Here is a 54,462-nt window from a genome sequence, read left to right as displayed (position 1 = left end):
GCCCCGCCGAAGCGCCAGGTCAACGCCGGCCGCGTTTCCCTTCCTTCAAATACCTAATTGTCAAAGAACTGAACACTTACGCGTTCATTACCCAACAGAAACCCGCTACCGAACTCTCATCCGGCCACCAAAGCCACCCTGTCGGGAAGTCTCGGGAACAGCGTCCCCGCCGCCAGCGACGTTGCCGCCGTCGATGAACAGGCTTATACGCAGCTCCCCTGCCCCCGTCAACAACCTTCTGTCCGATTTTTTTGCAGCCGGTGATTATTTTTGCGGCTCCCGTGTGGATAAGCTGGCTTACTACCCCTCAAAAGCCGCAGAAATCAGCCGCGAAACGGGGAAAAATGTTTATCAACAGGCACTTGCCGCGCCGCGAAAAAATCTTCGCAAGCGCACTCAAGCTTGGGTGGAACGGAGAAAGAGCGCCGTTCCAAGCCCTCCTGCTGCGGCAATTGCGGCCAGACCGGTGCTATTGCGCGGCTCCCTGGCAAGGACATGGGCGAGCCGCACCGCCAGTATGGCGCCGGATGCGCCAATGGGATGACCGCGTGCCAGCGCCCCGCCCCCCTGGTTGACGCGCAGATCATCAAGGCCAAGGCCGATCGCCCTGCGGCTCACCATCGCCTGAACGGCGAACGCCTCCATCAGCTCCACAAGAGAGATGTCTTCAAGGTCCATGCCGGTGCGGCGGAAGAGCTCCAGCGCCGCCTCATGCGCCCCCGCTGCCGGATTGCCCGGATCGCCTCCTGTCATCACCCCCTGCCCCACTGCAGCAAGAGGCTTCAGACCCCGGCGTTCTGCTTCCTTGCGGCGCATGATCACAAGGATTGCAGCTGCATCGGCTTCCACGGCAATTGTAGATGCTGTCAGCCCATAGGCGTTCCCGCCTGCAAGCACGGGAAGCCGGGACTGCAGCCTTGCGTCAAGCGGCCGTGTGAAGGCATCGGCGGCAAGCCCTGCCAGCGGAACGGTTTCGGCTGCAAAATCTCCGGCCGCCTGAGCCCGCAAGGCGGCCTGATGGCTGGCACGGGCATAGGCTTCCTGCGCCTCACGGCTGATCTGCATATGCAGCGCCAGCCTGGCTGCGGCCTCTGCCGGATCCGGATCCGGAAACGGCGGCGGCGCAAAGGCCGGGCGGTCATAGGCAACAGGCACACCGCCCTTCGGCAGCGGGCGGTGCATGCGGACCGGCGCGCGGGAAAAGCTTTCAACGCCGCCCGCAATGATCACATCCGCCTCCCCGGCCCGGATGGCGCGGGCCGCGAGGATCACCGCATCAAGGCCGGAGCAGCATTGCCGGTCCACGGTCATGGCGCTGACGGTTTGCGGCAGGCCCGCGGCCAAGGCCACCAGCCGGGCAGGATTGCCGCCCGCGCCCAGCGCATTGCCAAGGATCACCTCGCTGACAGCCTCAACGGGAAGCCCGGCATCCGCAAGGGCTGCCTGCAGCACAGGCGCGCCCAGTTGCGGCAGATCCAGCCGCGCAAAGACGCCCCCGCGCGGGGCCACGGGCGAGCGCCGGGCGGCCACAATCACGGGATCATGCGCCGTTGTGCCGGTCATGGCCTCACCTCGTCTTCAGCCGGGCATGGACGGCCTGTTCCAGCGCCGGAAGATCCGTCTTGCCGCCCGGCGTCAGGGGGAAGGCCTCGAACAGGAGAAAGGCACGCGGACAACGGGCCCGGCCAAGGGCCGTCAGCACGGCGCGCCGCAGCAGGCCTCCGTCCTTCAGATTTCCGGCAGCCTCGGGATCCGGCCAGATGGCGGCCACCAGTCTCTGCCCGCGCAGACGGTCGGGCACACCGAAGACTGCGGCAGCCGTTACCCCGGGCACGGCGCGCAGCACCTTCTCCACTTCTTCGGGAAAGATATTGAGGCCGGAGCTGTTGATCATCCGCTTGTCGCGGCCCGCGAGATAGAGATTGCCCGCCTCATCAAGCCAGCCCCGGTCGCCGATGGTCAGCCAGCCTTCCTGCCAGCGCACTTCCTCGCCGCCGCCGCATATATAGCGATCGAACAGCAGCGGGCTGCGCACCCACAGATGTCCAATCTCGCCCTGCGGCAGAACACGGCCCCCACCATCGCGGATTTCCACCTCCACTCCGGGAAAGGGGCGCCCGACGGAAGCTTCCGGCGCAGTTCCATCCTGCAGGGAGATGAAGCTCATTTCAGAGGCGCCGTAGAACTCGCAGATCCGCACGCCGGGCAGGCGGCGGGTGAACATCTGCCGGTCCTCCGGCTGCAGCTTGGCGCCGCTCGACAGGACAAGCCGCAAGGACGGCGCGGTCTCCACATCACGCAGGATCAGCTGCAGCTGTGTGGGGGTGGCGTAAAGGATGGTCATCCCAGCGTCTGCCAGGCGGCGCGCCACGTTCTTCGGCTGAAACCGGGGCATCAGCTCGACGCAGGCCCCGGCGCAAAGCCCTTCCACCGCCGCATAGAGATGCAGAGAATGCACGAGCCCGCCGCAGACCAGCACCTTGTCCTCAGGTGAGGTACTGAAGGCAGCAGCGCTCAGGCGGAAACTTTCTGTCCAGGAGCGGTGGGCGCGGGCAAAGCCCTTGGGCACACCCGTCGAGCCGGAGGTGAAGCCGGCATAAAAAAGATCTTCCGGTGCGGGAAAGGGCAGCGGCGTCCCAGCTGCTTCCTGCGCTTCCTCAGTTCTAGCCATCAACGCCGGAAAAGCGGCAGCATCAATGACAAGATCAGGCGCAGAGGCGGCGAGGATCTGATCACGCAGGGCATCGGGCCATGTGGTGTCAAGCATCAGGGCAATGCCCCCGGCCCGGCCTGCAGCAAAGAAAGCCAGCAGAGCCTGCAACGGATCTTCCAGCAGAATGCCAATGCGCCGCTGACGGGAGAACGCAGCAGGCAGGCGCCGGTTAAGCTGAAGGGCCAGCGCTTCGACCCGGGCTTGCAGCGCAGCGAAAGTCAGGCTTGCCCCGCCGCAGACAAGCGCGGTCTGGCCGGGGCGGGTGGCCGCGTGATGCGCCAGCGCCGCCCCGGTGAAACTCATGGCCGGCTCAGCAGGGCGCGCGGCAGGCCGCGGGCCACCGTCTGTGCCACCACGGCGGTGATCGCGACCTTGATGAGATCACCCGGCAGATAGATGGCGGTGCCGGCCAAGGCCTTGGCGAAAGGCAGATCGGCGAGGATCATCAGGCCCGGAATGCCGAAGAGATAGACAACGCCAACGCCGCCCACAGCTGCCGAGAGGGCAGCGGCGAAAAGAACCGGCAGATTACGGCTGCGCTCCATGACGAAACCGGCCACGAAGGCGCCGATGGGCCAGCCGATGAGGAAGCCTGCGGAAGGTCCTGCAAAGACGGCGAGCCCGCCGCGCCCGCCGGCCAGAAGCGGCGCGCCCAGGGCGACAACAAAGAGGAAGAGCAGCATGGACAGGCCGCCGCGCACGGAACCGAGCATCACGCCGGCGAGCATCACGCCAAGGGTTTGCGCTGTGATGGGCACGCCCGCGAGGAACGGAATGGCGAAGGGCGGAAACTGCCCCAGTACGGCAATCAGCGCCGCATAAAAGGCGATCTGTACGAGGGCATAATCCTTGCTTGCCATGACCGTGCTCCGTTCATCGTTAAAAATAACAGTCCATATGCGCACCCGTCCCGGGTTTTAATCCCGTCCGGCCGCCAGTGCAAATCCCCGGAAGAGCCAGGGTACCCTGCACTGGCAAAGACCACTATAGAGCTGCGGACACGGACGGTGCCACGGTTTGGCAGCGCAAGAACAGCGCCAGTTCACCGGCCCAGGTCATGCTCCGGATTGGCGCTGATGTGGTGGATGGACAGATCCGCGCCCCGGAACTCCTCTTCCTGGGAAAGACGCAGCCCGATGGTGGATTTGATCACCCCGTAAACGAGGAAACCGGCCATCAGGGCAAGAAGCACACCTGCCCCTGTGCCCGCAATCTGCGCCAGAGGCGACACACCGCCCATGCCGCCAAGGCTTTCCAGGCCGAAAACGCCAGCCGCAACGCCGCCCCAGGCACCACACAGGCCATGCAGCGGCCAGACACCGAGAACATCATCGATCTTCAGGCGGTTCTGGCAGATCTCGAAGCCCTTGACGAAGATGACACCAGCAATTCCGCCCACCAGCAGCGCCCCCACCGGATGCATCACATCCGAACCGGCGCAGACGGCAACAAGACCAGCCAAAGCGCCATTGTGGACGAAGCCGGGATCGTTCCGCCCTGCAATGAGCGCGGTGAGAATGCCGCCAGCCATGGCCATCAGGGAATTGAGCGCCACGAGACCGGAGACATTGGCCAGCGAAGCAGCCGTCATCACGTTGAAGCCGAACCAGCCGGTGCACAGCAGCCAGGAGCCGAGCGCCAGCCAGGGAATGGAGGACGGCGGAATGCCGATGGCACGCCCCTGCTTGTCATAGCGCCCGCGCCGCGCACCCAGCAGCAGGACGGCGGCCAGAGCGGCCCAGCCGCCGAAGGCGTGCACCACAACGGACCCAGCAAAATCATGGAATTTTGCGCCAAATGCCGCTTCAACCATGGCCTGAAGACCGAAATTGCCGTTCCAGACGATGCCTTCAAACAGCGGATAGGCAACACCAACGAGCGCCACCGTCGCCAGACATTGCGGCAGAAAGCGCATTCGCTCGGCAATGCCACCAGAGATGATGGCCGGAATGGCGGCAGCAAAGGTGGTGAGGAAGAAGAACTTCACCAGACTGAGGCCCTGCGGCTCGAATGTGCCGTCCGCACCTGACAGGACCTGCGCACTGACGAAGAACGTGGTGCCATAGGCGATGGCATAGCCCACGAAGAAATAAGCCAGTGTGGAGATGGCGAAATCGGTGAGAATCTTTACCAGCGCATTGACCTGGTTCTTGTGGCGGACGGTGCCTGCTTCGAGAAACGCAAACCCGCCATGCATGGCAAAGACGAGAATGGCCCCGATCAGCACAAAGAACACATCGGCGCCAGCCGGTGCAGTGGACATGAATTGCCTCCCAAACGTGCAATCCGCCTCTTCAAGGGGCGGCGTCAGGGGAACGCCAGAACAAGATGCGTGCCAATCGGGCAAATGGCGAAAATCAGGGCTTTTCACCTGCCCCAGATTGATCCAGACGCCAGATAAATAGGCACAACGCGCTCAAAACTAATGCAAGAAAGGGAAGTCCGCTCACTTTAAAGGCAGAAGCTATAAAAAGCCCGGGGCGTGCGCCCCGGGCCTGAGGTTGGCCATATGGCCTGCTCCTGGGAGAGCTGGTCCGGATCAGAGGCGCTGGGAGCCCTGACCGAATTCCGGATAGGCTTCGACGCCGATTTCCACCTTGTCGAGGCCAAGAGCCTCTTCTTCGGGGCTGACGCGGATGCCGACGGTTGCCTTCAGGATCATCCACAGAACCAGCGAGGTCACGAAGATGAAGGCACCATAGGCGGCAATGCCGATGAGCTGGACGCCATAGGAGGTACCATCATTGGACAGCGGGACAATGAGAGTGCCCCAGATGCCGCAGACGAGGTGGACCGGGATGGCACCAACGACGTCGTCGATCTTCAGCTTGTCGAGCAGCGGCACCACGAAGACGACCAGAGCGCCGCCAACGGCACCGATGAAGACCGCCTGCGCAACAGTCGGGTTGAGCGGCTCGGCAGTGATGGACACGAGACCGGCCAGCGCACCGTTGAGGGCCATGGTGACGTCGACCTTCTTGTAAAGGATCTGCGTCAGGATCATGGCAGCAACCACACCACCGGCAGCAGCCATGTTGGTGTTGGCGAAGATACGGGAGATGTCGGTCACGTCACCGATCGTGCCCATGGCGAGCTGGGAAGCCCCGTTGAAACCGAACCAGCCGAGCCACAGGATGAAAGTGCCGAGCGTTGCGAGCGGAATGGACGAACCCGGCATCGGGATGACCTGACCGCTGGAGGTGTACTTGCCCTTGCGTGCGCCCAGAACAAGAGCGCCTGCGAGAGCAGCCCAGCCGCCGACAGAGTGCACCAGCGTAGAACCGGCGAAGTCGGAGAAGCCCATCACCGAGAGCCAGCCCTTGCCCCACTGCCAGGAGCCCGCGATCGGGTACAGCAGACCGGTCAGGACGACCGTGAAGAGCAGGAAAGGCCACAGCTTGATGCGCTCGGCGAGCGTGCCGGACACGATCGAGGCAGCGGTGGCCACGAAGACCATCTGGAAGAACCAGTCCGAAGCGGTGGAGTAACCGACGCTGAGCGCATCACCACCGACCGGATCGAAGGAATAGGGGCCGAAGGAACCCATGAAACCGCCGTCAACGCCGGTGTACATGAGGTTGTAGCCCGTGAGCCAGAACAGGATGCCTGCGATGGAATAGAGCGCAATGTTCTTCAGGCACTGCATCGACACGTTCTTGGACCGCACGAGGCCCGCTTCCAGCATGGCGAAGCCCGCAGCCATCCACATGACGAGGAAGCCGCCCAGAAGGAACAGCAGCGTGTTGAAAATATAGGCTGTGTCGGCAGCCAGAGCATAGACCGGCGCCTCGGGAGCAGCGGCTGCCTCTGCGGCCGGAGCAGCGGTCTGGGCCAGGCCCGGATCGGCCATCAGGCCGAGGACCGCCATGCCGATTGCGGCATAAGCGAAAGACTTCTTCATGTTACTCACCCCTCAAAGCGCTTCTGTGTCGGTTTCGCCGGTGCGGATGCGAACCACCTGATCGATCGAATAGACGAAGATCTTGCCGTCACCGATCTGGCCGGTCTTGGCGGCGCCGGAAATCACTTCCACGACCTTGTCGACGGACTCGCTGGAAACAGCGACTTCGATCTTGAGCTTCGGCAGGAAGCTCACCGCATATTCGGTGCCGCGGTAGATCTCGGTGTGGCCCTTCTGGCGGCCGTACCCCTTGACCTCGGTGACGGTGAGTCCCTGGATGCCGATGCTCGTGAGGGCGTCACGCACCTCGTCGAGCTTGAACGGCTTGATGATGGCCATCACAATTTTCATGCTCGTTACCCGTTTCCCCTGCTTGTCACCGGTCCGGGACTGGACCGGTCTGGCCACCTGGTCCGCGTTCCCTGCGCTTCAGGAGGAACCTGCGCTGAGGGCGGGCCGGGCCGGCTTTCCCCTTCTCTTAAACAAGGACCGTGCCAACTTTGGCCGGGGATCGGAAAATGCCCGATTTCCGCCAGATTCATGGAAGGGAGCACCGCTCAGGCGGGCAGTTGACCGTTCATGAGGCAACCGCAGCGCAGCATGTCTGCCTATTTTTCGCTCAAAATTAAGAAACCGCACATAAAGTATGCAAATCTGAAAAACAAAAATGCCACCGCTGCTTTTTAAGGCAACGGCGGCATCCCGCTCGAAGAAAACCATTCAAGGGAAATAGAGTGGCAAACTCTGGTTTCAGGCAGAAAAACCGCCATCAGCCAGATAGGCCGCCTCTTCCGGTGTCGTCTCACGCTCAAGCACATGGTTGCGATGCGGAAAGCGGCCAAAGCGGCGGATCACGTCGAGATGGACGAGGGCGTAGAGATAGAATTCCTTGTCTCCCAGGCGGCGGAACAGATCGACGGACTTTTCCTGCTGAGCCATGTCTTCCGCATGCTCGAACGGCAGGTAGAAAAAGGCCCGGGCATCCTTGGGGAAAGCCTTGTCGAACCCTCTGGCCAGCGCAGCCGTGGCAATGATCTGGGCTTTCGCGTCCCTTGCAAAGGCCCGCTTGTCCTGCCGGTAGACGTTGCGCGGGAACTGGTCGAGCAAAAGCAGAAGCGCCAGCGCGCCATGCGGCGTTTCCTGCCAGTGGTCCAGCGCCCCCGAAGCCGCGTCATCCATCAGCGGCACGAAATGGCTGCGGATATCCGCGTCAAAGGCATCACTACGGGTGAACCAGGCCTCGCGGCCCGCCTCCCACCAGAAGTCAAGAACGGTAACGGGATCAGCGGCGGAGGATTGGGCAGAAGTGCCGGTCACGGGTGGTTTCCTTCTCGTCTGGTGTCTTTCAGGTCTCTCTCAATGTCGGCCATTTCAGCGGTGTTTCAAGCCTTTATGGCTTGACGCAGTGTTCACGGCAGGACAAGAGCTGAAGCCGGATGAAAACAGCGCGCAGGGCATCATGACGGCACCAGACACAGCGGGATCCGAACGGCATCTGGACCTAAGAGGTCTCAAATGCCCGCTCCCCGTGCTGCGCAGCCGCAAGGCCCTGACGGAGCTGAAGCCGGGCACCGTGCTTGTGGTGGAAGCGAGCGACCCGATGTCGGTGATCGACATTCCCCACATGTGCAATGAGGATGGGCACGAGCTGCTGGCGCAGGACAAGACCGGAGACGGTCTGCGCTTCACCATCCGCCGGGGCGCACAGAAAAACGCAGGGTGATCAGGTCATCCGCGCGGCGATACGGTCCATTTCCGCGGCCAGCGCCACATCCAGCGCCGTCAGCCCGCCCGCATCATGGGTGGAGAGCGTCACCTCCACCGTGCGGTAGACGTTTGACCATTCGGGATGATGGTTCATCCGTTCGGCCACCAGCGCCGCCTGCGCCATGAAGCCGAAAGCCTCGACAAACCCGGAAAAAACAAAGCGCCGGGCGATGGCATCACGCCCTTCCACCAGCCGCCATCCGGCGAGCTGATCCAGCGCTGTCCCGCGCTCCTCGTCTGTCAGACGTTCCGCCATTTGCATCTCCCGTCTTGAAATCCACGGCTGCACGGGCTCTTCTCCCGCGTCCAATCGAATATAGGCCGGGAGACAGAACTGGCCAGCGCCGCATCATACCAAGGCTCAGACACCGCACAGGCTTAAGCAAATCCCGATGAGTGAGGCTCATCAGAATCAGGATCACACAGGAACCCCGCCATGACCTCCGTTCTCTTCGTCTGCCTTGGCAACATCTGCCGCTCACCGCTGGCCGAAGGCGCCTTCCGCAAGGTGGTGGAGGATCTGGGTGCAAAGGACAGGGTGCTGATCGATTCGGCCGGCACCGGCGGCTGGCATCAGGGCGAGGCGCCGGATCCGCGCTCCGTGGCAGTGGCGGCCCGCCATGGCATCGACATTTCCGCCCAGCGCGCAAGGCAGGTGGTGAAGGCAGATTTCAGCCGCTTCGAGCACATCCTCGCCATGGACAGCAGCAATCTGGCCAACCTGCGCAAGCTGAGCCCGGCAGAGGCTCCTGCCCGCCTCCGGCTGTTTCTGGAAGCAGAGGGAACGGACGTGCCGGACCCCTATTACGGCGGCCCGGCCGGATTCGAGACCGTGTTCCGGATGGTGATGAGAGGCGCGGAGGATCTTGCGGCAGAGCTTGGGCTTGGCCGAAGAGGCTAAGACCTCTCAGCGGAACTTCGCCACAAACGCACGCAGCGCCCGGCCAATCCCGGCCAGAAATGGCAACACGGACCGGCGCAGCCAGAGGCCAGCCGCAGACAGCCCGGCGTCAAGCTGCGCATCACCTGCCCAGCGCGGCGTCTTCACATAGAGCAGCCAGTAGGCGGACAGGAGCACCAGGAAGGTCAGCCCCCAGGCCAGCAGCGTATCGGAGAGGAAGTGGCCACCAAAGGCAACCCGGTTCGCCGACAGCGCCAGCATCAGCGGCAGAACCGTCAGCACCACCGCCGGGCGCCAGCTTTTCGGCACAACAAAGGCCAGTGCCATAAGCCACATGCTGGCCGAGCCCTCGCCTGAGACAAAGGAACAGTTGGTGCTGCACCAGTCCGTCTTGAGCCACACCGGCATGAACGGCATGTCTCCGCCGAACTGTTCCACCATCACCGGGCGCGGACGGCCCCAGTTGTTCTTCAGGATGCTGTTGACCAGGATGCCCGGGCCCAGCACCAGCGTGGAGAGCAGAAAGACCGGCTTGCGCAACGGCATCAGCGGCGGCAGCTCCGGCAGCAGCAGCTTGAGAAGCAGCGTCAGCACGCAGACGATGGCCACCGTCTGCACCAGATAGGGGCCGAGATAACGAACCTTCTGCAGGAAAGGCGAGGACGCCGCCGTAAAGCCTTCGCCGGGCGTGTAGAACAGGCCGCTGGCCAGAAGATCGAGATCCGGCGCCGCCAGGAACACCAGCGACACAACGCCAATGAAAGCAAAGGCCGCCCCGAATGGATGAGTGCGGCACCAGAGCACACTGGCGCAGATCAGAGTGCGGGCACGGGCAAGGCCGGAAGGAGCGGCATGATCAGTCATTCGGGCTCTCTAGCCTATTTTTGCAAGCTCGGCCAATATCTGCGCTGCGGCAGCGCCGCGAGCGAACCAGATGTAAGAGGAATTTTCCATGCAGCAACGGCCGAGGCTCGATTTCTGGTTCGAATTTGCCTCCACCTACAGCTACCTCACCGCCATGCGCATCGAGACCGTGGCCAAGGACCGGGGCATAGATCTGGTCTGGCGGCCATTTCTGCTCGGCCCCATCTTTGCCCGGCAGGGCTGGGAGACGTCACCCTTCAACCTGTTTCCGGCCAAGGGCCGCTATATGTGGCGCGAGATGGAGCGGATGTGCGAGGACATGGGCCTGCCGCTGACCGTGCCCGATCCCTTTCCGCAGAACGGCCTGATGGCAGCGCGCATTGCCCATGCCGGCAGACTTGAACCCTGGATCGGCAGCTTCGTGCGCGCTGTCTACATGGCGGAATTCGGCGAAGGCCGGGATATCAGCGACGAAGGTCTTCTCGCTGGCATCCTCTTGGATCTGGGACTGGATGCAGAGGCCCTGCTTGCCAGGGCCCAGAGCATCGAGGTGAAGATCGGCCTGCGGGCCGCCGTGGCCGAGGCAGAAGCGGCAGGCGTTTTCGGAGCGCCCAGTTTCGTGACGGAAGACGGGGAACTCTACTGGGGCAACGACCGGCTGGAAGATGCCGTGGAATGCGCCCTGCGCCTCACCCGCTAACCTTCACAGGACAACAATACCCGAGTGCTTGGCCTTGTGCTCGGGCTCCACATGGATCGTTACCCTGGCGCCGGGCAGCGACTTGCCGATGGCCTGCTCGATCCGGTCACAGATGTCATGAGCGGCATCAACGCTCATTTCCCCCGGCACCACCAGGTGGAAATCCACGAAGGTCAGGCGCCCGGCCAGACGGGTGCGCAGATCATGGGCTTCGATGGCCCCTTCCCCATGTTCGGAAATCAGCCCGCGCAGCATGTCCTGCACATCGGTAGACGCAGCTTCATCCATCAGGCCGCTGACGGAAGCTTTCATCAAAGTCCAGCCGGACCAAAGCACATTGAGGCCGACAAGACCTGCCAGCAGCGAATCCAGCTGACGCCAGCCGGTCAGGAAAACAAGGATCACACCCACGAGAACGCCCACGGATGTCACCACATCCGTCATCAGATGCTGGCCATCGGCTTCTAGCGCCGGAGAACCATTCTTGCGGCCAAAGCGGATCAGCAGCACGGCCCAGCCGCAGTTGAGCACGCTGGCAAGACCGTTCACGGCAAGGCCCTTCACGGTGTAATCGGCCGTTTCCGTAGCGTGATAACCTTCCCAGGCCGCATTGAAGATCGACAATGCCGCCAGCACGATCATCACGCCAACGAGAACCGCAGCGAAATACTCCGCCTTGTCATGGCCATAGGGGTGATTGGAATCGGCCGGCTTTGCCGCATACCAGACCGCCAGCAGTGTGGCGAAGGAGGAGGCCACATTGACGATGGATTCCAGCGCATCCGAATAGAGCGCCACGGATCCTGTCAGCACATAGGCCAGATATTTCAGGGCCAGAACGGCGGCACCGGCAATCACGCTGCCGAGGGCAATGCGCAGACGCAGGCTCATGGCTACCTCACGGATTGAGGGCGCGGCATTCCGCACGCCCGGTCAGGAGGCAGCCGCCTTGATCGCGCGCTGTCCCGTTCGGGCAAGGCCTTAGGCATGTTTCAGGCTGAACGCAAGGGTGGTGCGCGGCGAGAAGCGCTAGATTCCCGTATCCCACAGGGTGGAGGCAGCGCCGATGATGCGCCCGGGCCCGCTTTCATCTTCCAGCTGGACAATGATTGCGCAGCGCTTTCCGTTCTTTTTCATCGGGAGCTTGGGCAGCTTCAGTTCCATCGGCCCGCCAGACCACATGCCAACGGCTTCCAGGCGCTTGACCACATTGACATAGGTGACCTGCCGCCCCTCATTCTCGCCCCGGCCTACATCCACCGTCTTCGACGGCATGACATGCAGCATGTAGACGGTCGCCATCTTCGCCCCTTCGGGCAGCGCGCCGTCGATGGTCACTTCCAGCATGTCGGACATGGACTGAAGTGTGACCGACGCCGTCATCTTCGTCGCGCGGCCCAGTGCAGCCTTCACAGCCCGCTCGTCTCCTCCCACCACATGCTCACCGCCGTTGATGACGATCTGAGGGGTGTAGACGGACCTGTCGCCGCGGCGGGCGGAATAAAGACGCTGACGCTCGGAGTTTTCCGGAGAGGCAAGCGTGTCCTTCCAGCCCAGATAGTCCCAGTAATCGACCGGCAGAGAGAGAGCGAGTATCTTGGTATCCTTCGCCAGATCCTGCAGCAGCTTGTCGGCAGGCGGGCAGGAGGAGCATCCCTGGCTGGTAAACAGCTCCACCACGACCGGCGGCGCCTTGCCATCCGCAGCAGACGCAGCGGCCGGCAGAGCCGTAACCGCTAGGCCAACCGCAACCGCCAGCCGTGAAATCAGTATTCGCACAGGGCCCATGGCCGGGGAACTCGCTCTTGTCTTCCAGATCTTTGTTTCGTCCAAAATACATATTATGCGCCGCCGCGCGAGTCACGTCGCAGTGAGACCACAGTGTGATCCAGGCCGCAGCAAACCAGACAGGGGATCTGAGAAGCCTGTTCCGGGGCCTCAACCAGCGGGAAACAGTGCCATTTTGACAGACGACGGCAGGCGTCTATAAAATATCACGACATTTCAAGATCAGCAGAACATGCGCGGACAGTGTGCGCCGCTGCCGGAGAAGGAAGCATCAGACGATGGCGCGTGCACCCGGGAACACCAGGCAAACGGAAGATGCGGAGCCTGATCAGGCGAAGCGGCGCAATTCGGTCAATCTGTTCGAACTCGCCTATGAGCGGCTGGAAGACCTTATCGTCAGATGCGAGCTGAGCCCCGGCCGGTTCCTGTCGATCCAGGATCTGCAGACCCTGACCGGCATCAGCCGTACACCTGTCCATCAGGCCGTTGGCCGCCTCGCCGAAGATACGCTGATCCACATCCGCCCGCGCCATGGCCTTCAGATTGCGCCCATTGATCTGGCCCGCGAGCGGGTGCTTCTGCGGCTGCGGCGGGATCTGGAGCGGTTCGTCATCAAGCTTGCTGCAGAGAACGCCTCTCCGGCGCAGCGGAACCAGATGCTGCATCTGGCAAAGGTCATCCGTGAGCGCCGCGCGACCCTCTCGATCGACGACTTCAACACATTCGACCGGCGCATCGACACGCTCATTCTGGCAGCCGGCAACGAGCCCTTTCTCGTCCACACCCTCAGGCCGCTGCATACGATCTTCCGGCGGATCGGCTGGATTCATCACAATCATACCTCAGGCAGCTTCAGCCTCGACGGCACCGTCGACCATCATCTGGCCGTGCTCAATGCGGTGGCAAACCGCCATGTCGAACAGGCAGTGGAAGCCTCTGATGCGCTCATCGAATTCGTCAATTCGATGTTCGATGTGATGGAGAAGGAAATTGACCCCTCCCTGCTCGACTGCAGCATCGAACCGCTGATCCCCGAATAAGGGAACTGGCCCTGTTCCGGCGCGTCCCTGGGGGCGCCCCGGCAGCCACAAACATCTTGCGCCTGCAAAGGGGCCCCGCAACTCACTCGGACGTTGCGCCTGCGGAAAATGCGAAAATAAGCATATTTTTCAGAGACTTGAAGCGGACCATGCTGCCCTGTCCGGGCATGTGCCATCTCCGCGTTGCAGCGTTTGAAATTTTGTGATATTTCACGACATATCAATTAGGTCCTCAGGAGAGGGGGCCTTGTTGAAATGGGAGGAAATCAGCATGAACATTTTCCGCACCGGTCTTGCCGGAGCAGTTGCGCTCGGCCTCACCGTAATAGCGCCCGCAGCGGCCCAGGCAGCAGATGCCACGACGCTGCAGTTCCAGACACACCACAGCGCGTCATCGCTTCAGGGCAAGGCACTGCTTCGCTTTGCCGATCTGGCAAACAAGATGTCGGGAGGCTCGCTTCAGGTGCAGATGCTCACGGACTCCTCCGTGGTGAAGGCATCCGAAGCCTTTGAGGCTGCAGCAACCGGCATCATCGACGGCGACGCGACGGGCGCAGGCTATGTCACCGGCAAGAACCCCGCGTTCCAGTTCTATGGCGACGTCATGGGCGGCTACTCGACGCCTTACCAGATCCTTGGCTGGTACAAGAACGCAGGCGGGCTGGATCTCGCCAACGAGCTCTACGAACAGTTCAACATGCATCTGATCGGCACCTTCGTCGCTACGCCGGAATCACTTGGCTCCACGACTTCCCTCGCCGGCATCGATGATCTGAAGGGCTGGAAGTTCCGCTCCCCTCCCGGCATGGAATCTGAAATCTTCCAGAAGCTTGGCGCCGCCCCGGTGGTCATGCCCTTCGGCGAGGTTTTCACCGCCATGACCACAGGCACTGTCGCAGGTGCGGATGCCTCGACACTGGCCGTCAACAAGGGCCTCGGCCTCTATGATGTCGGCAAGTTCGCAACTTATCCCGGCTTCCACTCCATGCCGATCGAGCATGTCACCATCAACCTCGACAAGTGGAACGCCCTGACGGACGAGCAGAAGCAGGTCCTTCAGTCGGCCATCGACACGATCGCCATCGAGGTGGCCACGCAGTCGGAGATCAACGACCGCAAGGCAGCAGCAGACCTGAAGGCCGCCGGTGTCACCATTCAGGACTGGAGCGAGCAGGACCGTCTGGCGTTCCGCAAGGTGGCTCAGGAAGTCTGGGCCGACTGGGCAACCCGCAGCCCGGAAGCTCAGGCCGCCTATGACTCCCACGTCGCCTACATGAAGTCGCTCGGCATCCTCGACTGAGCCGTACCTGACTGTTCCGGAAGACAGGGACTGGCGGACGTCAGACCGCCCGCCAGTCTGTTGCCCCGGTTCTGAGTAGCCCTGCATGGGCTTCCCGGACCCTTGCGGCTGCTCATTGCCTTCAGCCAGACGAGGATATCATGCCAGCACCATCCGAAAGTCCTGATCCCAAGTTCACCCCGAAGGCGGCCCTGCTCGCCTCTCCCCTGCTCGTGATCGTGGCCATCACGCTTTACGAGGTGGCGGCACGCTATCTCTTCGGCAGCCCGACAAGCTGGGTCAATGAACTGGCGCTGTTCCTGTCAGCCCTCGTCTATCTGGTCGCAGGCGTCTACGTCATGGCGCTGGATGATCACCTGCGGATTTCGGTGATCTACGATGCAGTGCCAAGGGCCATCCGCCGCGTCTTCGACTTCATCACTCTGGCAGCAACGCTGGTTTTCTGCGGCGGGCTTGCCTATTTCGGCGCTCCGACCGCATGGCGGGCCCTCGTCACCTTTGAGCGGTTCGGCACGGCCTGGAATCCCCCCATTCCGGCAATCGTCAAACCTTTTGTCGTCGTTGCAGCAGCTCTGATGGCTGTCCTTGCAATCATCAACTTCCTGCGCGCCAGCCGTCATCCCCGGCCGGGCAGTGACCGGATCGACTGAGGCTGCCATGACCATCCTGACAATCTCGATCATCCTGCTCCTTGGCATATTTGCGCTCATGGCCGTAGGCGTGCCGCTGGCCTTTGCCGCCGGCTCGCTGGCCATGGTGGTTGCCTATCTGAAATTCGGCCTGCCGGTCCTCGCCATTGCGCACAAGACCGTCTACGGCCTTGCCACCGAATACAGCTTCCTGTCCGTGCCGATGTTCATCCTGATGGCATCATTGCTGGAGCGATCCAGACTGGCGCGTGATCTCTATGATGCGCTCAACAGCGTCTTCGGCCGGGTTCGCGGCGGCATCGGCTATGTCACGCTGGTGATTTCCGTCCTGCTCGCCGCAATCAGCGGCATCATTGGCGGCGAAATCGTGCTGCTCGGCCTGGTTGCCCTGCCGCAGATGCTGCGCCTCAAATACGACCGCAATCTTGCCATCGGCATTGTCTGCGCGGGCGGCTCGCTCGGCACGATGATCCCGCCATCCATCGTGCTGATCGTCTATGGCCTGACGGCGGATGTCTCGGTGCACAAGCTGTTCCTGGGCTCGTTCATTCCGGGCTTCATGCTGGCAGTCTTCTATCTGATCTACATCGCCATCCGTTGCTGGCTGGATCCGGCAGCCGCGCCAAAGCCATCGGAGGCCCGGCCAGCTCCCTTCTCCCTGTCCGTGTTCCTGCGCGGCGTCCTGCCCACCGGCGTGCTGATCTTCACGGTCTTCGGCTGCATCTATGGGGGCATCACCTCCATCACCGAGGCCGCAAACATCGCCGTTGGCATGACGCTCGTGATCATTGCCCTGCGCGGTGAGTTGAGCGTGGCGATGCTGGCTCAGGCACTCACCCAGACCTTGCGCGCCTGCGGCATCATTCTCTGGGTCACCTTCGGTGCAGCCGTCATGGTGGCGATCTACAATCTGTCCGGCGGACAGAAATTCGTGACCGACCTCATTCTCGGGCTCAACATCTCGCCTTTCCTCACCATCCTGCTGATGATGGCGATCTTTGTCGTCCTCGGCATGTTCATGGACTGGATCGGTATCCTGCTGCTTTGCATGCCCATCTTCGTGCCGATCGTTGCTGCTCTCGGCTACGATCTGGTGTGGTTCGGCGTGCTCTTCTCCGTCACCATGCAGGTTGCCTTCCTGTCGCCCCCTTTCGGACCGGCCGCATTCTATCTGCGAAGCGTGGCTCCCCCCGAAATCACCCTCCCCGTAATCTACAGGGCGCTCTGGCCATTCATCCTGATCCAGCTGTTCATGCTGGCGCTGCTGCTGGCCTTCCCTGAGATTTCGCTTCTCCTTCCCAATCTCGCACGCTGATGTGCTCCGGAGCTTTCCGATGAAAATTACTGCCATCAAGACCTACCGCCTCGAAGAATTCGCCAACGTCCTGTGGGTCCATGTCGAAACGGATGCCGGCATCACCGGCCTTGGTGAAACCTTCTATGGCGCCGGAGCCGTCGAAGCCCACATTCACGACACTCTGGCAGGCCGCCTGCTTGGCAAGAATCCGCTGCACATCGAAGCCCTGCACAAGGAAATGGTGTCGCTGCCGATGGCACAGTCCTCGACCGGCGCCGAGTACCGGGCAGCTTCCGCCATCGACATTGCCCTGTGGGACATCTTCGGCAAGGTCTGCGGCCTGCCGGTACACCAGATGCTGGGCGGGCAGTGCTGGGACAAGATCCGCGTCTACAACACCTGCGCGGGCTACCGCTATGTGCGGACCAACAACATCAAGCCGGTCTCGAACTGGAACCTTGGCGATGACGAAGGCCCATACGAGGATCTCGTCGGCTTCATGACGCGGGCGGATGCACTGGCCGAAAACCTGCTGGAACAGGGCATCACGGCCATGAAGATCTGGCCGTTCGACCCGCACGCCCAGGAAACCCGCGGCCAGTACATCACCGCCGAACAGATGAAGGCCGCCATCGAGCCCTTCGAAAAGATCCGCAAGGCCGTCGGCGACAAGATGGAGATCATGGTCGAGTTCCATTCGCTGTGGAACCTGCCCACCGCCAAGAAGATCGCCAAGGCACTCGAGCCCTATTCCCCGACCTGGTACGAAGACCCGATCCGGATGAACTCGGCCCAGGCGCTCGGCGAGTTTGCAGCATCCACGGACGTGTGGACCTGCGCCAGCGAAACCCTCGGCTCACGCTGGCCCTACAAGGACATGCTCGACCAGAACGCCACGCACGTGGTCATGGTTGACCTGTGCTGGACGGGCGGCCTGACGGAAGGCCGCAAGATCGCGGCGCTGGCCGAAACCTGGCACCGCCCCTTCGCCCCGCATGACTGCATCGGCCCTGTCGGCTTTGCTGCTGCCATTCACATGTCCTTCAGCCAGCCCAACACGCTCATTCAGGAGTCCGTGCGCGCCTTTTACCGCGGCTGGTACAACGAACTCGTCACCGCCGTGCCGAAAATCGAGAACGGCTATGTCTATCCGATGGAAGGGCCGGGCCTTGGCGTCGAGCTGCTTCCCTCCTTCTTCAACCGCCCGGATCTGAGCGGCCGCACCTCGGTCCTCTGAGCCTGACTGTCAGCGTTGCAACACGGAGCTTGCCATGACCCTTTTTGATCTGACCGGGCGCACTGCACTTGTCACCGGGTCCTCCCGCGGACTCGGGCTCGCCATCGCAACCGGCCTCGCAGAGGCCGGGGCTTCCCTTGTCCTGAACGGGGTAGATGCGGGCCGCCTCGAGGCCACGGCCGAAACGCTGCGGGCCGCCGGGCACACGGTGCGCACGGCCGCATTCGATGTCACCGATGAGGCAGCGGTCACCGCTGCCTTCGAGGCGTTCGACCGCGACGGGATTGCGATAGACATTCTCGTCAACAATGCCGGCATCCAGCTGCGCAAGCCGATCGTGGAGCTCTCCACGGCGGAATGGCAGAAGGTGATGGACACCAATCTGACCAGCGCCTTCGTGGTGGGACGGGAAGCAGCCAAGCGCATGATCACGCGCAAGAGCGGCAAGATCATCAACATCGGCTCGCTGACCAGCGAACTGGCCCGTGCAACGGTTGCCCCCTACACGGTGGCCAAGGGCGGCATCAAGATGCTGACCCGCGCCATGACGGCGGAATGGGCCGAGCACGGCATTCAGGTCAATGCCATCGGCCCGGGCTACATGCTCACCGACATGAACGAGGCCCTGATCAACAACCCGCAATTCGATGGCTGGGTCAAGGGCCGCACGCCTGCACGCCGCTGGGGCAAGCCCGAAGAACTGGCTGGCACCGCCGTCTATCTGGCCTCTGCCGCGTCCAACTACGTCAGCGGTCAGATCATCTATGTCGATGGCGGCATGATTTCGGTCCTCTGAACCAGGAAAGCACCCACCATGCGCGCTATCGTCGCTCATCAGCCCCATGACCTTCGCATCGAGGAGCGGCCTGCGGCAGCAAGGCCCGGCCCCGGCGAGGTTCGTGTCCAGATCACCCGGGGCGGCATCTGCGGCTCCGATCTGCACTATTATCACCATGCCGGGTTCGGAACGGTCCGGCTGAAGGAACCGATGATCCTCGGCCACGAGGTTGCCGGGCGCATCGTGGAGACAGGCAGCGGGATTACCTGCGTGGCGGCAGGTGATCAGGTGGCGGTCAATCCGAGCATGCCTTGCGGGCATTGCCACTTCTGCCTCAGGGACCAGCGCAACCAGTGCCTCGACATGCGCTTCTTCGGCAGTGCCATGCGCTTTCCGCATATGCAGGGGCTTTTCCGGGACGAAGTAACCCTGCCGGTGGAGCAGGTCTTCAAGGTTCCCGCCACCCTTGACCCCGGCCTTGCCGCCTGTGCCGAGCCCTTTGCGGTCTGTCTTCATGCGGTCGCGGGCGCCGGATCGCTCCTTGGCAAGTCCGTGCTCGTCTCCGGCTGCGGCCCGATCGGCAATCTGGTGATTGCTGCCGCACGCCACGCCGGAGCGGCGGAAATCACCGCCTCGGACCTGGCCGATGCTCCGCTTGCAATCGCGGCAAGCCTTGGCGCAAGCCGGACCCTGAACCTTGCCGCAGCACCCGATGCCCTCGCCCCCTTTGCGGAACGCAAGGGCATGTTCGATGTGGTGTTCGAATGCTCCGGCAGCGCCAAGGCACTTGCCGCGGCGCTGGATGTTGTCCGTCCGGGCGGCACACTGATCGCCGTTGGCCTTGGCGGTGACATCCCGCTGCCGCTCAACCTCGTTGTGGCCAAGGAAGTCATCCTCAAGGGCAGCTTCCGGTTCGATGCAGAATTCGGCTGGGCTGTACAGCTCATCTCCAGCGGTGCAGTCGATCTGTCGCCGCTGATCTCCGCAACCCTTCCCGCCGAAGAGGCAGATGCCGCCTTCCGGCTGGCCTCCGACCGCAGCCAGTCCATGAAGGTGCAACTGGCTTTCAGCAGCTGACCAGCCCCTTCCGCATCCCCCTTCAAGAATGGACCGTTCCATGAAGATCGTATTCCACGGCCAGAATGCCTGCAGTTTCGTCCCGGGCTTTGCCGGTCTCCTGTCTGAGACGCATGACATCATACAGCTGCCCGATTCGCTGGTGGCAGAAGCAGACCGGCAGGCCTATGCGGCTGCCGACGTGATCATCGGGGTGCAGCTGACGGCGGACATGCCGGTGCCGTCCACGCTGAAGCTCTATCAGCTGCCAGGCGCAGGCTATGACGGCATCGACCTCGCTCAGGTTCCGGAAGGCGCGGCCCTGTGCAATTGCTTCGGTCATGATGCGGCCATCGCGGAATATGTGATGGCGGCCCTGCTTCTGCGTCATGTTCCGCTTGCCGATGCCGACCAGCGCCTGCGCAAGGGCGACTGGGCCTACCGCTCCGGCGGCGTGGACGCGCTGCGCACAGAGCTTGGGGACCAGACCATTGGCCTGATCGGCTTCGGCCATATCGGCAAGACGGTTGCCGCGCGCGCCCGGGCCTTCGGCATGAAGGTCATCGTGACCAACCGCTCCACACCGCAGGAAACCGACCTGTTCGACCGCCACTATCCCCTGTCAGCATTGGCTGACCTTGCAGGCGCGGCGGATGTGATCGTCAACACCCTGCCCTTCACCCCTCAGACGGCAGGCCTCGTTGACGCAGCCGTCATCGGCGCAATGAAGCCGGAAGGGGTCATCGTCAATGTCGGGCGCGGCCCGGTCATCGACGAAAAGGCCCTCTATGACGCCCTTTCGGAAAAGCGGATCGGCGGTGCCATCATCGACACATGGTATGTCTATCCGGACGGCAGCAACCCCAATCCGCACCCCTCGGTCTATCCGTTCCATGAGCTGGATAACGTGGTGATGACGCCGCACATGTCCGGCTGGACCCATGGCACGGTCAACCGCCGCCGCGTGGCGATGGCAGAGAACATCAACCGGCTGGCCGCCGGCAAGCCGCTGGCCAACACAATCCGCAGGGGTTAAGGCAACTGGCAGTTATCCCGCCTGGCCATGATGCCAAGCGGGATAGCAAAGCTCTGATTTTCTTGTTTTATCCATCTTTTCAGGAGAAGCGGTTTCCACTTTTCCTGGGAGGCGTTAAACCGCCAGAGACGGGAGCCCAATGCGCTCCGGCAAATACCCATCCAAGAACACGTCAAAGGGAGGAAGCATCATGAAGCGTTTTCTGAAGACGGCCTCGGTGGCCGCAGTGGCCGCCTTCGCGCTGGCAACGACGGCACTGGCGCAGGAATATTCGTTCCGGTTCCAATCCTCGGACCCGGCCGGCAACCCGAACTTCGAATATCAGAAGGGCTGGACCGATCTCGTCGCCGAAAAGTCAGGCGGCCAGGTCAAGATCGAGCTGATGCCCGTGGGCTCCGTGGTCGAGTACAACGAGACTCTGGATGCGGTCGCAGCCGGCATTCTCGACGGCCAGATCTGCGATTCGTCCTACTGGGCCGGCAAGGACCCGGCTTTCGGCCTCATCGCCAACCCGGTCGGAGCCTGGTCTGATCCGGCACAGATGATCGACTTTGTCGAGAACGGCGGCGGCAAGGAAATCATGCAGGAGCTGCTGGGCTCCTACGGCCTGCATTTCATCGGCGTCTCCACCCCCGGCCTCGAAGCCTTCGTCTCGCGCGTGCCGCTCGACAGCGTGGATGACCTGAAGGGCGTCAAGGTGCGCTCGCCCGAAGGCCCGATCGCCAACGTCTTCGCCGCAGCAGGCGCCGCCCCGGTGAACCTGCCATCGTCGGAAGTTTTCACCGCCATCGACAAGGGCGTGGTGGACGCTGCCGACTATTCCGTGTTCTCGGTCAACCAGGCCCAGGGCCTCAACAAGGTCGCCCTGCATCCTGTCTATCCGGGCTTCCATTCCCTGCCGCTGGTGGAAGTGTCCATGAACAAGGCCAAGTGGGATGCTCTGCCGGACGACATCAAGGCCCTGCTGGAGACGACCGTGAAGGAGTTCCAGCAGACCCAGATCAACGGCTTGAAGGCAGCCGATCTGAAGGCGCTTGAAGAAGCCAGGGCAGATGGTTCCATCACCATCCACAACTGGCCGGACGAGGAACGCGCCAAGTTCCGCAAGATCGCCATGGCCGAGTGGGAGCGCATCGCCAAGGGCTCGCCGATGGCCCAGAAGGTCTATGACACGCTGACCAGCTACCTGACCCAGAAGGGCCTGCTCTGAACACGGCAGCCTGAAACGGACTGAGGCAGGGCATCACATATCCTGCCTCAGCCCGCGCAAAGGCAGCTGCCATACAAGAGACCACGAAGCGGCACAGGATTGTGCCGCTTTTGTCCGTCAGGCCCGTCCCGCTGGATAAAGACATGACACACGGCACCCCCCATACAGATGCGCAGGCCCCCGGCCTTCCGCCCGAGCCGGAACAGGGCGCTGCCCCTGAAGCCGGGCTCCTGGGCCGCCTGATCAACGCGTCAGGCTTCCTCTTTGCGGCAGGCATCGTTCTGGCTGCAGCCATTCTGCTGCTCGAAGTGTTCCTGCGCTATCTCTTCAACAGCCCCACCATCTGGGCGCATGAGGCAACGGTCTTCCTGTGCGGCCTCGCCTTCGTGTTCGGCGGGCTCTATTGCACCAGCCGCAACACCCATATCCGGGTGGTGCTGCTCTACGACATCCTGCCGCCGCGCCTGCGCAAGGCAGCCGATGTGCTCATCTCCCTCGCCTGCGCCATCGCCAGCGGCTTCTTTGCCTACGCCTCCTGGCACATGGTCCAGCGCGCGGTTCTGGCGCCTTCCGGCGGGATCCGGCTGGAGACCACCGGCAGCGCCTGGAGCCCGCCAACCCCGGCCTTGATCAAGGTCTTCATCCTGGTGGTGATGATTGCGCTGGTTCTCCAGTTTCTGGTGCTCGCCTTCAACCACGCCCGCCGCAGCCTGAAGGACTGAGCCATGACCGATCTTCTGGATTTCAGCTTCAACCTGCAGGCGCTCGGCATCGGCTGGGGCACGGCGGTCATGTTCATCATGATGGTCGTGCTGCTGCTCACGGGCATGCCGCTCGCCTTTGTCACACTGCTCGTGGCGCTTGTTTTCGCGCTTGGCTGGTTCGGCCCGATGTCGATCCCGCTCATTACCAGCCGCGTCTATTCCTTCGTGATGAACTTCGTGTTCGTCTCGGTGCCCATGTTCGTGCTCATGGCCGCTATCCTCGACCGCTCCGGCATTGCCCGGGATCTGTTCGATGCGATGAAGCTGTTCGCCGGGCGGATGCGCGGCGGCGTTGCAGTGCAGACCGTCTTCGTTTCCGTCATTCTAGCGGCCATGAGCGGCATCATCGGCGGTGAAATCGTGCTGCTGGGCATGATCGCCCTGCCCCAGATGCTGCGGCAGGGCTATGACCGCAATCTGGCCATCGGCGTGGTCTGTGCGGGCGGCTCGCTGGGCACCATGATCCCGCCGTCCATCGTGCTGATCATCTACGGCCTGACTGCTAATGTCTCCATCGGCGAATTGTTCACCGCAGCCTTCCTGCCGGGCTTCATGCTGGCCATGTTCTATGTGGCCTACATCCTGGCACGGGCCTGGCTGACGCCGCATGTGGTGCCACAGGTGGATCCGGAGCCGATCCCGCGTGAGGAAAAGCTGCGCCTGCTGAAAGGGCTGGCACTGCCGGTTCTGGTGGTCGCCATTGTTCTTGGCTCGATCTATGGCGGCGTCGCCTCGGTGACGGAAGCCTCGGCCATTGGCGTCGGCGGCGTGATCCTGTCCACGATCCTGCGCGGCGAATTTTCGCTGAAGCTGCTGCGCGATGCGGCGATGCAGACGCTCTCCACGGTCGGCATGATCGTCTGGATCGGAATTGGCGCCACGGCCATTGTCGGCGTCTACAACCTGATGGGCGGGGTAAACTTCGTCTCGGGCATGATCACCGGCATCTCGGACAATCCAACCGTCATCGTGCTGGTGATGATGGCCATCCTGTTCGTGCTCGGCGCCTTCCTCGACTGGGTCGGCATTGCCCTGCTGACGATGCCGATCTTCGTGCCGATCATCAAGTCGCTCGGTCTTGATCCGGTGTGGTTCGGCGTCCTGTTCTGCATGAACATGCAGATCTCGTTCCTGTCACCGCCCTTTGGTCCCGCAGCCTTCTATCTGAAGTCCGTGGCCCCCCCTGGCATCACGCTGGGCGTCATCTTCCGCGCGCTGCTGCCTTTCATCGCCCTGCAGATGCTGGCTGTCGGTCTGCTGATCGCCTTCCCGGGCATTACAGGACGCTGAGAAACACCCGATGCTGCGGCAGGCACACCCCTGCCGCAGACATGAGAACGCCGCCTGCTGCCGGAAGGCAAAGGCGGCGTTTTTTATATCAAAACCCTGAAATCAGCTGCCGCCGGCCAGAACCCGTTCCAGCTGGGGCCGAAGCACCTGCTCGTAGCTTTCAGGCGAGAGCGGACCGATGAACTTGTAGCGGATCACGCCCTTGCCATCGACCACATAGGTCTCAGGCACCCCATAGACGCCCCACTCGATCGCCGCGCGCCCGCCAGCGTCCGCACCCACCTTGTCATACGGATTGCCGAGCGTGCCGAGGAAGCGACGGGCGTTCTCGGGCTGGTCCTTGTAGTTGATCCCGTACATGCGGAACCGGCCATCCTTCGCCATTTCCTCCAGCACCGGATGCTCCTGACGGCAGGGCACGCACCAGGAGGCAAAGACGTTGACCACCGACACGCCGCCCTCAAGATCGGCTGCCGTGATGCCGGGCACAGGCGCACCATTGTCCGTCAGCCCTTCCACCGCAGGAAGCTCCATGCGGGGCGCGGGCTTGTTCAGCAGCGCAGAAGGCAGTTCGGACGGATCACGCCCGAAGAACATCTGGAACATGAACAGCACCGCCAGCGCGGCGAAGATCACCAGCGGCAGCAGTGCGAAAACAGGAATGCGGCGGCGTGAGCCCGCATCCGGCTTGGCGGCGGAAGACTGATCCGGCGCGCTCATTGGCCTTGCGTCCCGGCTGCCGTGCGGCGGCGCACACCTTGCGCCTCAAGCGCCCTGAGTTCCGCATTGAGCCGCCGCCGGTCCAGCCACACCCAGCCGGTCAGGCCGGCAACGACGCCAAGGCAGATCACAAAGGAGGCGATGATGAAGCCCGCGTGGGGGCCAAGGTCAAAAGCTGCCATTGTCATGTCACTCCGCTGCGACCGGCGTTGCCGCGCTGGCACCTGCCGGGCGCACAGCGGCAGCCCGCATGCGCAGCGCCCTCACCCGCCGCCGCAGGATTTCGTTGATCATCGCATGGGCATGCAGCACCAGGAACAGCAGCGTGAAGGCTGCCGCCATCACCATCAGGGGCCACAGCAGATCCGGGTGGATCGTCGGCCCGTCCATGCGGATGACGCTGGCCGGCTGGTGCAGCGTATTCCACCAGTCGACGGAGAATTTGATGATGGGCAGGTTGATCACCCCGGCGAGCGTCAGCACGGCCGCTGCCTTGCCCGCCCGGATCGGGTCATCCATCGTCCGCCACAGGGCCATGAGGCCCAGATACATGATGAAGAGCACCAGAACCGAGGTCAGGCGCGCATCCCACACCCAATAGGTGCCCCACATGGGCTTGCCCCAGAGCGAGCCGGTGATCAGCGCCATGAAGGTGAAGGCAGCCCCCAGCGGCGCTGCCGCCTTGGCCGAGACATCGGCCAGCGGATGCTTCCACACCAGCGTGCCGAGGGCGGACAGGGCCATGACCGAATAGCACATCATCGACAGCCAGGCGGCGGGTACGTGAATATACATGATCCGTACCGTGTCGCCCTGCTGGTAATCCTCCGGCGCCACGAAGAAGGTCATGTAGAGCCCGATGGCAAACAGCAGTACACACAGGCCCGTTGCCCAGGGCAGGATGGCCCGGGCAAGGCTCATGAAACGGGTCGGGTTCGCCAGATCAACAAGTGCCATGGAATGGTTCTAATCCCTCTCACCCGCCGCTGCAATGCAAGGCCGCAGGTCCGCTCTCTATGCCTCAAGGGTTTTCGCATTGCCTTGCGCTGGGTCAAGCCCCCATGTGACCGCAATCACGAAAGCGTCATGCCCTGACGGGTTCAATCCGCCGCAAACCGGAGGGCAGCCGCCGCCGCCACGGGCCCGAGGACAGCCGAAAACAGCGTCAGCGCGCAGAGAATGAGGAAGGGTGTCATGAAGGGCACCGGGTCATTCACCGCAGCATCTGCCGCGCTCACACCAAAGATCAGCACCGGGATCGTCAGCGGCACCACCAGTACCGCGAGCAGCAGACCGCCCCGGCGCAACGACACGGTCAGCGCCGCGCCGATTGCACCGATCAGCGTCAGAGCGGGAGTGCCCACCAGCAAGGTCAGCGTCACCGCCCCCATGGCCACCGGCCCGAGATTGAGGAAAACGGCCAGCACGGGCGCTGCCAGCACCAGCGGCAGGCCGGTCGCCACCCAATGGGCAAGGCACTTGCCCAGCACCACCAGTTCCAGCGGCTGGCCGGCCATCAGCATCAGATCCAGCGAACCGTCATCCCGGTCAGCCTGAAACAGCCGGTCGAGCCCCAGCAGCGCCGACAGCAGCGCGCCGATCCAGAGGATCGCCGGGCCGATACGGGACAGAAGATTGAGATCCGGCCCGACGCCAAAGGGAATGACCGTGACCACGGCCAGAAAGAACAGCACGCCGATCAGCGCCCCCCCGCCAACCCGGACGGCAAGACGGAATTCACGGGCAACGAGGGCAAGGAACCAGCCGTTCATGCCTCATCTCCCTCATCTTCAACCTCGTCTCCCTGCTCGGGAGCAGCCAGATGCAGCGCATCGGCGGGATGAAGCGCAAGTTCTGAGTGGGTGGCAGTGACGATCTGCCCGCCTGCAGCCAGATGCGCGTTCATGAAACCGAGAAGCTGCGCTTCGGAGGCCTTGTCGAGGGCCGATGTCGGCTCATCCATCAGCCAGATGGGGCGCGGCGTCACGAACAGGCGCGCCAGCGCCAGCCGCCGGGTTTGCCCAGCCGACAGATAGGCCGCAGGCAGGTTCGCCGTATGCGCGATGCCCAGCCGGTCGAGAATATCCAGCGGCTGCAACACCTCGCCTGCAAAACCCTCCGGCCGGGCCGGGACCATGAAGCTGCGCCAGAACTCAAGGTTTTCCAGCACACTCAGGGCACGCTTCACCGCGCTTTCATGGCCGAAATAGTGGGCGTGTTCGGCAAGGCTCCGGTCCGGCTGACCGCCCTCCAGTGCCAGCTTGCCCTCACTCACCGGCACAAGCCCCGCCAATGTGCGCAACAGTGTCGACTTGCCGACCCCATTGGCGCCGGTGATGACCAGCGCCCGGCCCGCCTCGAGCTGAAAGCTCAATCCGGCGAACACCCGGCGCCCGCCCCGGTCCACGGCAAGTTTGTCGGCAATCAGTTTCAGGGGACAGCTCCGCGCTTCATTCCGGTCCTTGTTAGGATGCCCCCCGGACGATGGCAAGCAGCTAGAACTGCGTAGAGAGAGGGCAGAGCTGTGCCTCACAACAGAACGGCCGCCCGTCCGGGTCAGATCCGATAGGATCCTCGCAGGACGGGCGGCCGCTGAAAGTCAGGCCATCAGAGGCTCAGATGGCTCTGGCGGCTCAGAAGTGAACCGAGCGTGCCGTTGCCAGCTTTTCGACCGGCGGGGAGAACTTGGTCAGATCGATCCCTTCCACGGCCTGCTTGTACTCGTCCACGTTGGGCGTGCGGCCCAGAACGGCGGCGAGCACCACCACAGGGGTGGAGGCGAGCAGGGACTCACCCTTCTTCTCGGTGCTGTCTTCCACCACACGGCCCTGGAACAGGCGGGTGGAGGTGGCCAGAACCGTGTCGCCCTTCTCGGCCTTTTCCTGGTTGCCCATGCAGAGGTTGCAGCCCGGGCGCTCCAGATACAGGATGTTTTCGTACTGGGTACGGGCCTTGCTCTTCGGCGCGCTGTCGTCGAACTCGAAACCGGAGTACTTCTGCAGCACTTCCCAATCGCCTTCGGCCTTCAGCTCGTCGATGATGTTGTAGGTCGGGGCTGCCACCACCAGCGGAGCCTTGAACTCGACGGTGCCATGCACCTTTTCGAGGTTCTTCAGCATCTGCGCGACGATCTTGATGTCGCCCTTATGCACCATGCACGAGCCCACGAAGCCGAGATCGACCTTCTTCTCGCCGCCGTAATAGGACACGGGGCGGATGGCATCGTGGGTGTAGCGCTTGGACACATCCGGGTTGTTGACATCCGGGTCGGCGATCATCGGCTCATCGATCTGGTCGAGATCGACGACGACTTCGGCAAAGTACTTGGCGTTCTCGTCCGGAGCCAGCGCCGGCTTTTCGCCGGAGCGGATTTCGGCGATGCGCTTGTCTGCCTTGGCGATCAGGCCCTTCAGAACCTGGGCGTCATTGTCCATGCCCTTGTCGATCATCACCTGGATGCGCGACTTGGCCAGTTCCAGCGAGCCGATCAGCGTCTCATCATCGGAGATGCAGATGGAGGCCTTGGCCTTCATTTCTGCGGTCCAGTCGGTGAAGGTGAAGGCCTGGTCGGCCAGCAGCGTGCCGATATGCACTTCGATGACGCGGCCCTGGAAGACGTTGTCGCCGAACTGGCTCAGCATCTGGGCCTGGGTGGCGTGCACCACATCGCGGAAATCGACGTGATCCTTCATGGAGCCCTTGAAGGTCACCTTCACGGAATCGGGGATCGGCATGGTGGCTTCGCCGGTGGCAAGAGCCAGTGCCACAGTGCCCGAGTCAGCACCGAAGGCGACGCCCTTGGACATGCGGGTGTGGCTGTCGCCGCCGATGATGATGTCCCAGTCATCCACGGTGATGTCGTTCAGCACCTTGTGGATCACGTCCGTCATGGAGTGATAGACGCCCTTCGGGTCACGGCCGGTGATCAGACCGAACTTGTGCATGAAGCTCATCAGTTTCGGGATGTTGGCCTGTGCCTTCAGATCCCAGACCGAAGCTGTGTGGCAGCCGGACTGATAGGCGCCATCCACCAGCGGCGAAATGACGGTGGCCGCCATCGCTTCCAGCTCCTGCGCGGTCATCAGGCCGGTGGTGTCCTGCGAGCCGACGATGTTGACGCGCACGCGCACGTCGGAACCGGCGTGCAGCACCTTGCCCGGCGCAACGCCAACCGCATTGCGGTTGAAGATCTTCTCGACCGCCGTCAGGCCCTGGCCCGGATGAGAGACTTCCTTGGCCGGAGAGAACACCAGCGGTGCTTCGACGCCCAGCGTTTCGGCCGCAAAGGTCTGCAGCTTCTTGCCGAAAACGATGGCATAGGAGCCACCGGCGCGCATGGATTCCATCTTCTGCGGACGGAAGGATGCAGACAGATCGGCCAGCTCTTCCTTGCCGTCTTCGCTGTAGAGCTTCTTGGACTTGCTGTTGATCTTCAGCACGGTACCGGTGTCGACGGAGTACTTCTGCACCAGCACCGGGTTGCCGGCGTTGTCGATGACCGGCTTGCCCTCGTCATCCAGCTTCTTGACCCAGTTCTTCAGGTCGACGCCGATGCCGCCCGTCACGTCGACGGTGGTCAGGAAGATCGGCGAGATGCCGTTGGTACCGGCCACGATCGGGGCAATGTTGACGAAGGGAACATAGGGGCTCGCCTGCTTGCCGGTCCACAGCGCCACGTTGTTGACGCCCGACATGCGCGAGGAGCCGACGCCCATCGTGCCCTTTTCGGCGATCATCATGACGCGCTTGTCCGGGTGCTGCGCCTGCAGGGCGCGGATCTCGGCCTGGGCGGCTTCGGAGATCATGCACTTGCCGTGCAGTTCGCGGTCCGAGCGCGAATGCGCCTGGTTGCCCGGCGACAGCAGGTCGGTGGAGATATCGCCTTCTGCGGCGATGAAGGTGACGACCTTGATCTCTTCCTCAACCTCGGGAAGCTTGGTGAAGAACTCGGCCTTGACGTAGCTCTCCAGAATGTCCTTGGCGACCGGATTGCCGGCCTCGAAGGCGGCCTTCAGACGGTCGGTGTCGGCGGCATAGAGGAAGACCTGGGTCTTCAGCACTTCGGCAGCGTCACGGGCGATGGAGGCATCCTCGCCCAGCGCCAGATCCAGAAGCACGGCGATGGACGGGCCACCCTTCATGTGGGACAGCAGCTCGAAGGCGAAGGCGCGGGAGATTTCCGGCACCACCTCGGTTCCCAGAATGATCTCCTTCAGGAAACGGGACTTTTCGCCAGCAGCGCTCGTCGTGCCGGGAATGGTGTTGTAGATGAAGAACTGCAGCGAATCGGCGCGATGCGCACTGCCCGTATCCTTGATATTGGCAATCACCTCGGCGAGGAGCGCGGCATCCTCGATCGGCTTGGGGTGAAGGCCCTGACCCTTGCGGGCTTCGATCTCGGCGAGATAGTCGGTGTAAAGGCTCATGGTGATCCCGGAATCCCTTGTTGGTCAGTGCCAACCTCCGGATCGCGGTCACTTCTGGCGGGCCGGGGCAAGCGGGCTGAGTGTTATTTTTCAGCGCGGTATACAATAGTATGCAATGTCATTCAAGCGCTTTCCATTACCCTTAAACTGAATGCGGGTCTTTGTCCTTGACCCCTGTTGCCCTTTGAAAAATAAACCCAATATCTGATGCCGAAGCCTTTTACTGCGAGGCGTCCCGAAGGCCGGCCCAAAAGGTTGAAACAACGCCTGCGGACCGGTTCCAGTTGCAGATGCTTCGTGCATGACTCGCCGCAAAAGCCAAAACCGGCTATAGGGGCAGCATGCAGCAGCCTCTTGCCCTGCCCGACTGCGGGCAGCGGCGGGTTCTGCGCGGCACCAAAGGCGAGGCCCGGCAAGAGGCCAGTCAGATCCGGCAATGGCCGGAACCAGAGATCTTTAATCCTCCGGGCAGGCACCATCCCGCCGCCGCGCCCGGTCTTGAGAGGAGAGTGCTCGACGTGACCCAATCCCTCGACAGCTTCAAGTCCAGGAAAACCCTTGAAGTCAACGGCCAGACCTACACCTATTTCTCCATTCCGGACGCCGAGAAGAACGGCCTTGAGGGCGTCTCCCGCCTGCCGAATTCGCTGAAGGTGGTGCTGGAAAATCTGCTGCGCTTTGAAGACAACCGCACGGTGACCGCTGACGATATCCGCGCGGTGGCCAAGTGGCTCGTCACCCGCACCTCCGAACATGAAATCTCCTACCGCCCGGCCCGCGTGCTGATGCAGGACTTCACCGGCGTTCCGGCCGTGGTCGATCTTGCCGCCATGCGCGATGCAGCGGTGAAGCTCGGCGGCGATCCGAAGAAGATCAACCCGCTGGTGCCGGTGGATCTGGTCATCGACCACTCGGTTATGATCGATTATTTCGGCACGAAGGATGCCTTTGCCCGGAACGTGGAGCTGGAATACCAGCGCAACGGTGAGCGCTATGAATTCCTGCGCTGGGGCCAGTCCGCCTTCGACAATTTCCGCGCCGTGCCGCCCGGCACCGGCATCTGCCATCAGGTCAACCTCGAATATCTGGCCCAGACAGTCTGGATCAAGGAAGAGAACGGCGAAACCATCGCCTATCCGGACACGCTGGTGGGCACCGATTCCCACACCACCATGGTCAATGGCCTTGCGGTCCTCGGCTGGGGTGTCGGCGGCATCGAGGCAGAGGCCGCCATGCTGGGCCAGCCGATTTCCATGCTGATCCCGGAAGTCATCGGCTTCAAGCTGACCGGCAAGCTCAACGAAGGCATCACCGCGACAGACCTTGTGCTGCGCGTCACCGAAATGCTGCGCAAGAAGGGCGTGGTCGGCAAGTTCGTGGAATTCTACGGCCCCGGCCTCGACAACCTCAGCCTTGAGGATGCCGCCACCATCGCCAACATGGCGCCGGAATATGGCGCGACCTGCGGCTTCTTCCCCGTCGACCGCGAAACCCTTGCCTATCTGAAGGCCACCGGCCGCGATCCGCAGCGTGTTGCCCTTGTCGAGGCCTATTCGAAGGCACAGGGGATGTTCCGCGATGCGTCTTCGCCCGATCCTGTCTTCACCGATACGCTGGAGCTCGACATCTCCACCGTCGTGCCTGCCCTCTCCGGCCCCAAGCGCCCGCAGGACCGCATCAACCTCGATGCCGTCGCCGCAGGCTTTGCCAAGACCATGGCAGACGAGTTCAAGAAAGCGGATGAGCTGTCGAAGCGTGTGCCGGTCGAAGGCCGCAGCCATGACCTCGGCCATGGCGATGTGGTCATCGCCGCCATCACCTCCTGCACCAACACCTCAAACCCGAGCGTGCTGATCGGCGCCGGCCTTGTCGCCCGCAATGCCCGCAGGAAGGGCCTGAAGGTCAAGCCCTGGGTGAAGACCTCGCTGGCACCCGGCTCGCAGGTGGTGACGGATTACCTCCTCAAGGCCGGGCTCCAGGACGATCTCGACGCCCTCGGCTTCAATCTCGCCGGTTATGGCTGCACCACCTGCATCGGCAACTCCGGGCCGCTGGCGCCGGAACTGTCGAAGGCAATTTCGGACAATGACCTCGTCGTCAGCGCTGTCCTGTCGGGCAACCGCAACTTCGAGGGCCGTGTGAACCCGGATGTGCGCGCCAACTATCTGGCCTCGCCGCCGCTGGTCGTGGCCTATGCCATCGCGGGCAACATGAACGTCAATGTTGCCACGGACCCGCTGGGCGAGGACCAGGACGGCAAGCCGGTCTACCTCAAGGATATCTGGCCCTCGACGGAAGAGATCACCCAGATCATCCGCGCCTCGATCGACGATGACATGTTCCGCAAGCGCTATTCGGACGTGTTCAAGGGCGACGAGCACTGGCAGGCGATCAAGGTGGAAGGCGGCATGACCTACAAGTGGCCGGTCTCCTCCACCTACGTGGCCAATCCGCCCTATTTCGAGGGCATGACCATGGAGCCCAAGCCACTGACGGACATCGAGGGCGCCGCCGTGATGGGCCTGTTCCTCGATTCCATCACCACCGACCACATTTCCCCGGCCGGTAACATCAAGGCCAGCAGCCCGGCAGGCACCTACCTGTCGGAGCATCAGGTTGCCGTTACCGACTTCAACTCCTACGGTGCGCGGCGCGGCAATCACCATGTGATGATGCGCGGCACCTTCGCCAACATCCGCATCAAGAACCAGATGGTTCCTGGCGTGGAAGGCGGCGTCACCATGAAGGACGGCCAGCAGAAGTGGATCTATGACGCCTGCATGGAGTATCAGGAAGCCGGCATCCCGCTGGTGATCTTCGCGGGCAAGGAATATGGCACCGGCTCGTCGCGTGACTGGGCCGCCAAGGGCACCACGCTGCTCGGCGTCCGCGCCGTCATCGCCCAGTCCTTCGAGCGCATCCACCGCTCCAACCTTGTCGGCATGGGCGTCATTCCGCTGACCTTCAAGGAAGGCGAGAGCTGGCAGTCCCATGGCATCACCGGCAAGGAGCGGGTGACGATCAAGGGCATCGCAGACATCACTCCGCGCCAGATGATGAACGTGGAAGTGACCTACGAGGACGGCACGGTGAAGAACATCGAATGCCTGTGCCGGGTCGATACGCTGGACGAGCTGGAATACATCAAGGCCGGCGGCATCCTGCACTACGTCCTGCGCAACCTCGTGCGCAGCTGACCATCCTTTAAGCGCAAAACGGAAAGGGCCGCTCCACATGGGGCGGCCCTTATCTTTGCGCAGCCCCTCCATCGTCATACCGGACGCAGCGAAGCGGAGATCCGGTACCGGTGAGCCGAGGCCTACCGGTTCGAACGCAAACTTGGATGCGAACACCTTATGCGGTGAAAGGCTCAACCCGCCAGCCAAGCCAACTCGCACCCCGGCTCACCGGTCCCGGCTCGCGCTTCGCTTGGCCGGGATGACGATGGAGAAGAAATGGAACCACTACCCCCTACCCCGCCATCTCCTCCAGCCGCAGCTTGTGCCGGGTTCGGGCGAGGTTGAGGGTCTGGTAGAGCTGCGAGGGAGAAATGGGTTTGGGCAGCACGTCGTCAAACCCGGCCTGCCGCAGCTTGCGGTCGCCCACTGATTCCAGCGCGGCCGTCACCGCAATCAGCGGCAGACGAGCGCCATCCGGCCCGAGGCGCAGGGCGGCAGCGGTTTCCATGCCGTCCATGCCCGGCATATGCAGATCAAGCAGCACCCCGTCATAAGCCGTTGCCGCTGCCATGTTCACGGCCTGCTGGCCGGTCCCGGCTGCGTCACTGGTCATGGCAAAGGACTCCAGCAAGGCGGCAAGCAGACGCCGGTTGGTTTCGTTGTCATCGACGATCAGCACATGCGGCCCCGGCTGGGCGGAACCAGACCCGGAGGCGCCCCCGCCGCCCGGCAGCGGCAAATGCACTGAAAAACGGCAGCCGCCGCCCGGTGCGTCATCCAGATCCAGCCGCCCGCCAGCTGCCTTCACCACCTCCGCCGCCCCCCAAAGGCCAAGGCCCGAGCTGCTGCCATCTCCGGCGCGGCCTGCGGTTCCGCGTGTAAAAGGGCGGAACAGGCGGCGGCGCTCCATCACACCAATCCCTGGCCCCGTGTCGGTGATCTCCAGCAAAAGAGTACCCGCCTCCTCGCGCAGCACCGCCCGCACCTGCCCGCGCGGGGTGTAGCGGATGGCATTGTCGAGGAGCACGGTAGCCGCACGGCGCAGAGCCATCTGCAGCTCCGGCGGACAGAAAAGCGGCGCCTCCGGCACGCTGACGGCAAGAGGCAGACCTTTGGCCTTGGCAAGCGGCTCGAACAGACCGGCAATTTCCAGCACCATCCGCCCGGCATCTGCACCTTCCTGCGCGGCCCGCGCAGGCTGCGGCAGAGGCGCCAGACCAGCCGCTGCACGGCCCTCGTTCAGCACCCCGGAGGTCATCTCCGCAAGACCGTCGATGGCGGCAATCAGCGTTGCAAGGCGCACCTGCTGCAGAGGGCTCAGCGGCTCCATGCCGATCAGCTCCGCCGTCAGCCGCATGGCATTGAGCGGCGTGCGCAGATCATGGGCCATGAGGGCAAGCCGCTGGCTTTCGGGACTGCCCTTCTCCTTACCCGTCATGCTGTTCCCCTGCCACCAGCGTCATAAGGGCTTCCGGTTGACCGGCAAGCCGCGCCTCTTCTACAGTTGCACCCGTGATGCGGCTGCGCCGCATGCCTGAATCGCGCGGCTTCATCCCATTGTGTCACGGTGCCCTGGGCTGGTCCATGCGCCGTACACCTGCCGTCCCGCCTTGTCCGCAGCGCTCTGCTGTGCCCGCTCTGATATCCATCCCGGATGCATTCTGGAACCCGCAATGTTTGAGCAGATCCTGACCATCGTTGTTCCCGTTTTCGTGCTTGTCGGGCTCGGCTATCTGGCAGCGCGCACGGGCCTTCTCTCCCAGTCCGTGGGCGAAGGGCTCGGCCAGTTCGTCTTTGTGGTGGCGATCCCCTCGCTCATCTTCAAGACACTGGCAACGGTCTCGATGGATCACGGCTTTCCCTGGGCGCTCTGGGCGGCCTATTTCAGCGGCGTTGCCCTCACCTGGGCCACCGCCACGCTGATCGTGCGCAAGATTTTTGCCCGTGATTCGCGGGCAGGGGTAATTGCGGGCGTATCCGCCGCCTTTGCCAACACCGTGATGGTCGGCATTCCGCTTGTGTCTTCCGTTCTGGGTCCGGACGGCCTGCTGCCGCTGGTATTGCTGATTTCCGTGCATCTGCCGGTGATGACCATCGTCATCGCGGTCTTGATGGAGCGGGCGGCCGCAGCCGATGGCGCCGGCGGATCCCAGTCACTCCCCGTTCTTCTCAAGAAGATCCTCGCCAGCCTGATCACCAATCCGATTGTTGTGGCGATCCTTGCCTCGCTGGTGTGGCGGGTGTTCTCCCTGCCGCTCACGGGCATTCCGGCGGATGTGATCAACCGGCTCTCCTCCACCGCCCTGCCCGTCGCCCTGTTCTCGCTGGGCATGAGCATGGTGCTCTATGGCATCCGCGGCAATCTGGGCGCAGGCATCATCCTCAGCGTGCTGAAGGTTCTGGTGATGCCCGCCATCGTGCTGGTGCTCTGCGCCTATGTCTTTGCCCTGCCGCCAGTCTGGACTGCGGCCATGACGCTGACAGCCGCCTGCCCGACTGGCGTCAATGTCTACATCTTCGCCAACCGCTATGGCACGGGACACGCCATGTCAGCCAATTCCATCACCCTCACCACCGCCGCAGCCGTCGTCACTTGCGGTGCATGGGTGCTGGCGCTGGACATGCTGGGACTGATCTGAATTCAGATCCCGATCCGGCGGCGCACGTCCTCCACCGTCCATCCGGCAGCACGCAATTCCCTCAGGGCCGTGTGGCCTTCCGACTTGGACAATTTCCGCCCGTCCGCCCCCAGGATCAGCCGGTGGTGATGATAGCGCGGCTCCGGCAGGCCAAGCAGGACCTGCAGCAGGCGGTGCACGGAAGTGGCGAGAAACAGATCCTGCCCCCGCACCACATGCGTCACCCCTTGCAGGGCATCATCCAGCGTGACGGAGAGATGATAGCTCGTCGGCGTGTCCTTGCGGGCAAGGATGACGTCACCCCAGGCAAGCGGATCAGCCGTAACCGTGCGGCCCTGGCCTTCCGCCCCTTCTTCCTGCCAGCACAGCGGCCCTTTCAGCAGGCTCACAGCCTTGCGCATGTCGAGCCGGAGGGCAAAGGGCGCGCCGGATGCCCGGCGGCGTTCAATCTCGCCCGCGCCCAGCAAGGCCGCATCGCCGGGATAGAGCGGCGCCCCGTCCGGATCCTGCGGCCAGGGTTTTCCCTGCGCCTCCGTCTCGGCAACGAAGCCCCGGATCTCGGAGCGGGTGAGATAGGCCTCGTAGACCAGCCCCATGGACTGCAAACGGGCAAGAGCTGCAGCATATTCGCCGAAATGCTCTGACTGGCGGCGAGGCAGCTCTTCATGGGCAAAGCCAATCCAGCGGAGATCCTCCAGCATCGCCGCTTTCAGTGCGGGCGTGCAGCGGGCCGTGTCGATGTCCTCGATCCGCAGCAGCATCCGCCCGCCAGCGGCTTGCGCAAGCTTCTGGTTGAGCAGCGCCGACAGGGCGTGCCCCAGATGCAGATAGCCATTGGGGGAAGGCGCGAAGCGGAAAACGGCGGTCATGACGCGTTATGGCAGGGATGCTGAGCCGGTAAAAGCCGGTCCGGGCAACCAAGCCCGGACCGGCGGAGCAGGCATTAGCGGGCGATTTCCGCCAGCAGGCTTGCAGCGACCGAGAACTTGGACACACTGATCGAGCCTTCCAGGATCTCCGCCACCGAGCGGGTCGTCCGGGCAACTTCAGCCTCGTGCGCAGCCAGCCAGTTGACAAAGCCGCCAGCCCTGAGCGCTGCCGCCGTCAGCTGGCGGTGCGCATCGGAAAGCGTTGCCAGAGCCCGGTCGAGTGCAAGCCCGTCGTAATAATCCGCGACCACCAGATTCCGTGCCCGGATTCCCATCTCGGCAATGCCGAAATGCGCCGCCACCACGAAGAAGGTTGAGGCCGCTGCATCCAGTTCTGCGCCGGTTTCGCCGGCAATGAGCACGATATCCGGAATGGTCGCTTCCACGGGCAGCCAGGTGATACGGCGGGCCAGCGGCTCCGGCACGCCCTTGGCCACGTTCTCTTCCACCGCTGCAGCCAGAAGCGCCGCCTGCGCGGGCGTGACGGCTTTCTCCAGATGCGGCCGCATCGCGTCAATCCCGGCGCGGAAGCGTTCCACCACCGCCTCGATACCGTCCTTGAAGGAAACATGGCGGCGGAACCAGACCACCTGATCGAGGAACAGGTTCTGCACCTCGGCATAAAGATCGAGCTGCACCTTGCCGTCGATCTTCGTGTCAAGCCCGTCGATTTCCTCGTTGAGGTCCGTCAGGCCATAGCTGTTGCGCACGGCGACAAAGCCGCGGGCAATCTCGGCGGCGCTGGCACCGGTCTGATCGGCGATACGGGTGATGAAGGTCGGCCCGCAGCGGTTGACCATGGAGTTGGCCAGCATCGTTGCAATGATTTCCCGCCGCAGCCGGTGGCCCCGGATTTCCTCGGCATAGGCATCCGCCATCTGGTCCGGGAAATAACGGAAGAGTTCGCGCGCCAGATAATCATCGTCCGGCACGTCACTTTCCAGCAGCGCGTCATAGAGCGTGATCTTGGCATAGGCGAGAAGCACGCCAAGCTCGGCACGGGTGAGGAACAACCCGGCCTTCTCCAGTTCTGCCAGCGCCGCATCGTCGGGCAGGAATTCCACCTGCCGGTCGAGATGGCCCGCCTGCTCCAGCTGGCGCATCATGCGGCCCTGATAACCGAAGTCCTCCAGCCCGCGCTGCTCCGTCATGGAGATGGCGAGGGACTGCAGGTAGTTGTTGCGCAGCACCAGCTCCGCCACTTCGTCCGTCATCTGCGCCAGAAGCACGTTGCGGGCGGGAATGTCGAGCTTGCCCGACTGGACGGCAGCGCCCAGCGCGATCTTGATGTTCACTTCCATGTCCGACGAGTTCACGCCGGCAGAGTTGTCGATGGCGTCCGAGTTGGAACGCCCGCCCCGGCGGCCAAACTCGATACGGGCGCGCTGCGTCATACCGAGGTTTGCGCCCTCGCCGATGACCTTGGCCCGCACCTCGCGCGCGGTGATGCGGATGGCATCATTAGCACGGTCGCCTGCGTCCGCATCTGTCTCCGTGCTGGCGCGGATATAGGTGCCGATGCCGCCGAACCACATCAGATCAACGTTGAGCTTCAGGATGGCGGTCATCACCTCCTGCGGCGTTGCCTTCGCCCGGGGAATACCAAGCAGCTGCTGGGCTTCCTCGCTGAGCGGGACCGACTTCAGCTGGCGGGAGAAGACCCCGCCACCGGCGGAAATCAGGCTCTTGTCATAGTCCGCCCAGGACGAGCGGCCCATGTCGAACAGCCGCTTGCGTTCGGCAAAGCTGGAAGCCGCATCCGGGGTGGGATCAATGAAGATGTCGCGGTGGTCGAAGGCCGCAACAAGGCGGATTTCCTTTGACAGCAGCATGCCGTTGCCGAAGACGTCGCCCGACATGTCACCCACACCGGCCACGGTGAAGGGCTCGCTCTGGATATCGCGGTTCATCTCGCGGAAATGGCGCTTCACCGCCTCCCAGGCGCCGCGTGCGGTGATGCCCATCTTCTTGTGGTCATAACCTGCCGAACCGCCCGAGGCGAAGGCATCACCCAGCCAGAAATCCCGGCTCGTCGAGATGCCATTGGCCGTGTCGGAGAAGGTTGCCGTGCCCTTGTCGGCGGCCACCACCAGATAGGGATCGTCCCCGTCATGGCGCACCACCTCCAGCGGCGGCAGGATCTGGTCACCCTTGAGGTTGTCGGTCACATCCAGCAGCGAGCTGACGAAGATCTTGTAGGCCTCCGTGCCTTCGGCAAACACGGCCTCGCGGTCACCGCCCGCAGGCAGGCGCTTGGGCACAAAGCCGCCCTTGGAGCCCACCGGCACGATCACCGCATTCTTCACCTGCTGCGCCTTCACAAGGCCCAGCACTTCGGTGCGGAAGTCCTGCGGCCGGTCGGACCAGCGCAGGCCGCCGCGCGCCACCTTGCCGAAGCGCAGATGCACGCCTTCGACACGGGGGCTGTAGACCGAAATCTCCCGGAAGGGCTTGGGCTGCGGCATGTCGTCGATACGGCGCGAGTCGATCTTGAAGGCGAAGGTCGGCTTCGGCTTTCCGTCCGCATCCAGCTGGAAGAAATTGGTGCGCAGGATGGCATCGATGACATTCTGGAAGCGCCGCAGGATGCGGTCATCGTCCAGGCTGACAACCGCGTCGAACTCGGACGACAGCTCGTTCTCGATCCGCGCCGCATTGAGCGTGCGGTCTGCCTCGCTGAGCGCCGGGTTGAAGCGCACGTGGAACAGTTCGACCAGCTTGGCGGCAATGACCGGATAGTTGTTGAGCGTGGTCCACATGTAGTCTTCGGAATAGCGGATGCCCACCTGGCGCAGGTATTTCGACAGGGCTCGGACCATGGCGATGTCCCGCCAGCCGAGGTTCGCCGTCAGCACCAGCGCGTTGTAGCCGTCGCTTTCTGCCTGCCCCAGCCACACGGCCATGAACAGGGCCTCAAGACGGCCCTTGAGATCGGACGAAAGCTCGATGCTGCCGCCCTTGGCCGCTTCCAGCGTCATTTCATGCAGGTAGCAGAAGGGCATGCCTTCCGGCGTGATCCGGTAGGTGCGCTCGTTGATGACCTTGAAACCCATATTCTCCAGCAGCGGCACGCGGGCCGACAGCGGAATCGGGGCTTCCAGATGGAACACCTTCAGCGACAGGCGTGTGTCCGGCGCACCGGAGCTGCGGAAGAAGGTGATCGTGGTCTGGCGGTCCTCCGACAGGCTCTCGATCTTCTGGACGTCTGCCAGCGCATTCTCTGCGTTGTAGACTTCCTTGTAGCCACCATGGAAGGCAAGCGCATAGCGGTCCGACAACCGCTCGGCCACTTCCGGGCTGAAGTTTTCCTTGAAGGCATCCATCAGTCCGTCCGGCCAGGTGCGGATGATGGAGGCAACGGACTTTTCCAACTCGTCCTGCGCCACGGACGGCGTCTTGCCGCTGGAGCGGCCGATGATGAAATGCACACGCGCCAGAGGCCCCTCCGGATAGGTCACATACCAGGCAGACAGGTGGCCATCGAAGACATGGGCAAAATAGGTGCCGATATTGAGACGCACTTCCGTGGTGTAGCGGTCACGCGGCACATAGCAGAGGATCGAGACATAACGGTCGAACTTCTCCGGCCGGGCCAGCACGCGAATGCGCGGGCGCTCATCCAGCTGCAGGATCGCCATGGCGAAATCGTAGAGCGTTTCGTGATCGATCTGGAACAGCTCGTCGCGCGGGAAGGTTTCCATCACGTTGGTGAGGGCGCGGCCCGAGTGGCTGTCGGAATCAAAGCCCGCCTTCGCCAGCACATTGCTCACCTTACGCCGCAGGAACGGAATCGTGCCTGTCGGCTCGTTATAGGCCGTGGAGGCAAACAGGCCGACGATGCGCAGCTCGCCGGTCATCTTGCCGGAGGCGTCAAACATCTTGGTACCAACATAGTCCATATAGACACGCCGGTGCACGCGGCTCTTCACATTGGCCTTGGCGATGATCAGCGGGTCCGGACGCATCAGGAACTCGCGGATCTCCGGAGTGATCTGCACGAACTCGCCGCCCCTTCGCAGGACGCGCATGTCCGGATCAGCCAGAAGCCCGAGGCCGGTGCTGTCCACGGGTGTCAGTTCTCCCTCGCCCGCGCCGCCATCAAACGTGTATTCGCGCATGCCGAGGAAAATGAAATTGTCATCGGCCATCCACTCAAGAAACTGGATCGCTTCCCACAGCTCGTTGCTGGAGCCGTCAGCCTGCGCGGTCTTGTAGGTGTTCACCGCCTTGGTCAGGCGCTTGCGCATGGCCTTCCAGTCGACGACGGCTGCGCGCACGTCATCCATGATGCGCGTCAGGCGCTGTTCCAGTCCCTGCCGGGCCTCATCGCTGGCAATACGGCTGACGTGGATGTGGATCACGCTTTCCTGATGGTCTTCCCGCGCAGCCCCGCCCTGGTGGCCGCTGAAGGATACAAGCTCGCCCTGCGCCCCACGCTCCACATTGTAAATCGGGTGCAGCACCAGATGGACGGTCAGCTTGCTGTCATGCAGCTCGGCCATGACCGAATCCACCAGGAAGGGCATGTTGTCATTGACCAGTTCGATGACCGTCACCTCACCGGCCATCTTGCCCTTGGTCTTGAAGGAAGGGTTCGCCACACTGATCCGGCTGGTGCCCTTAGGATGCAAGCTGAAGTCGTGGAACGCTGCACGCGCGAAAGCAGCCAGCTCGTCCGCAGAATAGGCGACAAGATCTTCTGCAGCACCCTGCTGGTAAAGTTCAGCTGCAAAATCCGCGAGGCCGGACCCTGCCGTCTCCGCCTTTGACGTCAGAATTTTGCTCACCTCTTCAATGAGCTTTGCCTTCTGGATTTCCCGTGCCTGCGCCATCTCTGTCCTCCTGACCCGCGAATCAGCGGCGGCATGCTAGGCTGCCAATGCCGCTTAAAAAATGGCATCTGGGAGGATTCACTAAAATGACGAACAAAGATGTAATGGCGCTAAATTTGCCGGCCGAAGGCGAGTTGAGTGAAGCGACGCAGGGATACTTTGCAAAGTGTGAGGAAAAAATAGGATTTATTCCAAATGTGCTGCGCGCATACGCCTTTAACGACACAAAATTGCGCGCCTTCACCGACATGTATAACGATCTGATGCTGGGCCCCTCAAACCTCTCCAAGCTGGAGCGGGAGATGATCGCCGTGGCCGTGTCGAGCGTAAACCGCTGCTTCTATTGCCTCGCTGCCCATGGCGCCGCCGTCCGCCAGCTGTCCGGAGATCCGGTGCTCGGCGACATGCTGGTGATGAACTACCGGGTGGCGGATCTGACGGCAAAGCAGCGGGCCATGCTGGACTTCGCCGTGCTCTTGACCGAACGCCCCGCAGAAGTGGTGGAGGCAGACCGGCAGGCGCTGCGCGATGCGGGCTTTACCGGCCGGGATATCTGGGACATTGCCGCCCTTGCTGCGTTCTACAACATGTCCAACCGCATGGCTGCGGCCACCGAAATGCGCCCGAATGATGAGTATCACTCAATGGCCCGTTGAGAACGTTGCCGGACTGAAGGCCCCGCTTGCCCGTGACAGGCTGCCGGAATGTGTGTAAAACCCGCTCCATTCTTATGTCCTTGCAAATGAGGGAGCGGGCGCAATGGTGGCGCGGATTTTCATTGATGGCGAAGCCGGCACGACGGGTCTGCAGATCCGCGAGCGCCTCGCCGTGCGCCGCGACATCGAACTGCTGTCCATCGCCCCGGACCAGCGCAAGGACATGTCCGCCCGCGCGGACATGCTGAACAGCGCCGATGTGGCCATCCTCTGCCTGCCCGACGATGCAGCGAAGGAAAGCGTGTCGCTGATCACCAACGGCACCACCCGCGTCATCGACGCCTCCACCGCCTATCGCGTGGCGGACGGCTGGACCTATGGCTTTGCCGAGATGGACAAGGGCCAGAGCGCGGCAATTGCCGCCGCCCGTTTCGTCTCCAATCCGGGCTGCTGGCCGCAGGGCGTCATTGCCGCGCTGCGCCCGCTGGTGGCAGCCGGGCTCGTGCCGGCAGACTTCCCCGTCACGGTCAACGGCATCTCCGGCTATTCCGGCGGCGGCAAGTCGATGATCGCAGACTATGAGGCGCAGGGCGATGCGGCCAACGTGTTCCTGCCCTATGGGCTGGCGCTGGGCCACAAGCATCTGCCGGAGATGAAGACCTATTCGGGCCTGACTGACGCACCGCTGTTCGTTCCGGCGGTGGGCAACTACTACAAGGGCATGATCACCAGCGTGCCGCTCAATCTGGCACGCCTGCCGAAGGTGCCCACGGGCGCTGAGCTGCATGCGGCAATTGCCGATCACTTTGCCGGTCAGGCCAAGGGCTTTGTCGAGGTAGCCCCGCTGTCGCCGCTCGACCGGGCATCGGAGCTGAACCCGCAGGCCCTCAACGGCACCAACATGATGCGCGTCTATGTCTTTGCCAATGACGCCCGCGCACAGGCCGTGGTCATCGCCGTCTATGACAATCTGGGCAAGGGCGCCTCGGGCGCTGCCGTACAGAACCTCAACATCATGCTGGGCGCAGACCCGGCCGAAAGCCTTGCCGCCTGACCGCGGCAGGGCACAAGAACAACAAAGACATTCAGAGAGCCTTTGGAGAGACCGCCTTGCAGAAGTTCACCTCCCTCACCGGTGTTGCGGCGCCCCTGCCGATCATCAACATCGACACCGACATGATCATCCCGAAGCAGTATCTGAAGACGATCAAGCGCACCGGCCTCGGCACCGCGCTGTTCTCGGAGCTGCGTTACAACGAGGATGGCTCGGACAACGCCGAATTCGTGCTGAACAAGCCGTCCTACAAGGACGCGACGATCCTTGTGGCGGGCGACAACTTCGGCTGCGGCTCCTCCCGTGAGCATGCCCCCTGGGCCCTGCTCGATTTCGGCATCCGCTGCGTGATCTCCACGAGCTTTGCCGACATCTTCTACAATAACTGCTTCAAGAACGGCATCCTGCCGGTCGTCGTCAGCAAGGAAGAGCACGGCAAGCTGCTGGATGACGCCTCGCGCGGCGCCAACTCCACCCTGACGGTGGACCTGGAAGCCCAGGAAATCCGCGGCCCGGACGGTGGCGTGATCTCCTTCGAGATCGATCCGTTCCGCAAGCATTGCCTGATGAACGGCCTCGACGACATCGGCCTGACCATGGAAAAGGCTCCCTCGATCGACCGCTTCGAAGGCGCCACCTCCGAAAGCCGCCCCTGGGCATAATCGCGCAAGGCGTGACAAGACGATCTGGAAGGCCGTCCGCAAGGGCGGCCTTTATTCGTTTGGCAAAGCCTCCACTTCCGTCCGCCGCCGCTTCACCCATATACTGCGTGCAGGTTGCCCGCATAAAGCGGGCGTCCCTTGATATTCTGGACCGGCTTCCTTGTATTTTGAAATTGCCATCGTCGTCTGTCTCACCCTGCTCAATGGCGTTCTGGCCATGTCGGAGCTTGCCGTTGTCTCGTCCCGGCCCGTGCGGTTGAAGCTGCTGTCGGATCAGGGAAGCCGGGGGGCTGCGGTGGCCCTGCGCCTGTCGGAAGATCCGGGGCGGTTTCTCTCCACCGTGCAGATCGGCATTACCCTGGTTGGCGTCCTGTCGGGCGCCTTCTCCGGCGCAACGCTGGGGGCGCGGCTGTCCGGCTGGCTGCTGACGCAGGGCCTGCCGCCTGCGGCGGCCGATGCGCTCGGTGTCGGTTCGGTGGTCATGGCCATCACCTACATGTCGCTGATCGTGGGCGAATTGGTGCCCAAACAGATCGCCCTGCGCGCACCGGAGAGCGTTGCCGCCCGTGTGGCTCCCGCCATGCTGATGCTATCGAAGATTTCCGCGCCGCTGGTCTGGCTGCTCGACCGGTCGGGCCGTGGCCTGCTGCGGCTTCTGGGCCAGCAGGACAGCGCAGGCGAAACGGTGACGGATGAGGAAATCCGTACGGTTCTGGCCGAGGCACAGAATGCGGGCGTCATCGAGGACGAGGAGTCCGAGATGATTTCCGGCGTCATGCGTCTTGCCGACCGCACCGCGCGCGGGCTGATGACGCCGCGCCGCGACGTTGAGGTGCTCGACCTTGAGGACAGTCCGGATGAGATCCGCAACCAGCTCCGCCGAACCGTCCGCTCGCGCCTTCCCGTGCGCTGCGGCAGCTCAGATGAAATCCTGGGCGTTGTGGCCGTCAAGGATGTGCTCGGGGCCTATCTGGACAGACCGGATGCGGAAATCGAACCACTGATGCGCCATGCACCCGCCGTCTCCGACCGGACAGCTGCGCTTGCCGCGATCGAAACCCTGCGCAGGGCCCCTGCCCACATGGTGCTGGTCTATGACGAATACGGCCATTTCGAAGGCATCATCACCCCCGGTGACGTGCTGGAGGCCGTGACCGGCGCATTCGAAGACGAGGCGGCAGCCGAACCGGCCATCGTCCAGCGCGCAGATGGCTCCTGGCTGGTCGCTGGCTGGATGCCCGTGGACGAATTCGCCGCCGAAATGGGTTTTCCGCTGGATCCGGACCCGGACTACGAGACCGTCGCGGGCTTTGTCCTCGACACGCTCAAGTATCTGCCTGCGCTTGGCGAAACCTTCACGGCAAAAGGCTGGCACTTCGAAGTCCTTGACCTCGATGGCCGCCGCGTCGACAAGCTGCTGGTTCGCAAGCCGGAGGGCTAAGGCCCCTTTCACGCAGGCTTGAAAAATCCTGAGGCGCAGGTGTTCCGTAAACAGGCTAGAACGTGGCCTGAGAATTTTCCGGAGCGGTTGACAAGATGAGCAATGTATCAGGCCTGCGCCCGGTGGCGGTGTTCCTGCCCTGGACAGACCGGCAGGGGCGGCTGTCGGGCCTGAAGCTTGCCGTCTTCCTCATCGCCATCGCTCCGGCGCTCTGGTATCTCACCCGCGCTGCCATGGGGCTGATCCAGCCGGAACCAGCGCGCCAGCTTGTCTTTGTCAGCGGCGACTGGGCCATGCGCTTTCTCGTGGCAACGCTGGCCGTCTCGCCGCTGCGGCGCATCACCGGCTGGGGCAAGCTGGCAGGCATCCGCCGCATGCTGGGCCTCACGGCTCTGGCTTATGGCCTTGCCCATCTGCTGCTCTACGTGATCCGCGAAAACCTCGACCTGTGGCGCGTCACCTCCGAAATCGTGCTGCGCTTCTATCTCACCATCGGCTTCGCCGCGCTGGCGGCCATGGTGGCGCTTGGAGTGACCTCGACGGACAGCGCCATCCGCCGTATGGGGCCGCGCTGGCACAAGCTGCACAAGCTGGTATATCCGGCCGCCGCACTGGCCGCTTTCCACTATTTCCTGCAATCAAAATCGGATGTGAGCCAGGCCACCCTGCTGGCGGGGCTGTTCCTGCTGGTGATGATCTACCGGGGGGCTGCGCGCCTGAAGCTGCCGCTCTCTTCACCACTGATGCTGGCGGGACTTGGCCTGTTGGCGGGGCTTGGAACGGCAGGCATCGAATATCTCTGGTATCACCTTGCGACAGGCGTTCCGGCAGAGCGGGTGTTCCTCGCCAATTTCAACTGGCAGCTCTTCACCATGCCCGCACATATACGTCCGTCCTGGTGGGTAGTGCTGGCAGGCCTGATCACGGCGCTGCTGCCGCTGATCAGCGCAAGGCTGCTGCCGCAGCCGGTACGGCGGCGGCAGTGAGGCCTATTCGCCTTTCACGCGCGCCTTCAGCTCATCCATGATGGTGTTCAGCTCGGCCATTTTCTCGCCGATGGGGGCGAGACCGGCGACGGTGGTCTGGAAGCGCGCGGCGTAGCTGTCGAAGAGACGGCGGGCAAGCTCCGGGAATTCCTGCACCATGCGCTTGAACAGGGCACGGCGGATGCGGATGACGCGCACCGGGCCAATGCAGACCGCACGGGCGGGACGGCGGGTTTCCACCAGCATCGCAGTTTCGCCCAGCAGCACGCCAGGACCCGCCATTTCCACTTCCATGAAGCCGTGGGTGCTCTTGCGCTGCAAGCTGACATTACCCTTGGCAATGACGATGCCGCTGTCGGCCCGCTCGCCCTCGTCGAAGACAAAGGACCCTGAAATCAGATCCATGGCCTCTGCGCTGAAGGCAAGCAGGCGCAACTGGTCGTCGGAAAAATCCGACAACATGGGAATCTGCCGAAGAATCGCGATGTCCTGAACGAGGCTCATGCCTCAGTGTTATGCCGCAAATGGCTCACGGCACAAGCTTATATCCACCGGCTTCCGTCACCAGAAGCTCGGCATTGGAGGGGTCACGCTCGATTTTCTGCCGCAGACGGTAGATGTGGGTCTCCAGCGTGTGGGTGGTGACGCCGGAATTGTAGCCCCAGACCTCATGCAGCAGCACATCGCGGGTCACCGCGCGTTCGCCTGCCCGGTAGAGGAATTTCAGGATCGAGGTTTCCTTTTCCGTCAGCCGCACCTTGCTGCCGCGGTCATCGACCATCAGCTTGGCAGCGGGGCGGAAGGAATAGCGGCCGATGGTGAAGGTCGCGTCCTCGCTCTGCTCATGCTGGCGCAGATGGGCGCGCACGCGGGCCAGAAGCACGGCGAACTTGAAGGGCTTGGGCACATAGTCGTTCGCCCCGGCCTCAAGGCCAAGGATCGTGTCGCTGTCCGTATCATGCCCGGTGAGCATGATCACCGGAGCCTTGAACCCGGCCTTGCGCAGAAGCTTCACCCCCTCGCGCCCGTCAAGATCCGGCAGCCCCACGTCCATCAGCAGAAGATCGACCTGCCCGGCCTTGGCAGCGGCAATGCCCTCGGAGGCGCTGGAGGCCTGCTGCGTGGTGAATTCGTCATAGAGCGAGAACTGCTCGACCAGCGCCTCGCGCAGGTCATTGTCGTCATCCACGATGAGAATGGTGCGTGCGTTCATCTGCAGTCCTCGTTCCCTTTCGGCACTTCTGACCAGATTGGCTGCGGCAGATTCAGTGCCTTTCATGCAATGGCGTAAAGGCGGGAAAAAATCACGGTGGTTTTTAGCTTCATCCGTCAATTCTGCTTCACATCCACTTTACATCCGATTGATGACGATGGATCAACCGGATGCAATGCGAGCAAAACGGACCATGACCTATCCTGCCCTTTCTGCGGACAAGCGGCTCATCGTGCGCGCCCTGCCGGGCCACCCCTCATATGGCACGCTGACGCTGGGAAGCCTGACCGTGCCCTGTGCCCTTGGCAAGGGCGGCTTGACCCTGCGCAAACGTGAAGGCGACGGGGCGACGCCGGTTGGCCGCTTTGCCGTGCTGGACGTATTCTACCGGCCCGACCGGGGACGGCGGCCGGAAACGGCCCTGCCCGTCACGGCGCTGAGCCCGGACGACGGCTGGTGCGACGATCCGCGCCACCCGCGCTACAACGCCCCCGTCCGCCTGCCCTTTGCCGCCAGCCACGAGAAGATGTGGCGGCAGGACGGGGTCTATGACATCGTCGTGGTGCTGGATTACAACCTGACGCCCGCAGTGAAAGGCAAGGGCAGCGCCATATTCTTCCACCTCGCCCGGCCCGGTTACACGCCGACCGAGGGCTGCGTGGCGGTGGCAGAACCTCACATGCGCCGCCTGCTGAAGGCCCTGCGCCCCGGCGCGGTGATGGAGATCCGCCGTTAGCCCTGTTGGCCGAAGCTACAGGCCGAAGCTCTGGCAATCCGCCGCCATTTCCGCCATATAGGAGGAAACGGGGTCCGCTGATCCCGCACCTCCCGGCACAAACCTTCTGCAGCCCTGCTTGCAGAACCTGACAGGCACAGCGCCGATGCGCAGACCGTTTTTGAAGATGAATGGCCTTGGCAACGATTTCGTTGTCTGGGATGCCCGCGAGGCACCGCTGCGGCTGAGCCCTGAGGTGATTGCCGCGCTGGGAGACCGCGCCTCCGGCATCGGCTTTGACCAGATGATCACCGTCGAGCGCTCGCCTTCCGGGGCGGATGCCTTCATGCGCATCCATAACCGCGACGGATCGGAAGTCTCTGCCTGCGGCAACGCGACCCGCTGCATCGGCCGCCTGCTGATGGAGGAAAAGGGCGTTGATGCAGTAAGCATCGAGACGCGCGCCGGATTGCTGCTGGCCCGCAAGGCAGAAGACGGCCCGCGTTCGGTCACCGTCGACATGGGCGAGCCGCGCTTCAACTGGAACGAGATCCCGCTTGCCGAAGAGTTTGCCGACACCCGTGCAGTGGAGCTGCAGATCGGCCCGATTGATGACCCCATCCTGCACACGCCTGCCGTGGTCAGCATGGGCAATCCGCATGCGGTGTTCTGGGTTTCCAATGTGGACGCCTACGATCTTGGCCGGATCGGCCCGCTGCTTGAGCATCATCCGCTGTTCCCGGAAGGGGCCAATATTTCGCTGGCGCAGGTGATATCCCGTAAGGAAATCCGCGTGCGGGTGTGGGAGCGTGGCGCAGGCCTTACCCGCGCCTGCGGCACCGGCGCCTGTGCCGTCGCCGTGGCCGCTGCCCGAGACAACCGCGCGGACCGCACTTCCACCGTGCATCTGCCGGGCGGGCCACTGACGATCAGCTGGCGCGAGAGTGACAATCACGTGCTGATGACCGGCCTGACAGAAGTTGAATACGAGGGTGAAGTGGACTTCAAGGCCATGACCTTCACCCGCACCGGACCGGGGGATGCAGAGCTGGATGCCGCCGCCCCCGCCATGGAGACCGCCCTGTGAGCATTGATGTCGTCACCTTCGGCTGCCGGCTGAATTCCTATGAATCGGAAGTGATGAAGCGCGAGGCGGAAGCTGCGGGCCTCAAGGATGCCATCCTGATCAACACCTGCGCGGTCACCTCCGAAGCGGTGCGTCAGGCGCGTCAGGCCGTGCGCAAGGCCCGCCGCGACAATCCGCAAGCCAAGATCATCGTCACCGGCTGCGCCGCCCAGACCGAAACGGCCAAGTTCTCCGAAATGGAGGAAGTGGATCTGGTGCTCGGCAACTCGGAAAAGCTGGAGCGCGCCTCCTATGGCCGCATCGCCCAGTTCGGCCTTGATGCCAGCGAGAAGGTGCGCGTCAACGACATCATGAGCGTGCGCGAGACCGCCGGTCACCTGATTGACGGGCTGGAAGGCCGCGCCCGCGCCTTCGTGCAGGTGCAGAACGGCTGCGACCACCGCTGCACCTTCTGCATCATCCCCTATGGCCGGGGCAATTCACGTTCGGTGCCCATGGGCGTCGTCGTTGATCAGGTGCGGCGCCTCGTGGAGAACGGCTATCGCGAAATTGTCATCACCGGGGTGGACATCACCTCCTATGGCGCCGACCTTCCCGGCACGCCGCGCCTTGGCACGCTGGTGGCCAAGATCCTGAAGCTGGTGCCGGACCTGAAGCGGCTGCGGCTGTCATCCATCGATTCCATCGAGGCCGATGACGAGCTGATGCGCGTCATTGCCGAAGACGAGCGGCTGATGCCGCATTTCCACCTGTCGCTGCAGGCAGGCGACGACATGATCCTGAAGCGCATGAAGCGGCGGCACCTGAGGGCCGACACCATCCGCTTCTGCGATGAGGTACGGCGCCTGCGCCCGGATGTTGTCTTCGGCGCCGACATCATCGCCGGCTTCCCCACCGAGACGGAAGAGATGTTCGCCAATACTCTGGCCATCGTCGATGAATGCGGGCTGACGCATCTGCATGTCTTCCCCTTCTCCCCCCGTCCGGGCACTCCGGCTGCGCGCATGCCGCAGCTGGCCAAGGGCCTCATCAAGGAGCGCGCCGCACGGCTGCGCCTCAAGGGCGAGGCGGCGCTGGCGGCTCATCTCAGTGCTGAAGTCGGCCTGCTGCGCCCCATTCTGCTGGAGCGCGAGGGGCTGGGGCGGACCGAGCAGTTCACACAGGTCGAGGTGGATGGCGGCGAGGCCGGGCAGATCATCGAAACCCGCATCACCGGCCACACCGGGCGCCATCTTCTCGGCGCGCTTCTTTCACAGGCCGCCTGAGGGCGGGACAGACTTCAGCGGCAGGACAGGTTCATGAACGAGAAGAAGCGCGGCTTTCTGGGCCGTTTGTTCGGCGGCAAAGACAGCACGGCTGCCGGAGAGCTGAAGCCGGAAACGGAGATCCTGACCGGCGAGAAGGCTGCATCTCCAGCCCCTGAGGCTGAGGTTGAGGCCGCTGAAGAAGCGGCCATCGAAACGGTTCTTCCCGAAGAACAGCCGGAACCTGAGGCCGTGGCCGAAGCAGAACCCGAGCCGGAGGATGAACCGGCAACAGAGGCAGAGGCAGAGGCAGAGGCAGTGCCCCCCGCTCCCGCTGCGGTTCCTGCGCCGGTTGCCGTCACTGAACCGCAAGAGAAGCTCTCCTGGTTCCAGCGTCTGCGCAAGGGCCTTGCCCGCTCGTCGTCGGCGCTAACCGAAGGTATTTCGGCGATCTTCACCAAGCGCAAGCTGGATGCGGGGATGCTGGAGGATCTGGAGGACATTCTCCTTCAAGCAGATCTTGGCCTTGAGACAGCCGGCGCCATCACGGAGCGCCTCTCCGAAGGGCGTTTCGACAAGGAAATTTCTCCCGAAGAAGTCCGCAAGGTGCTCGCCGAAGAGGTGCGCAAGGTGCTGGAGCCTGCCGCCCGGCCGCTGGACCTCGACCGGGGCCACAGCCCGCATGTGGTGCTGATGGTGGGTGTCAACGGCACCGGCAAGACCACGACCATCGGCAAGCTGGCTGCAAAGCTCTCCGCCGAAGGAAAGACGGTGATGCTGGCGGCGGGTGACACCTTCCGCGCTGCTGCCGTCGAACAGCTGAAGATCTGGGGCCAGCGGACAGGCGCCGAAGTGGTGGCCCGGGAAGCAGGCGCAGATGCCGCCGGACTTGCCTTTGATGCCATGCAGGCAGCGAAGGACAAGGGCGTCGACGTGCTTTTGATCGACACGGCCGGCCGGCTGCAGAACAAGGCCGAGCTGATGGCGGAACTGGAAAAAGTGGTCCGCGTCATCCGCAAGCAGACCCCCGATGCCCCGCATGACGTGATCCTGACGCTGGACGCCACCACGGGCCAGAACGCCATGAACCAGGTCGAAATCTTCGGCAAGGTGGCAGGAGTCACCGGCCTCGTCATGACCAAGCTGGACGGCACCGCCCGCGGCGGCATTCTTGTTGCCATCGCCGCAAGGCACAAGCTGCCGGTACATTTTATCGGCGTCGGCGAAGGTATCGACGACCTCGAACCCTTCTCCGCCGAAGACTTTGCCGAGGCGATTGCAGGGCTTGCGCGGTAAGGGCTGGAGTTCAGCCGTCCCCTTGCCTCACACCCTTCTGCCCCTCACGTCGCTACGTTGACGGCGTGATGCTCGATCTGGCCGCCGTGGTCCTCATAGGCATGGCGCACAACGGCGGGCGGCTGATGGTCGCGGGTGGCGCGCTGCGGCAGGGGGCGGCTGGCCGGAAGGGCGCTGTGCGGACCTGACGGCCTGCGCTGAGCCTGATCGGCAGCGGCCCTGTAGGCCGCGATGCCATCCAGCGTATGGCTGACTTCCGGGCTTGTCTCGACCAGAACGGCCGGTTCCTCCGCCTGCGGTCCGGCAATCGCGCCAGCCATCAGATTGCCTTCGCCTGTCAGGGCGTCTTCAAAGCCCTCGCCAGACTGCTGTTCGCCCGACTGTTGCTCGTTGTGCTGCTCATGCTCCCGCTCGCGGCGGCGATGGTCGCTGTGTTCGGTTGCCTGCACGATACCGGATGGCGGCAACACCCGTTCCAATCCTGATGACATGGGGCCCTCCTGGCTATTTTGCTGCCTGTGGCGGCCTGCCGGGCCTTCTGGCCCTCCGTCTCTGTCCCGTTTCGAACAGGACATGGCCGAATCATCTCAACAAAGAGTTAACGATTCTTTACGCAAGGTAAACGGCAAAATCCGGGCGTTTTCCCTTCCCTTTTGCAGAACTGCTGCTAAAAGGCGCCCGTCTGCCTTCGGGCGGTCAACCGGTCGCAGCCTACCCGGTTCCAGCGAAAACAAGGGACACATCTTTGAAAACGCTTGTCGTCTGTTCCGGCGGAATGGATTCCGTCACCCTTGCGCACAAGGTTGCGCAAGAACACGAGCTGATCGGGCTCGTTTCCTTCAACTACGGCCAGAGGCACCTCAAGGAGCTGGATTTTGCCAGAGCCTGTGCGGATGATCTGGGCGTCGAGCATATCGTCATCGACATTTCCGGCATCGGCCGCCAGCTCTCCGGTTCGGCCCTGACGGATGACGTGGCCGTTCCCGATGGCCACTATGCCGAAGAAACCATGCGCATCACCGTGGTGCCGAACCGCAATGCCATCATGCTGGCCATTGCCTTCGGCATTGCTGCGGCACGCGGGGCCGAGGCGGTCGCAACCGCCGTCCACGGCGGGGATCACTTCATCTATCCCGACTGCCGCCCCGGCTTTACGGAAGCCTTCGAGACGATGCAGCGCCAGGCGCTGGCAGGCGTCGCGGATGTGCGGCTCTACACGCCCTATGTCCACACGGACAAGGCCGCCATTGCCGCAGAAGGTGTGCGGCTTGGCGTCGACTACACCCGCTCCTGGTCCTGCTACAAGGGCGGGGAAATCCACTGCGGGCGCTGCGGCACCTGCGTGGAGCGGCGCGAGGCCTTCCATCTGGCGGGCGCGGAAGATCCCACCACCTATGCCGACCCGGATTTCTGGAAGGAGGCCTGCGGTGTTTAGGATCGCCAAGGAGTTTCATTTCTCCGCCTCCCACCAGATCTTCGGCCTGCCCGAAGACCACCCCTGTGCCCGGCTGCATGGACACAATTATGTGGTCGAGGTGGAGCTGATGTCCGAGACGCTGGACAGCGTTGGCTTCGTGCGGGACTACCGGGAGCTTGGGCCCTTCAAGAACTGGCTCGATGACACCCTCGACCACCGCCATCTCAACGATGTGCTGGGCAACGGCAATGTCACCGCCGAGCGCATGGCAAAACTCTTCTACGACTGGTGCAAGGCGCGCTGGCCGGAGGTGAGCGCCGTGCGTGTGCGCGAAACCCCCAAGACCATGGCCGAGTACCGTCCGAAAGGCAGCTGCGGCTGCGGGTGCGGCGCATGAGCGGCGAGACCCTGCGCATCAGCGAGATCTTCGGTCCCACCATTCAGGGCGAAGGCGCGCTGATCGGCATGGCCACCGTCTTCGTGCGCACCGGCGGCTGCGATTTCCGCTGCTCCTGGTGCGACACGCTGCATGCGGTGGACAGCGCCTACCGGGACACCTGGACGCCCATGAGCGCTGACGCCGTGATGGATGAAGTGCGGCGCCTGTCCGGCGGCGAGCCGCTGATGGTCACTGTATCGGGCGGCAACCCGGCCATCCAGCCGCTGGGCCGGCT

51 protein-coding genes (1 of these 51 only partly in view) are annotated in these 54,462 nt (G+C 63.1%); 28 read left to right on the top strand and 23 right to left on the bottom strand.

What is annotated here, in order from left to right; genetic code table 11:
* Positions 1 to 396 precede the first annotated feature (396 nt).
* From V6L75_RS07655 to V6L75_RS07625, 7 genes are all read right to left on the bottom strand, one after another.
* Positions 397 to 1,563 carry a thiolase family protein gene (locus tag V6L75_RS07655; protein WP_334250907.1) on the bottom strand — a complete coding sequence of 389 codons (1,167 nt, stop codon included), beginning with the start codon at positions 1,561 to 1,563 and terminating at the stop codon, positions 397 to 399.
* A 4-nt stretch (positions 1,564 to 1,567) separates the two neighbouring features.
* Positions 1,568 to 3,016, bottom strand: a complete 1,449-nt coding sequence (locus tag V6L75_RS07650) for an AMP-binding protein (protein WP_334250906.1) — start codon at positions 3,014 to 3,016, stop codon at positions 1,568 to 1,570.
* On the bottom strand, positions 3,013 to 3,573 hold the full coding sequence (locus V6L75_RS07645; RefSeq protein WP_334250905.1) for a biotin transporter BioY: 561 nt from the start codon (positions 3,571 to 3,573) through the stop codon (positions 3,013 to 3,015). The genes V6L75_RS07650 and V6L75_RS07645 overlap by 4 nt, the downstream gene beginning before the upstream one ends.
* Positions 3,574 to 3,755: 182 nt before the next feature.
* A complete protein-coding gene (locus V6L75_RS07640; protein WP_334250904.1) occupies positions 3,756 to 4,976 on the bottom strand; it encodes an ammonium transporter in 1,221 nt (406 codons plus the stop codon).
* A 276-nt stretch (positions 4,977 to 5,252) separates the two neighbouring features.
* Positions 5,253 to 6,614 (bottom strand): ammonium transporter, encoded by a 1,362-nt coding sequence (locus V6L75_RS07635; RefSeq protein ID WP_334250903.1) that lies wholly within the window; start codon positions 6,612 to 6,614, stop codon positions 5,253 to 5,255.
* 12 nt (positions 6,615 to 6,626) lie between these two features.
* Positions 6,627 to 6,965, bottom strand: coding sequence for a P-II family nitrogen regulator (locus V6L75_RS07630; RefSeq protein ID WP_026355689.1), 339 nt, complete (start codon positions 6,963 to 6,965; stop codon positions 6,627 to 6,629).
* A 399-nt stretch (positions 6,966 to 7,364) separates the two neighbouring features.
* On the bottom strand, positions 7,365 to 7,931 hold the full coding sequence (locus tag V6L75_RS07625; protein ID WP_334250902.1) for a DUF924 family protein: 567 nt from the start codon (positions 7,929 to 7,931) through the stop codon (positions 7,365 to 7,367).
* A gap of 142 nt (positions 7,932 to 8,073) precedes the next feature.
* Here V6L75_RS07625 and V6L75_RS07620 point away from each other — a divergent pair, with 142 nt between their 5' ends.
* Positions 8,074 to 8,337 carry a sulfurtransferase TusA family protein gene (locus V6L75_RS07620; RefSeq protein ID WP_334250901.1) on the top strand — a complete coding sequence of 88 codons (264 nt, stop codon included), beginning with the start codon at positions 8,074 to 8,076 and terminating at the stop codon, positions 8,335 to 8,337.
* Here the strand turns inward: V6L75_RS07620 and V6L75_RS07615 are convergent, their stop codons facing one another.
* On the bottom strand, positions 8,338 to 8,637 hold the full coding sequence (locus V6L75_RS07615) for a 4a-hydroxytetrahydrobiopterin dehydratase (RefSeq protein WP_334250900.1): 300 nt from the start codon (positions 8,635 to 8,637) through the stop codon (positions 8,338 to 8,340).
* Between the two features lie 180 nt (positions 8,638 to 8,817).
* Here V6L75_RS07615 and V6L75_RS07610 point away from each other — a divergent pair, with 180 nt between their 5' ends.
* Positions 8,818 to 9,282 carry a low molecular weight protein-tyrosine-phosphatase gene (locus tag V6L75_RS07610; protein ID WP_334250899.1) on the top strand — a complete coding sequence of 155 codons (465 nt, stop codon included), beginning with the start codon at positions 8,818 to 8,820 and terminating at the stop codon, positions 9,280 to 9,282.
* 6 nt (positions 9,283 to 9,288) lie between these two features.
* Here V6L75_RS07610 and V6L75_RS07605 read toward each other — a convergent pair whose 3' ends face one another.
* Positions 9,289 to 10,146, bottom strand: a complete 858-nt coding sequence (locus V6L75_RS07605; RefSeq protein ID WP_334250898.1) for a phosphatase PAP2 family protein — start codon at positions 10,144 to 10,146, stop codon at positions 9,289 to 9,291.
* Positions 10,147 to 10,234: 88 nt separating this feature from the next.
* Here V6L75_RS07605 and V6L75_RS07600 point away from each other — a divergent pair, with 88 nt between their 5' ends.
* A complete protein-coding gene (locus V6L75_RS07600) occupies positions 10,235 to 10,846 on the top strand; it encodes a 2-hydroxychromene-2-carboxylate isomerase (RefSeq protein WP_334250897.1) in 612 nt (203 codons plus the stop codon).
* 3 nt (positions 10,847 to 10,849) lie between these two features.
* Here V6L75_RS07600 and V6L75_RS07595 read toward each other — a convergent pair whose 3' ends face one another.
* Positions 10,850 to 11,737: a cation diffusion facilitator family transporter gene (locus V6L75_RS07595; RefSeq protein ID WP_334250896.1), complete on the bottom strand. Its 888-nt coding sequence runs from the start codon at positions 11,735 to 11,737 to the stop codon at positions 10,850 to 10,852.
* Positions 11,738 to 11,875: 138 nt separating this feature from the next.
* Positions 11,876 to 12,634 carry a DUF1223 domain-containing protein gene (locus V6L75_RS07590; protein WP_334250895.1) on the bottom strand — a complete coding sequence of 253 codons (759 nt, stop codon included), beginning with the start codon at positions 12,632 to 12,634 and terminating at the stop codon, positions 11,876 to 11,878.
* A 278-nt stretch (positions 12,635 to 12,912) separates the two neighbouring features.
* Here V6L75_RS07590 and V6L75_RS07585 point away from each other — a divergent pair, with 278 nt between their 5' ends.
* From V6L75_RS07585 to V6L75_RS07535, 11 genes are all read left to right on the top strand, one after another.
* On the top strand, positions 12,913 to 13,674 hold the full coding sequence (locus V6L75_RS07585) for a GntR family transcriptional regulator (protein ID WP_334250894.1): 762 nt from the start codon (positions 12,913 to 12,915) through the stop codon (positions 13,672 to 13,674).
* A 271-nt stretch (positions 13,675 to 13,945) separates the two neighbouring features.
* On the top strand, positions 13,946 to 14,974 hold the full coding sequence (locus V6L75_RS07580) for a TRAP transporter substrate-binding protein (RefSeq protein WP_334250893.1): 1,029 nt from the start codon (positions 13,946 to 13,948) through the stop codon (positions 14,972 to 14,974).
* A gap of 140 nt (positions 14,975 to 15,114) precedes the next feature.
* Positions 15,115 to 15,624 carry a TRAP transporter small permease subunit gene (locus tag V6L75_RS07575; protein WP_334250892.1) on the top strand — a complete coding sequence of 170 codons (510 nt, stop codon included), beginning with the start codon at positions 15,115 to 15,117 and terminating at the stop codon, positions 15,622 to 15,624.
* A 7-nt stretch (positions 15,625 to 15,631) separates the two neighbouring features.
* A complete protein-coding gene (locus V6L75_RS07570; RefSeq protein ID WP_334250891.1) occupies positions 15,632 to 16,939 on the top strand; it encodes a TRAP transporter large permease in 1,308 nt (435 codons plus the stop codon).
* A 19-nt stretch (positions 16,940 to 16,958) separates the two neighbouring features.
* Positions 16,959 to 18,158, top strand: a complete 1,200-nt coding sequence (locus V6L75_RS07565) for a mandelate racemase/muconate lactonizing enzyme family protein (protein WP_334250890.1) — start codon at positions 16,959 to 16,961, stop codon at positions 18,156 to 18,158.
* 34 nt (positions 18,159 to 18,192) lie between these two features.
* Positions 18,193 to 18,954, top strand: coding sequence for an SDR family oxidoreductase (locus tag V6L75_RS07560; protein WP_334250889.1), 762 nt, complete (start codon positions 18,193 to 18,195; stop codon positions 18,952 to 18,954).
* An 18-nt stretch (positions 18,955 to 18,972) separates the two neighbouring features.
* Entirely contained in the window at positions 18,973 to 20,013 is a 1,041-nt protein-coding gene (locus V6L75_RS07555) for an L-idonate 5-dehydrogenase (RefSeq protein ID WP_334250888.1), read from the top strand.
* Positions 20,014 to 20,053: 40 nt separating this feature from the next.
* The gene (locus V6L75_RS07550) at positions 20,054 to 21,028 is read left to right on the top strand and encodes a 2-hydroxyacid dehydrogenase (protein ID WP_334250887.1); all 975 of its coding nucleotides are present in this window, start codon (positions 20,054 to 20,056) and stop codon (positions 21,026 to 21,028) included.
* Positions 21,029 to 21,218: 190 nt separating this feature from the next.
* Positions 21,219 to 22,238 carry a TRAP transporter substrate-binding protein gene (locus V6L75_RS07545; RefSeq protein WP_334250886.1) on the top strand — a complete coding sequence of 340 codons (1,020 nt, stop codon included), beginning with the start codon at positions 21,219 to 21,221 and terminating at the stop codon, positions 22,236 to 22,238.
* Between the two features lie 143 nt (positions 22,239 to 22,381).
* Positions 22,382 to 22,960 carry a TRAP transporter small permease subunit gene (locus V6L75_RS07540; RefSeq protein ID WP_334250885.1) on the top strand — a complete coding sequence of 193 codons (579 nt, stop codon included), beginning with the start codon at positions 22,382 to 22,384 and terminating at the stop codon, positions 22,958 to 22,960.
* Positions 22,961 to 22,963: 3 nt separating this feature from the next.
* Positions 22,964 to 24,292: a TRAP transporter large permease gene (locus tag V6L75_RS07535; protein WP_334250884.1), complete on the top strand. Its 1,329-nt coding sequence runs from the start codon at positions 22,964 to 22,966 to the stop codon at positions 24,290 to 24,292.
* A gap of 102 nt (positions 24,293 to 24,394) precedes the next feature.
* Here the strand turns inward: V6L75_RS07535 and V6L75_RS07530 are convergent, their stop codons facing one another.
* The 6 genes from V6L75_RS07530 to V6L75_RS07505 form a co-directional block, all read right to left on the bottom strand.
* Entirely contained in the window at positions 24,395 to 25,012 is a 618-nt protein-coding gene (locus tag V6L75_RS07530) for a DsbE family thiol:disulfide interchange protein (RefSeq protein WP_334250883.1), read from the bottom strand.
* Positions 25,009 to 25,200 carry a heme exporter protein CcmD gene (gene ccmD, locus V6L75_RS07525; RefSeq protein ID WP_334250882.1) on the bottom strand — a complete coding sequence of 64 codons (192 nt, stop codon included), beginning with the start codon at positions 25,198 to 25,200 and terminating at the stop codon, positions 25,009 to 25,011. The genes V6L75_RS07530 and ccmD overlap by 4 nt, the downstream gene beginning before the upstream one ends.
* A 1-nt stretch (position 25,201) precedes the next feature.
* Entirely contained in the window at positions 25,202 to 25,969 is a 768-nt protein-coding gene (locus V6L75_RS07520) for a heme ABC transporter permease (RefSeq protein WP_050474115.1), read from the bottom strand.
* A gap of 143 nt (positions 25,970 to 26,112) precedes the next feature.
* Positions 26,113 to 26,784 carry a heme exporter protein CcmB gene (ccmB, locus tag V6L75_RS07515; protein WP_019964418.1) on the bottom strand — a complete coding sequence of 224 codons (672 nt, stop codon included), beginning with the start codon at positions 26,782 to 26,784 and terminating at the stop codon, positions 26,113 to 26,115.
* Positions 26,781 to 27,446 carry a heme ABC exporter ATP-binding protein CcmA gene (gene ccmA / locus V6L75_RS07510; RefSeq protein ID WP_334250921.1) on the bottom strand — a complete coding sequence of 222 codons (666 nt, stop codon included), beginning with the start codon at positions 27,444 to 27,446 and terminating at the stop codon, positions 26,781 to 26,783. Before ccmA ends, ccmB begins: the two co-directional genes overlap by 4 nt.
* A 199-nt stretch (positions 27,447 to 27,645) precedes the next feature.
* The gene (locus V6L75_RS07505) at positions 27,646 to 30,438 is read right to left on the bottom strand and encodes a bifunctional aconitate hydratase 2/2-methylisocitrate dehydratase (RefSeq protein WP_334250881.1); all 2,793 of its coding nucleotides are present in this window, start codon (positions 30,436 to 30,438) and stop codon (positions 27,646 to 27,648) included.
* A 518-nt stretch (positions 30,439 to 30,956) separates the two neighbouring features.
* Here V6L75_RS07505 and acnA point away from each other — a divergent pair.
* Positions 30,957 to 33,635, top strand: a complete 2,679-nt coding sequence (gene acnA / locus V6L75_RS07500; RefSeq protein WP_334250880.1) for an aconitate hydratase AcnA — start codon at positions 30,957 to 30,959, stop codon at positions 33,633 to 33,635.
* 274 nt (positions 33,636 to 33,909) lie between these two features.
* Here acnA and V6L75_RS07495 read toward each other — a convergent pair whose 3' ends face one another.
* Positions 33,910 to 35,055, bottom strand: a complete 1,146-nt coding sequence (locus tag V6L75_RS07495; RefSeq protein WP_334250879.1) for a hybrid sensor histidine kinase/response regulator — start codon at positions 35,053 to 35,055, stop codon at positions 33,910 to 33,912.
* Positions 35,056 to 35,290: 235 nt separating this feature from the next.
* Here V6L75_RS07495 and V6L75_RS07490 point away from each other — a divergent pair, with 235 nt between their 5' ends.
* The gene (locus tag V6L75_RS07490; RefSeq protein ID WP_334250878.1) at positions 35,291 to 36,256 is read left to right on the top strand and encodes an AEC family transporter; all 966 of its coding nucleotides are present in this window, start codon (positions 35,291 to 35,293) and stop codon (positions 36,254 to 36,256) included.
* Between the two features lie 2 nt (positions 36,257 to 36,258).
* Here the strand turns inward: V6L75_RS07490 and gluQRS are convergent, their stop codons facing one another.
* Together gluQRS and V6L75_RS07480 are read right to left on the bottom strand one after the other, a co-directional pair.
* A complete protein-coding gene (gluQRS, locus tag V6L75_RS07485; protein WP_334250877.1) occupies positions 36,259 to 37,125 on the bottom strand; it encodes a tRNA glutamyl-Q(34) synthetase GluQRS in 867 nt (288 codons plus the stop codon).
* A 74-nt stretch (positions 37,126 to 37,199) separates the two neighbouring features.
* Positions 37,200 to 42,017: an NAD-glutamate dehydrogenase gene (locus V6L75_RS07480; protein WP_334250876.1), complete on the bottom strand. Its 4,818-nt coding sequence runs from the start codon at positions 42,015 to 42,017 to the stop codon at positions 37,200 to 37,202.
* A gap of 86 nt (positions 42,018 to 42,103) precedes the next feature.
* Here V6L75_RS07480 and V6L75_RS07475 point away from each other — a divergent pair, with 86 nt between their 5' ends.
* The 5 genes from V6L75_RS07475 (at position 42,104) to V6L75_RS07455 (ending at position 46,816) form a co-directional block, all read left to right on the top strand.
* Entirely contained in the window at positions 42,104 to 42,673 is a 570-nt protein-coding gene (locus V6L75_RS07475) for a peroxidase-related enzyme (protein ID WP_334250875.1), read from the top strand.
* A 103-nt stretch (positions 42,674 to 42,776) separates the two neighbouring features.
* Positions 42,777 to 43,727, top strand: a complete 951-nt coding sequence (gene argC / locus V6L75_RS07470) for an N-acetyl-gamma-glutamyl-phosphate reductase (protein ID WP_334250874.1) — start codon at positions 42,777 to 42,779, stop codon at positions 43,725 to 43,727.
* Between the two features lie 56 nt (positions 43,728 to 43,783).
* Positions 43,784 to 44,389, top strand: a complete 606-nt coding sequence (gene leuD / locus V6L75_RS07465) for a 3-isopropylmalate dehydratase small subunit (protein WP_334250873.1) — start codon at positions 43,784 to 43,786, stop codon at positions 44,387 to 44,389.
* Between the two features lie 217 nt (positions 44,390 to 44,606).
* Positions 44,607 to 45,830 carry a hemolysin family protein gene (locus V6L75_RS07460; RefSeq protein ID WP_425498708.1) on the top strand — a complete coding sequence of 408 codons (1,224 nt, stop codon included), beginning with the start codon at positions 44,607 to 44,609 and terminating at the stop codon, positions 45,828 to 45,830.
* A gap of 95 nt (positions 45,831 to 45,925) precedes the next feature.
* Positions 45,926 to 46,816, top strand: a complete 891-nt coding sequence (locus tag V6L75_RS07455) for a protein-methionine-sulfoxide reductase heme-binding subunit MsrQ (RefSeq protein ID WP_334250871.1) — start codon at positions 45,926 to 45,928, stop codon at positions 46,814 to 46,816.
* Between the two features lie 3 nt (positions 46,817 to 46,819).
* On the opposite strand, the gene V6L75_RS07450 is transcribed toward V6L75_RS07455, so the two are convergent.
* Positions 46,820 to 47,278: a Crp/Fnr family transcriptional regulator gene (locus tag V6L75_RS07450; RefSeq protein WP_334250870.1), complete on the bottom strand. Its 459-nt coding sequence runs from the start codon at positions 47,276 to 47,278 to the stop codon at positions 46,820 to 46,822.
* Between the two features lie 67 nt (positions 47,279 to 47,345).
* Positions 47,346 to 48,029 (bottom strand): response regulator transcription factor, encoded by a 684-nt coding sequence (locus V6L75_RS07445; protein WP_334250869.1) that lies wholly within the window; start codon positions 48,027 to 48,029, stop codon positions 47,346 to 47,348.
* Between the two features lie 193 nt (positions 48,030 to 48,222).
* Here V6L75_RS07445 and V6L75_RS07440 point away from each other — a divergent pair, with 193 nt between their 5' ends.
* The 4 genes from V6L75_RS07440 (at position 48,223) to ftsY (ending at position 52,371) form a co-directional block, all read left to right on the top strand.
* Positions 48,223 to 48,765 carry a L,D-transpeptidase family protein gene (locus V6L75_RS07440; RefSeq protein ID WP_334250868.1) on the top strand — a complete coding sequence of 181 codons (543 nt, stop codon included), beginning with the start codon at positions 48,223 to 48,225 and terminating at the stop codon, positions 48,763 to 48,765.
* Between the two features lie 145 nt (positions 48,766 to 48,910).
* Positions 48,911 to 49,831: a diaminopimelate epimerase gene (gene dapF / locus V6L75_RS07435; protein WP_334250867.1), complete on the top strand. Its 921-nt coding sequence runs from the start codon at positions 48,911 to 48,913 to the stop codon at positions 49,829 to 49,831.
* Positions 49,828 to 51,096 (top strand): tRNA (N(6)-L-threonylcarbamoyladenosine(37)-C(2))-methylthiotransferase MtaB, encoded by a 1,269-nt coding sequence (mtaB, locus tag V6L75_RS07430; RefSeq protein WP_334250866.1) that lies wholly within the window; start codon positions 49,828 to 49,830, stop codon positions 51,094 to 51,096. The genes dapF and mtaB overlap by 4 nt, the downstream gene beginning before the upstream one ends.
* Before the next feature lie 33 nt (positions 51,097 to 51,129).
* A complete protein-coding gene (gene ftsY / locus V6L75_RS07425) occupies positions 51,130 to 52,371 on the top strand; it encodes a signal recognition particle-docking protein FtsY (protein ID WP_334250865.1) in 1,242 nt (413 codons plus the stop codon).
* Between the two features lie 44 nt (positions 52,372 to 52,415).
* Here ftsY and V6L75_RS07420 read toward each other — a convergent pair whose 3' ends face one another.
* Entirely contained in the window at positions 52,416 to 52,862 is a 447-nt protein-coding gene (locus tag V6L75_RS07420) for a hypothetical protein (RefSeq protein ID WP_334250864.1), read from the bottom strand.
* A 254-nt stretch (positions 52,863 to 53,116) separates the two neighbouring features.
* Between V6L75_RS07420 and queC the strand changes: the two genes are divergently transcribed.
* The 3 genes in view from queC to queE are tightly spaced (each overlapping or abutting the next) and all read left to right on the top strand, a layout consistent with a single transcriptional unit that may run on beyond the window.
* A complete protein-coding gene (gene queC / locus V6L75_RS07415; protein ID WP_334250863.1) occupies positions 53,117 to 53,806 on the top strand; it encodes a 7-cyano-7-deazaguanine synthase QueC in 690 nt (229 codons plus the stop codon).
* Positions 53,799 to 54,185 (top strand): 6-pyruvoyl trahydropterin synthase family protein, encoded by a 387-nt coding sequence (locus V6L75_RS07410; RefSeq protein WP_334250862.1) that lies wholly within the window; start codon positions 53,799 to 53,801, stop codon positions 54,183 to 54,185. The genes queC and V6L75_RS07410 overlap by 8 nt, the downstream gene beginning before the upstream one ends.
* On the top strand, positions 54,182 to 54,462 hold the start of the coding sequence (gene queE, locus V6L75_RS07405; protein WP_334250861.1) for a 7-carboxy-7-deazaguanine synthase QueE. The gene runs 448 nt beyond the window's last position; the window shows 281 of its 729 coding nt (coding positions 1–281); its start codon is at positions 54,182 to 54,184; the stop codon falls past the right edge of the window. Before V6L75_RS07410 ends, queE begins: the two co-directional genes overlap by 4 nt.

Source organism: Pannonibacter anstelovis (assembly GCF_036881715.1).
Classification (GTDB): Bacteria; Pseudomonadota; Alphaproteobacteria; order Rhizobiales; family Stappiaceae; genus Pannonibacter; species Pannonibacter anstelovis.
Note: the sequence above shows the minus strand (reverse complement) of the source record. Positions and strands in the feature narration are given on the sequence as shown.

Excerpts from the sequence above, each read along its gene's own strand:
- V6L75_RS07655 (WP_334250907.1), bottom strand. The coding sequence starts at position 1,563 with ATGACCGGCACAACGGCGCATGATCCCGTGATTGTGGCCGCCCGGCGC.
- V6L75_RS07650 (WP_334250906.1), bottom strand. The coding sequence starts at position 3,016 with ATGAGTTTCACCGGGGCGGCGCTGGCGCATCACGCGGCCACCCGCCCC.
- V6L75_RS07645 (WP_334250905.1), bottom strand. The coding sequence starts at position 3,573 with ATGGCAAGCAAGGATTATGCCCTCGTACAGATCGCCTTTTATGCGGCG.
- V6L75_RS07640 (WP_334250904.1), bottom strand. The coding sequence starts at position 4,976 with ATGTCCACTGCACCGGCTGGCGCCGATGTGTTCTTTGTGCTGATCGGG.
- V6L75_RS07635 (WP_334250903.1), bottom strand. The coding sequence starts at position 6,614 with ATGAAGAAGTCTTTCGCTTATGCCGCAATCGGCATGGCGGTCCTCGGC.
- V6L75_RS07630 (WP_026355689.1), bottom strand. The coding sequence starts at position 6,965 with ATGAAAATTGTGATGGCCATCATCAAGCCGTTCAAGCTCGACGAGGTG.
- V6L75_RS07620 (WP_334250901.1), top strand. The coding sequence starts at position 8,074 with ATGACGGCACCAGACACAGCGGGATCCGAACGGCATCTGGACCTAAGA.
- V6L75_RS07615 (WP_334250900.1), bottom strand. The coding sequence starts at position 8,637 with ATGGCGGAACGTCTGACAGACGAGGAGCGCGGGACAGCGCTGGATCAG.
- V6L75_RS07610 (WP_334250899.1), top strand. The coding sequence starts at position 8,818 with ATGACCTCCGTTCTCTTCGTCTGCCTTGGCAACATCTGCCGCTCACCG.
- V6L75_RS07605 (WP_334250898.1), bottom strand. The coding sequence starts at position 10,146 with ATGACTGATCATGCCGCTCCTTCCGGCCTTGCCCGTGCCCGCACTCTG.
- V6L75_RS07600 (WP_334250897.1), top strand. The coding sequence starts at position 10,235 with ATGCAGCAACGGCCGAGGCTCGATTTCTGGTTCGAATTTGCCTCCACC.
- V6L75_RS07595 (WP_334250896.1), bottom strand. The coding sequence starts at position 11,737 with ATGAGCCTGCGTCTGCGCATTGCCCTCGGCAGCGTGATTGCCGGTGCC.
- V6L75_RS07590 (WP_334250895.1), bottom strand. The coding sequence starts at position 12,634 with ATGGGCCCTGTGCGAATACTGATTTCACGGCTGGCGGTTGCGGTTGGC.
- V6L75_RS07585 (WP_334250894.1), top strand. The coding sequence starts at position 12,913 with ATGGCGCGTGCACCCGGGAACACCAGGCAAACGGAAGATGCGGAGCCT.
- V6L75_RS07580 (WP_334250893.1), top strand. The coding sequence starts at position 13,946 with ATGAACATTTTCCGCACCGGTCTTGCCGGAGCAGTTGCGCTCGGCCTC.
- V6L75_RS07575 (WP_334250892.1), top strand. The coding sequence starts at position 15,115 with ATGCCAGCACCATCCGAAAGTCCTGATCCCAAGTTCACCCCGAAGGCG.
- V6L75_RS07570 (WP_334250891.1), top strand. The coding sequence starts at position 15,632 with ATGACCATCCTGACAATCTCGATCATCCTGCTCCTTGGCATATTTGCG.
- V6L75_RS07565 (WP_334250890.1), top strand. The coding sequence starts at position 16,959 with ATGAAAATTACTGCCATCAAGACCTACCGCCTCGAAGAATTCGCCAAC.
- V6L75_RS07560 (WP_334250889.1), top strand. The coding sequence starts at position 18,193 with ATGACCCTTTTTGATCTGACCGGGCGCACTGCACTTGTCACCGGGTCC.
- V6L75_RS07555 (WP_334250888.1), top strand. The coding sequence starts at position 18,973 with ATGCGCGCTATCGTCGCTCATCAGCCCCATGACCTTCGCATCGAGGAG.
- V6L75_RS07550 (WP_334250887.1), top strand. The coding sequence starts at position 20,054 with ATGAAGATCGTATTCCACGGCCAGAATGCCTGCAGTTTCGTCCCGGGC.
- V6L75_RS07545 (WP_334250886.1), top strand. The coding sequence starts at position 21,219 with ATGAAGCGTTTTCTGAAGACGGCCTCGGTGGCCGCAGTGGCCGCCTTC.
- V6L75_RS07540 (WP_334250885.1), top strand. The coding sequence starts at position 22,382 with ATGACACACGGCACCCCCCATACAGATGCGCAGGCCCCCGGCCTTCCG.
- V6L75_RS07535 (WP_334250884.1), top strand. The coding sequence starts at position 22,964 with ATGACCGATCTTCTGGATTTCAGCTTCAACCTGCAGGCGCTCGGCATC.
- V6L75_RS07530 (WP_334250883.1), bottom strand. The coding sequence starts at position 25,012 with ATGAGCGCGCCGGATCAGTCTTCCGCCGCCAAGCCGGATGCGGGCTCA.
- ccmD (WP_334250882.1), bottom strand. The coding sequence starts at position 25,200 with ATGACAATGGCAGCTTTTGACCTTGGCCCCCACGCGGGCTTCATCATC.
- V6L75_RS07520 (WP_050474115.1), bottom strand. The coding sequence starts at position 25,969 with ATGGCACTTGTTGATCTGGCGAACCCGACCCGTTTCATGAGCCTTGCC.
- ccmB (WP_019964418.1), bottom strand. The coding sequence starts at position 26,784 with ATGAACGGCTGGTTCCTTGCCCTCGTTGCCCGTGAATTCCGTCTTGCC.
- V6L75_RS07505 (WP_334250881.1), bottom strand. The coding sequence starts at position 30,438 with ATGAGCCTTTACACCGACTATCTCGCCGAGATCGAAGCCCGCAAGGGT.
- V6L75_RS07495 (WP_334250879.1), bottom strand. The coding sequence starts at position 35,055 with ATGACGGGTAAGGAGAAGGGCAGTCCCGAAAGCCAGCGGCTTGCCCTC.
- V6L75_RS07490 (WP_334250878.1), top strand. The coding sequence starts at position 35,291 with ATGTTTGAGCAGATCCTGACCATCGTTGTTCCCGTTTTCGTGCTTGTC.
- gluQRS (WP_334250877.1), bottom strand. The coding sequence starts at position 37,125 with ATGACCGCCGTTTTCCGCTTCGCGCCTTCCCCCAATGGCTATCTGCAT.
- V6L75_RS07480 (WP_334250876.1), bottom strand. The coding sequence starts at position 42,017 with ATGGCGCAGGCACGGGAAATCCAGAAGGCAAAGCTCATTGAAGAGGTG.
- V6L75_RS07475 (WP_334250875.1), top strand. The coding sequence starts at position 42,104 with ATGACGAACAAAGATGTAATGGCGCTAAATTTGCCGGCCGAAGGCGAG.
- argC (WP_334250874.1), top strand. The coding sequence starts at position 42,777 with ATGGTGGCGCGGATTTTCATTGATGGCGAAGCCGGCACGACGGGTCTG.
- V6L75_RS07460 (WP_425498708.1), top strand. The coding sequence starts at position 44,607 with ATGTCGGAGCTTGCCGTTGTCTCGTCCCGGCCCGTGCGGTTGAAGCTG.
- V6L75_RS07455 (WP_334250871.1), top strand. The coding sequence starts at position 45,926 with ATGAGCAATGTATCAGGCCTGCGCCCGGTGGCGGTGTTCCTGCCCTGG.
- V6L75_RS07450 (WP_334250870.1), bottom strand. The coding sequence starts at position 47,278 with ATGTTGTCGGATTTTTCCGACGACCAGTTGCGCCTGCTTGCCTTCAGC.
- V6L75_RS07445 (WP_334250869.1), bottom strand. The coding sequence starts at position 48,029 with ATGAACGCACGCACCATTCTCATCGTGGATGACGACAATGACCTGCGC.
- V6L75_RS07440 (WP_334250868.1), top strand. The coding sequence starts at position 48,223 with ATGACCTATCCTGCCCTTTCTGCGGACAAGCGGCTCATCGTGCGCGCC.
- dapF (WP_334250867.1), top strand. The coding sequence starts at position 48,911 with ATGCGCAGACCGTTTTTGAAGATGAATGGCCTTGGCAACGATTTCGTT.
- ftsY (WP_334250865.1), top strand. The coding sequence starts at position 51,130 with ATGAACGAGAAGAAGCGCGGCTTTCTGGGCCGTTTGTTCGGCGGCAAA.
- V6L75_RS07420 (WP_334250864.1), bottom strand. The coding sequence starts at position 52,862 with ATGTCATCAGGATTGGAACGGGTGTTGCCGCCATCCGGTATCGTGCAG.